The following is a 55,472-nucleotide window of genomic DNA, read 5'->3' on the forward strand; positions in this document are numbered from 1 at the left end:
CTGCCGCCAAGATCTGCCGCCAAGATCTGCCGCCAAGATCTGCCGCCAAGATCTGCCGCCAAGATCTGCCCCAGCCGAGGAGCCGCCCCATGACCGGACCCACCACCATCGCGCGCGACGCCGCCGCCCCGCTGCTGGCCCCGGACCTGCCGCTGTGGAACCCGGAGGTCGACGACGTGCTGGTGGTGCGGGCGATCCGGCAGGAGACGCACGACGTGCGCAGCTTCGTGCTGGCGCCGCGCGCGCCCGCCCGCTTCAGCTATCGCCCCGGCCAGTTCATCACGCTGGAGGTGGAGATCGGCGGCGAGGCGGTGAACCGCTGCTACACCATCGCCTCCGCCCCCACCCGGCCGCACACCCTCACCATCACGGTGAAGCGGGTGCCCGGCGGGCCGGTGTCGAATTTCCTGCACGACACGCTCAAGGTGGGCTCCACCCTGCGGGCGGTGGGGCCGATGGGCGACTTCACCTGCTTCGGCGAGGGCGCCGCCCCGGCCGGCCCGGCGAAGTACCTGTTCCTCTCCGGCGGCAGCGGCATCACCCCGCTGATGTCGATGGCCCGCAGCTTCCACGATCTCGGCGAGCCGCGCGACATCGTGTTCGTGCACGCCGCGCGCTCGCCCGCCGACATCATCTTCCGCACCGAGCTGGAGCTGATGGCGCGCAACCAGCCCGGCCTGTTCCGCCTCGCCCCGGTCTGCGAGGGCGACAGCGCCGGCGAGCCCTGGGCCGGGCTGCGCGGCCGGCTCTCGCTGCCCATGCTGAAGCTGATCGCGCCGGATTTTCTGGAGCGCGAGGTCTTCGTCTGCGGTCCCTCGCCCTTCATGGCGGCGGTGCGGGCGCTGCTGAAGGAAGCCGGCTTCGACATGGCCCGCCACCATGAGGAAAGCTTCAATTTCGAGGAACTCGCCGCCGCCGAGCCGGAGGTCGCCGCCGAGGTGAGCGCCGCCGAGGCGAAGATCGACGGCGAGGCGGCGGTGGAGGCGGTCGTCGCCGCGGCGCAGGCCGTGGTGGCGGCGGCCGAGGCCGCTCCGGCGCCGGTCTATCAGGTGACGTTCACCAAATCCGGCAAGACCATCGAGGTGCCGGGCGACCGGTTCGTGCTCGACATCGCCCGCCGCGCCGGCATCCGGCTGCCCTCCTCCTGCTCGAAGGGGCTGTGCGGCACCTGCAAGTCGAAGATCACCTCCGGCACGGTGGAGATGAAGCACCAGGGCGGCATCCGCCAGCGCGAGATCGACGCCGGCATGGCGCTGCTGTGCTGTTCCAAGCCGACCAGCGACCTCGTCGTCGACCGCTGACCGCCGCCAGGGCTGGAATTCGGCCCTGCGTTCGGGCCGGCGGCCACCGCCGGCCGTGGGGCGGGACGGCGCGCGGCCGGCCCGACAGGCGCCTCGCCGTGGAGCGGGAGGCGCGCAGGCAGGGCCGGGGGGCCTACTGGCCGACCGGAATCACCTGCTGCACCGCCTGCTTCATCTTGCCGAGCGCCTCATTGGTGTCGCTCACCGTCTTGTCGAACACCTGCTGCACCGTGGGCAGACCGAACAGGCCCTGTTCGGCCGGCTTGGCCGGCTCCGGCGCCGCCGGGGTGAGGTCGACCGGCGGCAGCGGCTCCGCCGACGCGACCGGAACCGGGGCCGCGACCGGCGCGGCGGCCACGCGCGGCGCGGCGGCCGGGCTGGGAGCGAGCGGCGCCGCCGCCGGACGCTCGACCGGCACGGTGCTGGCGGTGACGCTGAGCCGGCGGGGCTTGGCCGGCGGCAGCGGCGCGGTCTCGGCGATGGCAGCCGGCTCGCTGGACATGGTGGCGGCAACGGCATGGGCGGGCGCGGCGACGGCGTGCACCGCCGGGGCGGTCGAGGCCGCCGGCACGGCGGCGGGCGCGCCCTCCGCCAGCGGCGCGGCGGGCGGCAGCGCGGCGAGGCGGTCGCCCTTCTGCGCGAGGCCGAACTCGCCTTCCACCTCCGGCGCGATCAGCCGCGAGGCGTCCTTGGGCGCCTCGGCCGGCGCGGTGTCGCGGGTCAACGCATAGGTGCCTCCGACCAGCGCCACGCAGAACGCGACCTGAAGCCCGATTTCCGCGAGCTTGCGCGACGACAGATGGAACGGGGCGGCCAGGGTGACGGACATGTTGTATCTCCCCTTGAGGAGCCTCTATTCACGGCAGCGGGCGCGGCGAATGTTAGGCAGCATTCGTGCCGCGCCATGACACTCTGCGGGCATTTACGTACCCCCGTCCATCACGATGCCTCGACCGGAGACGCCGATGGCCCAGGAGCACGACCTTTCCGCCCTCCGCCGCATCGGCTTCCTCACCCTGCCCAACCATTCGATGATCGCCTGCGCCAACGCGCTGGAGGCGCTGCGCATGGCGAACTACGTCGCCGAGGCGCCGCTCTATGGCTGGTGCGTGACCACGCTGGACGGCGCCCCCGCCGTCGCCAGCAACGGCCTCACCCTCAGCCCCACGGTGGCGCTGGCGGAAGCCGGGCCGCTCGACCTGCTGCTGGTCTGCGGCGGCATCGACGTGCGCCACGCGGTGACGCCGGGGCTGGAGGACGCGCTGCGGCGGCTGGCCCGGCGCGGCACCGCGCTCGGCGCGCTGTGCACCGGCAGCTTCGTGCTGGCCGATGCCGGGCTGCTGGATTTCCACCGCTGCGCCATCCACTGGCAGAACCTCTCCGCCATCCGCGAGGAATTCCCCCACATCGACTTCGTCGCCGACGCCTGGGTGATCGACCGCGACCGCCTCACCTGCACCGGCGGGGTGGCGCCGCTGGAGATGATGCTGGCGCTGATCGAGGCGCGGGGCGGGCGCGGCCTCGCCGACAAGGTGTCGGAGCAGTTCATCCTCGACCGCGGCGCCCCGTCCGAGCCGCGCCCCGGCGCCCGCGCCATGCGCCCGGCCCGGCCCCGCCGCGCCTTGCCCGACCCGACGCTCGCCCGCGCGGTGAAGCTGATGCAGGGCGCGGTGGACGCCGCCGCCGGCGCCGGCCCGCCCGGTGTCGCCGCCATCGCGGCGCGGCTCGACGTCTCGGTGCGCCAGCTCGAACGGCTGTTCCGCCGCCACCTCGCCACCACCCCGGCGGCCTACCAGATGACGCTGCGGCTGGAACGGGCGCGCGAATTGCTGCGGCTCTCGCCGCTCTCGGTCACCGATGTCGGGGTAGCCTGCGGCTTCCAGTCGGCGGCGCATTTCTCCACCGCCTATGCCCGGCATTTCGGCCGCCCGCCGCGGGAGGACCGCTCCGGCACCTGAACGGCGCGGCGGAAGCCGGGCTGCGCCAGATCAAGCCGCAGGGCTGGCATGCGGCGTACAGTTCGCGCTTGCACCCGGCGCCCCATCGGCGCGACACTTTGCTCCACGTCGACCCGCCGGGCAGCCGGCCGGCGCACCGGACGCCCGCCGCGCGGGACCGGCCGCGCCGCATAAAGAACGCCGCGCCTGACCATGAATGCCCCTCACCGCCACCTCGAGACGCGCAATCTCGCCGCGCGCTACTCGGACCTGTCGGCCGACATGCTCGGCGCCGCGCGCACCCCGCTGGCCGACGCCCGGCTCGGCCTCGTCATGACCTTCGTCGCCGGGGCGACCAATGCCGGCGGCCTGCTGGCGGTGGGGCAGTACACCTCGCACATGTCGGGCATCGTCTCGGGCATGGCGGACAATCTGGTGGTCGGGGCCTCGGGGCTGGTGATCGCCGGCTTCGGCGCGCTGCTGCCCTTCCTGGCCGGCGCCGCGACCTCGGCGGTGATGGTGAACTGGGCCCGGCTCCACCGCGCCGGGCAGGAATACGCCCTGCCGCTGACGCTGGAGGCGCTGCTGCTGCTGGCCTTCGGCGTGCTCGGCGGCCACGCCCGGACCTCGGTCTTCGTCTTCGTGCCGGCGGTGGCGGTGCTGTGCTTCATCATGGGGCTGCAGAACGCCACCGTGACCAAACTCTCCGGCGCCAAGATCCGCACCACCCACATGACCGGCATCGTCACCGACCTCGGCATCGAGCTGGGCAAGCTGTTCTATGTGAACCGGCTGCGCCGCCGCAACGGCGCGACGGAAGTCCTCGCCGACCGCGACAAGCTGAAGCTGCTCACCTGCTTCCTGCTGGCCTTCTTCAGCGGCGGGGTGATCGGCGCGCTCGGCTTCCACTATGTCGGCTTCGTGTTTTCCGTGCCGCTGGCGCTCATCGTGCTGGCGCTGGCGGTGCCGGCGCTGCTGCGCCTGCACTGGAGCTGAGCGCCGGTCGCAAAGCTACCGGCGCGATGGCGGAATTATTCTGTCTCCAGAGTGCCCCCGCCCCTATCGTGCCGCGAAGTTTCCGGCATGGTTGCCCGAGGAGCGCGTTTCCCCGCCATGATCGCCAATGCCGACGCCCTGCTGAAGCCCCTGACCATCAAGGGCCTGACCATCCGCAACCGCGTGATGTCGACCTCCCATGCCCCCGGCTACGGCAAGGACGGCAAGCCGCAGGAGCGCTACCAGCTCTACCACGCCGAGAAGGCCAAGGGCGGCATCGGGCTCACCATGTTCGGCGGCTCCTCCTCGGTGGCGATCGACAGCCCGGCCGCGCCCTGGGCGCAGATCTCGGTCGCCGACGACAGCGTGATCCCGCATTTCCAGCGCTTCGCCGAGCGGGTCCACGCCCACGGCGCCAAGCTGATGATCCAGCTCACCCATATGGGCCGGCGCACCAAGTGGGACACCGAGAACTGGTTTCCCACCATCTCCGCCTCGCCGCGGCGCGAGCCGGCCTCGCGCACCATCCCCCGCGAGATGGACCGCAACGACATCCGCCGCGTAGTGAAGAGCTTCGCCGACGCGGTGCGCCGCTGCAAGGAAGGCGGGCTCGACGGCTGCGAGGTCTCCGCCGCCCATGGCCACCTCATCGACCAGTTCTGGTCGCCCTCGGTGAACCAGCGCGGCGACGAATATGGCGGCAGCCTGGAAAACCGCATGCGCTTCGGCCGCGAGGTGCTGGAGGCGATGCGCGAGGCGGCGGGGCCGGACTACGTCATCGGCATGCGCATGTCCGGCGACGAGATGATCGCCGACGGCCTCAGCCATGAGGACTGCGTCGCCATCGCCGCCGACTATGTGAAGGCCGGGCTGGTCGATTTCCTCAACGTGCTGGGCGGCCAGGCCCGCGACCACATCTCCCACGCCATCTCGCTGCCGAACATGTCGTTCCCGGTGGCGCCCTTCCTGTTCCTGCCCAGCGCGATCAAGCGCGAGGTGGACGTGCCGATCTTCCACGCCCAGCGCGTGACCGACCTCGCCACCGGCGCCCGCGCCGTCGCCGAGGGCCATGTCGACATGATCGCCATGACCCGCGCCCACATCGCCGACCCCCACCTCGTCAACAAGCTGATCGAGGGGCGCGACGACGACATCCGCCAGTGCGTCGGCGCCGGCTACTGCATCGACCGCATCTATGTCGGCGGCGACGCGCTGTGCATCCAGAACGGCGCCACCGGGCGCGAGGCCTTCATGCCCCACGTCATCCCGCCCGCGCCGGTGAAGCGCAAGGCGGTGGTGGTCGGCGCCGGCCCCGGCGGCCTCGAGGCCGCCCGCGTGCTGGCCGAGCGCGGCCATGCCGTGGTGCTGTTCGAGAAGGCCGACAAGGTCGGCGGCCAGATCAACATCGCGGCGAAGGCGACCTGGCGCGAGGCGCTCTCCGGCATTCCGCGCTGGCTGCACGCGCAGGTGCTGAAGAAGGGCGTGGACCTGCGCCTCGGCACCGAGGCGACCGCCGAGTCCATCCTCGCCGAGGCGCCGGACGTCGTGATCCTCGCCACCGGCGGCGCGCCCATCAAGGGCTACGCCAAGGGCGCCGAGCATGTCGTCACCACCTGGGACGTGCTCACCGGCGCGGTGGAGCCCACCGGCACCGTGCTGCTCTATGACGAGATCGGCGGCCACAACGCCGCCTCCACCGCCGAGGTGCTGGCCAAGCGCGGCTGCCTCGTCGAGATGGCGACCCACGACCGCATGATCGCGGAAGAGGTCGGCACCACCAACCAGCCGGTCCATCTGCGCGAGCTCTACAAGCTCGGCGTGGTGATGAGCCCGAACATGGAGCTGATCGAGGTCTACCCGGAAGGCAACCGGCTGATCGCGGCGCTGCGCAACACCATGACCGAGGCCGAGGAGGAGCGGGTCGTCGACCGGGTCGTCGCCGATTACGGCGTGCTGCCGGTGGACGGGCTGTTCCGCGACCTCAGGGCACGCTCCGCCAATGACGGCGAGACCGACCTCGACGCCCTCGTCGCCGGCACGCCGCAGCCCGCGCTCGGCAAAGGCGGCTTCGCCCTGTTCCGCATCGGCGACGCCTGGAGCGGGCGCAACATCCACGCGGCGATCTACGACGCGCTGCGCCTGTGCAAGGATATCTGAGACCCTGCCGGCCCTTCGCGGCCGGCGGCGTCCCTGAACGGCCGCGTCCCTGAACGGCCCCCGCTTCGGCCGGCGCCCGCCGGGCGCGGCCAGAACCCCCGGAAGCGCGCCGCCGCCATGATGCACCCGCCATGACCGACACCACCCTCTCCCTCGCTCTGGTGCTCTACGCCCTCGCCGGCTTCGCCGGCGTGGCGGCGTTCCGGCGGGCGCGGGCGTGGCGGGCCGGCCAGCCGGCGCGGGTGGACTGGGTGGCCGGGCTGCGCGCCCTGCCGAGGCGCTATCTGGTGGATGTGCACCATGTGGTGGGGCGCGATCCCTTCACCGCGCGGATGCACGCCCTCACCGCCGGCGGGCTGCTGGCGGGCTCGCTGCTCGTCCTGCTGTCGCCGCTGCCGGGGCTCGGTGGCTCCCGCCTGTTCTGGGGGGTGGTGGCGCTGCTGTTCGCCGCCATGCTGGCGGGCGGGGCGATGGTGCGCCGCCGCCGCGTGCCGGTGACGCCGCCGCGCCTCTCCCGCGGGCGCTTCGCCTTCCTGCCGCTGCTGCTCATCGGCTATGCCGCCGGCGCCCTGCTGGTGGCGCTGGACGGCGCCAGCGGCGGCTGGCTGTGGCCGCTCGGCTGGCTCGGGCTGTGGCTCGCCGCCGCCGCCGGCCTCGGGCTGGTGAACCAGATCGAGCGCGGGCCGATGCGCCATGTGGTGGCGGGCGCCCTGCACCTCGCCGCCCACCCCCGGCCCGGCCGGTTCGAGGGGCGGCGCGAGACCGCGCTGGCGCCGCTTGACCTCGACGCCCCCCGCCTCGGCACGGAAACCCCGGCCGACTTCGCCTGGAACCGGCTGCTCGGCTTCGACGCCTGCATCCAGTGCGGGCGCTGCGAGGTGGCCTGCCCGGCCTTCGCCGCCGGCCAGCCGCTGAACCCGAAGAAGCTGATCCAGGACCTGGTCGCCACGCTGGAGCCCGGCGGCAGCAACGCCGCCTATGCCGGCAGCCCCTACCCCCACGCCCGCCCGGTCGCCGGGCGGGGCGGGCCGGACCAGCCGATCATCGGCCGCGAGGCGATGATCCACCCCGATACGCTGTGGTCCTGCACCACCTGCCGGGCCTGCGTCGAGGAATGCCCGATGATGATCGAGCATGTCGACGCCATCGTGTCGCTGCGCCGGCACCAGACGCTGGAGCTCGGCGCGGTGCCGGAGAAGGCCGCCCCGGCGCTGGCCGAGCTGCGCTATGCCGACGACGCGCAGGGCCGCCCGCTCGCCGCCCGCACCGATTTCGCCGCCGGCACCCCGCTGCCCCTCATCGCCGCCCGCGGCGAGGCCGAGATCCTGCTCTGGCTCGGCGAGGGCGCCTATGACATGCGCCACGGCCGCAGCCTGCGCGCTTTGCTGAAGCTGCTGCATCTGGCGAAGGTCGATGTCGCGGTGCTGGGCCCTGAGGAGCGCGACTGCGGCGACCTCGCCCGCCGGCTCGGCGACGAAGCTACCTTCCAGCGGCTGGCGCGGGAGAATGTCGCGACGCTCGCCCGCTACCGCTTCGCCCGCATCCTCACCGCCGACCCCCACGCGCTGCACGTGCTGCGCAACGAATACCCCGCCTTTGGCGGCCATTACGAGGTGGTGCACCACACCGCCTTCCTCGACGAGCTGGTGGCGGCGGGCCGCCTCGCCCCCGGCGCGCTGGCGCTGGCGGGCGTGACCTATCACGACCCCTGCTATCTCGGCCGCTACAATGGCGAGGTCGACGCCCCCCGCCGCCTGCTGGACCGGCTGGGGCTCGATCGGGTGGAGATGGCCCGCCACGGCCGCCGCTCCATGTGCTGCGGCGGCGGCGGCGGGGCGCCGCTGAGCGACGTTGAGGGCGAGACCCGGATTCCCGACCTGCGCATGGAACAGGCAAAGGCGACCGGCGCCGGCATCGTCGCCGTGGCCTGCCCGCAATGCACCGCCATGCTGGAAGGCGTCACCGGCGACCGGCCGGAGGTGCGCGACATCGCCGAGCTGGTGCTGATGGCGGTGGAAGCCGCCCCCGCCCGGCCCACCCGCCAGCCGGAGCCCGTGGCATGAGCCGGACCCGCCGCGACCCCCGCACCGAACGCGCCCTGCATCTCGTCGCCGGCACCGCCCGCCCCCGGCTCGACCGCGCGGCCGCCCCGGCCGCGGCGAGCCCCACCGGCCGGCCCCGGCGCGACCCCCGCGCCGAGGTGGACTCCGCCCTCGTCCCCGGCCCGGCCCGGCGACGGCTGGACCGCACGCTCCGCCAGACCGGCCTCACCGGCCAGACTGGACACATCGTCCACCTCATCGAACCGGAAATCGCACTCACCGCACCGCCGCGGATCGTGGTGGTGGAGGAGCCCGCCTTCCTCGTCGCGGCGGTTCCCGACGCCCCCGGCGGGCGACTCACTGCCCATGACCGGCAGGTCCTGGGTGCCGCCCGGCTGCTGGCGGAGGGCGGCGGCGCGGTGGTGGCGCTGCCCGGCGGGCCGGTGGAGGAGCTGGGGGGCGCCGGCGCGGATCGCAGTCAAGTCCTTGCCGGTGAAAGCGAATTCGACCCCGAGGGCCGCGCCGCCGCGCTGGCCGCGGCGCTGCGCCGGCTGAAGGTGCGGCACGCGGTCTTCCCCGAGACCGCCGAGGGCGGCGACCTCGCCCGCCGCGTCGCCGCGGCTCTGGGCGAACCGCTGTTCGCCGCCGCCGAAAGCCTCACCGCCCGCGCCGTGACCCGCGCCGCCCGCGGCCGCCGGGTGGAGCAGCGCGCCACCCCCCCGCGTCTCGTCAGCCTCACCGCCGACGCCGTGGCTGCCTATGCCGGCGCACCGCGAGAAGCCCGTGAAATCAACGCGTTAGGTGAGGTCGCGGCGGTGCCCCGGGCCATCGTTTCCGCGCGCGTGGTGCCGGCCGACCCCGCCACGGTGCCGCTGTCGGAGGCGGAATTCGTGGTGTCGGCGGGCAACGGCATCACCGATTTCGAGCGGTTCCGCGCCCTGGTGGCGGCACTGCGGGCCACCCCCGGCGCAAGCCGCGTGGTCTGCGATGCCGGGCTGATGCCGCGTGCGGCGCAGGTCGGCGCCTCCGGCACGGTGCTGGACGCGACCTGCTATTTCGCCCTCGGCATCGCCGGCGCACCCCAGCATTTGCAAGGGGTTGCGCGGTGCGAGCATGTGGTGGCGGTCAACACCGACCTTCACGCCGCGATGATCGAGCGGGCCGGCCTCGCCATCGTCGCCGACGCGCAGGAGGTCATGCCGGCGCTGCTGGCGGCGCTGCAAGCTGAGGAGACGCGGGAATGAAGATCACCGTCCTGCTCTCCGCCGGCCGCCACCCCGTTTCCGCCCGCCCCTGCCCCCCCGCGGTCGAGCTGCAGGCGCTGCGGCTGGCCTCCGGCCTGGCCGCCGACATCACCGGGCTGCACGCAGGGCCTTCCGCGGACGGCGTCGCCGATGCCCTGGGCCACGGGCTCTCGACGCTCAACCTATTGACAATAAAGGGCGATTCCGACCCGCTTGTCAGCCTTGCCGCCACGCTGAAGGCCACCACGCCGGACCTCATCCTGGCCGGCCGGCAGGCGCAGGGCGGCGAGGACAGCGGGCTGCTGCCCTATGCCCTCGCCCGCGAGTTGGGGCTGCCGATCCTCGCCGATGTTGTGCGGATCGATGCCGGGGGCGAGGGCCTCCTCGCCGTCGAACAGGTCCTGCCGCGCGGCGCCCGGCGCCGGGTGGTGCTGCGGCTGCCCGCGCTCCTCACCGTGCACCCCGCCGCCCCGGCCCCGCTGCCCTTCACCTTCGCCGCCGCGCGGAGAGGGAAAATCACGCAATTGCAGGGGGTTGACAGTCAGCCCCCGTCGGCCGCGCCGGAAGAGCGGCCCTATCGGAAGCGGCCGAAGCTCATCGCAAAAAGCGCCGCCGGCGCCTCCGCCGCCGACCGGCTGAAGGCCGCCACCGAAGCGGCGGCCGGCGGCGGCCGGCTTCTGGTGAACCCCGCGCCCGCCGAGGCCGCGCGGGAAATCATCACGCATTTGCGCGAAATCGGCGTCCTGCGCCGTTGAATCCTCGATAAAATCAACAAACGCGGCCGAAAGCGGGCGGCTTCAGCCGCCCGTCGGCTCAGCGCTGCGCCACCCGCCCGCTTTCCGCCGGCAGGTACGGCGCGTTCGACGCCGCCAGCAACGGCCGGCCGAGGATATGATCGGAGGCCTTCTCCGCCAGCATGATGGTGGGGGCGTTGAGGTTTCCCGTCGTCACCGACGGCATGATCGAGGAATCCACCACCCGCAGCCGTTCCACCCCGATCACCCGCGCCTGCGGGTCCACCACCGCCATGGGGTCGGCAGGGTCCCCCATCTTGCAGCTGCAGGAGGGGTGATAGGCGCTCTCGGCCTTCTCGGCGACGAAGCGGTCAATCGCCTCGTCGCTGGTGACGTCCGCCCCCGGCTGGATTTCCCGGCCGCGATAGGGATCGAACGCCTTCTGCGCGAAGATCTCCCGCGTCAGCCGCACGCAGGCCCGCATCTCGATGCGGTCGTCCTCGTGGCTCATATAATTGAAGAAAACTCGAGGCTTATCGCGGAAATCCGCCGAGCGCAGCTTCACCCAGCCCCGGCTCTTGGTCCGCATCGGGCCGACATGAGCCTGGAAACCGTGCTCGGACGCCAGCCCCTGCCCGTCATAGGTCACCGCCAGCGGCAGGAAATGGTACTGGATATCGGGATACGGCACGTCCGGCCGCGAGCGGATGAAACCGCAGGTCTCGAAGTGGTTGGTCGCGCCCAGCCCGTCCTTGCGCAGCAGCCAGCGCAGCCCGATCTGGCCACGGGCGAAGAGGCCCATCGAGGAATAGAGCGTGATCGGCTGGGTGCAGGCCTGCTGGAAGTAGAATTCGAGGTGATCCTGCAGGTTTTCGCCGACGCCGGGCCGGTTCGCCACGACATCGATGCCGAAATCGCGCAGTTCGGCCGCCGGGCCGATGCCGGAAAGCTTCAGCAGCTGTGGCGAGGCGATGGGCCCGCTGGAGACGATCACCTCCCGCACCGCACGCACCTCGACGGTGCGGCCACCCTGCTCATAGGCGACGCCCACCGCCCGATGGCCCTCCATGAGGATGCGGCGGGCCCTCGCATGGGTCTCCACCTTCAGGTTCGGCCGGTTCAGCGCGGGCTTGAGATAGGCATTGGCGGTGGACCAGCGCACGCCGTCCTTCACCGTCATGTCCATGCGGCCAAAGCCCTCCTGGGCAAAGCCGTTGACGTCGTCGGTGAGGGGATAGCCGGCCTGCCGCGCCGCCTCGACGAAGGCGTGGTAGAGCGGATTCTTCAGCGCGCCATAGGTGGTCTTGAGCGGGCCGTCGGCGCCGCGATAGGCATCGCCCCCGTCGCGCCGGCCCTCGGCGCGGCGGAAATAGGGCAACACGTCCTTGTAGGCCCAGCCCTGCGCGCCCTGCGCCTGCCAGCCGTCGAAATCGAGCGGATTGCCGCGGATATAGACCAGCCCGTTGATCGAGGACGAGCCGCCCAGCACCTTGCCGCGCGGGCAGTGCATGCGCCGGCCGGCAAGGCCCGGTTCCGGTTCGGTCTCGTACATCCAGTTGTACTTCTCCATGTTCATCGGAATGGAGAGCGCACTCGGCATCTGGATGAAGATGGAGCGGTCGGAGCCGCCGAATTCCAGCAGCAGCACGCGGTTGCGGCCGTCCTCGGTCAGCCGGTTCGCCAGCACGCAGCCCGCGGAGCCTGCCCCGACGATGATGTAATCGAACTCGCCCGACATGACGCTCATGTCCCGCTCCCTCAGTACGGCGCCTCGACGCGGCCGAGATTGACGTAGACGCTCTTGAGCTGCGTGTAGTGCTCGATCGCCGCCCTGCCATTCTCGCGGCCGAGGCCGGACTGCTTGACCCCGCCGAAGGGCAGCTCGATCGGTGTGAGGTTGTAGGCATTGATCCAGCAGGTGCCGGCCTCCAGCCGCGCAATCACCCGGTGGGCGCGGGCGAGGTCACGGGTGAAGACGCCGGCGGCGAGGCCGAAGGGCGTGTCGTTGGCCCGCTCGACCACCTCGTCCTCTTCCCGGAAGGACAGCACCGTCATAACCGGGCCGAAGATCTCCTCGCGGACGATGCTCATGGCGTCGCTGCAGCCGTCGAACACGGTGGGAGCGACAAAAGCACCGCGGCCAAGCGCGCCGGAGGTGACGCGCTCACCCCCGACCAGCACCTTCGCCCCCTCGGCGCGCCCCTTGGCGATGTAGCCGAGGACCTTGTCCATATGGCCCTGCGAAATCAGGGCTCCCACATGGGTGTCCGGGTCGAGCGGGTCGCCAACCCTCATCTTCGCCACCCGGGCGACGAGCTTCTCGAGGAACGCCGCCCGCACCCCCTCCTGAACGAAGACGCGGGTACCGTTCGAGCAGACCTCGCCGGCCGAATAGAAATTGCCCAGCAGCGCGCCGGAAACGGCATCGTCGAGATCGGCGTCATCGAACACGATCAGCGGCGATTTCCCGCCAAGTTCGAGGGTCACGTATTTCAGCGTGGTGGCGGCATCCGCCATCACCTTCTTGCCGGTGCCGACCTCCCCGGTCAGCGACACCTTGGCGATCGCAGGGTGACGGGTGAGGAGCCGCCCGGTATCAGCGAAGCCCTGCACGACGTTGAACACACCGTCCGGCAGGCCGGCCTCGGTGAAAATCTCCGCCAGCTTCAGCGCCGTCAGCGGCGTCAATTCGGCGGGTTTGAAGATCATGGCATTGCCGCAGGCGAGCGCGGGCGCGCTTTTCCAGCAGGCGATCTGAAGCGGGTAGTTCCACGCACCGATGCCGGCGACGATGCCAAGCGGCTCACGCCGGGTGTAGCCGAAGGCGCTGGAGCCGAGATCGATGTGCTCGCCGGAGATCGTGGCGGCCACGCCGGCGAAATAGTCGAGACAATCGGCCCCCGACAGAACGTCGACCGCAATGGTCTCCTGGATCGGCTTGCCGGTGTCGAGCGTTTCCAGCCGCGCCAGCTCCTCATTGCGCGCTCGCAGCAGGTCCGCCGCCTTCTTGAGCACACGGCCGCGCTCGGCGCCCGTCATGGCGGCCCAGAGCTTCTGGCCGGCGCGCGCGGCGGCGACCGCAGCCTCGACCTCGGGCTCGCCCGCCAGTTCGATGCGGGCCAGAACCTCGCCCGTCGCGGGGTTGACGGTCTCGAAACTCTCCGCCGCGGCGGACTCGACATAGCGGCCGCCGATATGGTTGCGGTGGAGCACAGGCGTATTCGACATGAGAGGGCGTCCAGGTGCGGGATGGGCGGGCAAAAGGGCGATCTGCCCGTCGACAAAGGCAGTGGCGATGGCACGCGCGGTGATCGCGTCGGTTTCGCCGGTGGCGGAAAGGGTCGAGCGCAGCCAGAGGCCGTCGATGACGGCGGCGATCGCGATGGCGAGGCGGCGGGCCTCGGCGGGCCCCACGATCGGCCGGAGATCGTGGGTGAGGTTCGAGAGCATGCGCGACTGGTAGACCTTCTGGACCCGGCGCAGCCGCTCCGAATGCAGAACCTGACCCCAGAAGGCCAGCCACACGCTGCAGGAGCGCTGGTCGAACTCCTCCGGCGCCAGATTGGCGTCGATCACCGCCTGCACCCGCGCGCGCGGCGAGCCGGCAGCGGCGAGCCTGATGGCGGCGCCCCGCCCGATGCGACGGGCGAGATGGCGCAGCGTCGACTCCAGCAGGCCATCCTTGTCGCCGAAGTAGTGGGCGACGAGACCTGGCGAGACACCGGCGCGCCGCGCGATCTGCGCGAGGGTGGACGCGTTGAAGCCGACTTCGGCCAGCGAATCGATGGTCGCCTCGATGAGCTGGCGACGGCGCACATCCTCCGGCTCGCGGCGGCGGACCTCGTCCTCGCGCTGGGCCGTGCGCCGGGCCTCCGCCATGGACGGCATCCATCACCTCGCGTCGCAGGAGCAATTGAACGAGCAAATAATACACAAAGCCTGCCGCTCGGAAAGCCCCCGCGCACAGCGCGCCAACGACGCGCTGTTCGTGGTCGACCTTATGCCGCGATGCCGCACAAACACGCAAAAACACTGAGGTTGTGAATGAAAAATGCGCGTGACAAACGCGCGGTTCCGTTTTTGAATAGCCATTCAAAAGAGCCCTTCAAGGGCCGGGTTGCTGCCAGCCCGACGACCGATCAGGATGGTGTCGGTGGCAGCAGGGAACAGTGTCACTGAACGATGCCGATGACCGCCGGACCGGGAGTGCGGGACGCGTCCGTCCCGCCTCGTCCGTCGGCCCACCGGCGAGAGCGCTCTTGAACGGGAACAGCGAACGATGCGCAGCTTGAAATTTCTCGCGACCGCGGCCCTCGGCGCGGTGATCCTCACCGCCCCCTTCCTCCGCGACGCTGCTTTCCAGTCGGCGCAGGCCGCTGAGCCCGCCGCCTGCAAGACGGTGAAATTCGCCGATGTCGGCTGGACCGACATCACCGCCACCTCCGCCATCTCGTCGGCCATTCTCGAGGGCCTCGGCTACACCACCAAGACCCAGGTCCTGTCGGTGCCGGTGACCTACAAGTCGATGCAGACCAAGGACATCGATGTCTTCCTCGGCAACTGGATGCCGACCATGGAAGCCGATCTGAAGCCCTATCGCGACGACAAGAGCGTGGAAGTGATCGGCGCCAACCTTGAAGGCGCCAAGTACACGCTGGCGGTGCCGACCTATCTCTATGACAAGGGCCTGAAGTCCTTCGCCGACATCGCCAAGTTCAAGACCGAGCTCGGCGGCAAGATCTATGGCATCGAGCCGGGTAATGACGGCAACCGGCTGATCCTCGACATGATCAAGGACGACAAGTTCGGGCTCAAGGGCTTCGACCTCGTCGAATCCAGCGAGCAGGGCATGCTCGCCCAGGTCGAGCGCGCCTCCAAGCGCAAGGAGGCCATCGTGTTCCTCGGGTGGGCTCCCCACCCTATGAACAGCAAGTACAAGATCACCTATCTCGAAGGCGGCGACGACGTCTTCGGCCCGAACTATGGCGGCGCCACCGTCTACACCAACACCCGCGCCGGCTACACCACCGAGTGCCCCAATGTCGGGCAGTTCATCAAGAACCTGAAGTTCTCCATCGACGATGAGAACGTGGTGATGGGCTACATCCTGTTCGACGGCATGGAGGCCCCGAAGGCTGCCGAGAAGTGGCTGAAGGACAACCCGAAGACCTGGGAAGCCTGGCTGAACGGCGTCACCACCATCGACGGCCAGCCGGCCATCCCGGCGGTTCGCAAGAGCCTGAAGCTCTGATCGCGCGTACCTTGGCGCCCTCTCCCGCTGAGAGAGGGCGCCGGCCTGCACCCGACCTTACGCTGGCGATGGGGAACGCCCGATGTATGACTGGATCACCGCGCACAAGATCCCGCTGGGCTTGTGGCTCAAGAACTTCGTCGATCTGCTGACCGAGCACGGCCAGGCCTTCTTCGATTTCGTCTCGCTCGTGCTCGGCAACCTCATCACCGGCCTGACCGCGGCGCTCCTCTTCGTGCCGCCGCTGCTGCTGATCGGGTTCTTCGCGGTCGCGGCGTGGTTCGTCCACCGCTCCGTGGGGCTGGTGGTCTTCATCGTCGGGGCGCTGCTGCTCGTCACCAATCTCGGCTACTGGCAGGCGACAATCGAGACTCTGTCGCTGGTCCTGTGTGCGACGCTGGTCTGCGTGGTCATCGGGGTACCGATCGGCATTGCTGCCGCGCACCGGCCCTGGCTCTACACCGCCATCCGGCCGATCCTCGACCTGATGCAGACCATCCCGACCTTCGTCTATCTCATTCCGACGCTGGTTCTTTTTGGTCTGGGCGCGGTGCCGGGCCTGATCTCCACCGTCATCTTCTCGATTCCGGCGCCGATCCGCCTGACCCATCTCGGCATCTCCTCGGTTCCACCGAATCTTTATGAGGCCGGCAAGGCGTTCGGCGCGACCAAGCGGCAATTGCTCTTCAAGGTCGAGCTGCCCTATGCGCTGCCGACCATCATGGCGGGCATCACCCAGTGCATCATGCTGAGCCTCTCCATGGTCGTCATCGCCGCCCTGGTCGGCGCCGACGGGCTGGGCAAGCCGGTGGTGCGGGCACTGAACTCCGTCAACATTGCGATGGGCTTCGAGGCGGGCCTCGCCATCGTGGTGCTCGCCATCGTGCTCGACCGCGTCTGCAAGCGGCCCGAGCGGCCCTCCAAGAAGAGCTGAGGGGCAGCCATGTCCGCCGTCGAATTCCGCAACATCGACATCGTCTTCGGCTCCCAGCAGAAGCGCGCCCTCGCCCTTATCGACGAGGGCCGGACCCGCGACCAGATTCTCGCCGAAACCGGGGCTGTGCTGGGCGCCGCTGGCGTGAGCCTCAAGATCGAGCGCGGCGAGATCTGCGTTCTCATGGGTCTGTCGGGCTCGGGCAAATCCACCATCCTGCGCGCCATCAACCGGCTGAACGAGGTGGCGCGCGGCGAGGTGATCGTCGAGCATCGGGGCAAGGCCATCGACGTCGCCCATTGCGACGAGGAGACCCTGCGCGACATCCGCATGCACACGGTTTCCATGGTGTTCCAGCAGTTCGGCCTGCTGCCCTGGCGCACGGTGCGCGACAATGTCGGCTTCGGCCTGGAGCTGCGCGGCACCCCGCTCGCCGAACGCAACCGGATCGTGGACGAGAAACTCGCCATGGTCGGCCTCACCAACTGGGCGGGCAAATACACCCACGAGCTTTCCGGCGGCATGCAGCAGCGCGTCGGCCTCGCCCGCGCCTTCGCCACCGACGCCGACATCCTGCTGATGGACGAGCCCTTCTCGGCGCTCGATCCGCTGATCCGCGACAAGCTGCAGGACGAACTGCTCGACCTGCAGAAGCGCATCCAAAAGACCATCGTCTTCGTCAGCCACGACCTCGACGAGGCGCTGAAGCTCGGCAACACCATCGCGATCATGGAGGGTGGGCGGATCGTCCAGGCCGGAACGGCCGAGGACATCCTGCTGCGGCCGGCCAATGCCTATGTCGCCGAATTCGTGAAGCACATGAACCCGCTCAACGTGCTGCGGGGAACCGCGGTGATGCGGCCGGCCGCCAGCCTCACCCGGGAGGGCGACAGCGTGGTGCTGGACAAGCACGGCCGTGTGCGGGTGAAGGTGGATGGAGAAAACCGCCCCATTGCGCTGGAGCTCGACGGCCGATCCGGCATCATGGCCGCCGCCGATGGCGACGCCGGGGTGATCGACGACCAGCGGGCCCAGGAAGCCGACTGCATCGTCGCACCCGTCGATCTTCGCCTGAAGGCGGCGATCGAACTGAAGAGGCATACGGATTTGCCGATCCTGCTGGTCGATAATCTCGGCCGCCTCGCCGGGCTGTGCGATGACGACGAGATCTACCGCGGCCTTCTCCGCCGGCTGGACGGCTGAATGCAGTCCTTTCGCGCCTCATGAAAAAGGGCCCGCTCGACGCCGAGCGGGCCCTTTTATATGTCGCGGGCTAGCGCCTCAGAGCGAGCGGCCACGCAGCGCGGCGGGCTCGTCATGGCTCATGGCACGGGAGAAAGGCACGAGCTGCCACAGCGCGGAGAGCCCGACCAGAATATAGACGAGGCGCGCCAAGGTCGCATCCTGGCCGCCGAAGATCGCCGCCACCAGATCGACCTGCGCAAGGCCGACGAGACCCCAATTGATGCCGCCGACAATGACGAGCAGAAGCGTGATGAGGTTGAGGGCTTTCATGAATTTGTCTCCGTATGCCGGCCCTCGACTGCCAAGGTGCGCGGTCTTACGGGACCAACTCGCCCTGTCCCCCATTGTTTGATGACGTTTACGTGTGACCAGCCAACGCCGGTGCGGGGGTGGGGCCTGCCGGCGGCGGCCGCCGGCAGCTCGCGACGCACAGCTCAGGTCACGGAACCGACCGCTTCCACCACGTCGTTCACCACCGCTTCCACCAGATCCCGATCATCGCCTTCGCCCATGACCCGGATCACTGGTTCCGTACCGGAGGGACGGATGAGAAGACGCCCGTGGCTGTTGAGCTTCGATTCGGCCGCGGCGATCGCCTTGATGACGCTGTCCTGCTCGAGCGGACGACCGCCCTTGTAGCGCACATTTTTGAGGATCTGCGGCAACGGGTCGAACCGGTGGCACACGTCCGAAACCGGCCGGCCGAGCCGCTGCACCACCGCCAGCACCTGCAATGCCGCCACGAGGCCATCGCCGGTAGTGGAATAGTCGGACAGGATGATGTGGCCCGACTGTTCGCCGCCGACATTGAAGCCGTTGGCGCGCATATGCTCCAGCACATAGCGGTCGCCAACGGGTGTGCGCGCCAGGCCAAGGCCGAGGCCGGCGAGATGGCGCTCGAGGCCGAGATTGGACATGACGGTCGCGACGATGCCTTCCCGCGACAGCCGCCCGTCGTCCTTGAAGCTCTCGGCCACCACCGCCATGAGCTGGTCGCCGTCGACGAGATGGCCTTTCTCGTCAACGATCAGCACACGATCGGCATCACCATCAAGGGCGATGCCGATATCGGCACGCACCTCCCGCACCTTGGCGGCCAGCGCCTCCGGCGCGGTCGAGCCGACCTCGCGGTTGATGTTGAAGCCGTCCGGCGCCACCCCGATGGGCACCACGTCGCAACCGAGTTCCCAAAGGGTTTCCGGCGCCACGCGGTAGGCGGCACCGTGGGCGCAGTCGATGACAACGCGGATGCCGTCGAAGGACTGGTTCCGCGGCAGGGTGCGCTTGGCAAACTCGATGTAGCGAGCGTGCACGCTCTCGATGCGCTTCGCGCGGCCGATATCCATCGGTTTGGCCAAGCGGGCCGAGAGGTCACCTTCCACCAGCGCCTCGATGTCGCTCTCGATGCCGTCCGACAGCTTGTAACCATCGGGACCGAAGAGCTTGATGCCGTTGTCGTCGAACGGATTGTGCGAGGCCGAAATCATGACGCCGATGTCGGCCCGCATCGAACGGGTGAGCATCGCGACCGCCGGGGTCGGCATCGGACCGAGCAGCAGAACATCCATGCCCACGGAGGTGAAGCCGGCAACGAGAGCGTTCTCGATCATGTAGCCGGACAGCCGGGTGTCCTTGCCGATGACAACGCGATGCCGGTGCTCACCCCGCTGGAAGACCAGCCCCGCCGCCATGCCGACCCGCAGCGCGAGCTCCGGGGTTATCACGCCGTTGGCCCGACCTCGAATACCGTCCGTGCCGAAATATCTGCGCGCCATCGCGGGTCTTTTCCATCCGATATCTGCGCCGCCTTAGTAGCGGCTTTTAAGCTCACCTGACGTCACATGTCATAAGCCGGCGTTACCGCGCGATCACTTCTCAGCCGCGCGTCCATGCAGGCCTGCTTTCCGCCAGCCGCAGCCGCGCGAGGAAACCAAGCCGCGCGCCCACCGTTGTGTGAGAGCAACAGGGGATGTCTTCTTCATGGCAAAGACCAAGGCCGCTCCACGTATATCCTCCGCCCCTATCGCGGGACACGGCGCGGTCCGGCTGCCGAGTGTGGAGGTGGACGGCTACAACGCCCAGCTTCGCGACGACGACGGCTTCGTCGGCGACCGGGCCCGCCGCGCCGCCTTCTTCGAGGGCTTCGACAAGTGGCGCACGATCGCCGCCAGCGCCGGCAAGGACCTCTTCTCCGAACCGACGACGGAAATATCCAAGCGATCCCTCGACAAGGTTTTCCTGGAAGGAAATGTGCGCGGGCAGGCGGTGATGCTGAGCGCGATCGAAGAGTTCGCGCACAATCTCGCCGCCGTCACCCGCCGGCTGCTGCGCACGAAGGAATGGCGGGACACCGAGCGGATCGCCGTCGGCGGCGGGCTACGGTCGAGCCGTTTCGCCGAAATCGCGGTGGCCCGTACCGAGCTTCTGCTGCGGGCGGCGGAAATTCCGGTTGAGCTCACGCCGATCCGCCACGACCCGGACGAGGCGGGGCTGATCGGCGCCGCCCATCTCGCCCCGAGCTGGATGTTCGCCGCCCATGACAGCCTTGTCGCGGTCGATATCGGCGGCAGCAACATCCGGGCCGGGATTGTCGAACTGAACCTGAAAAAGGCGCCGGACCTCGCCCGCGCCGCCGTCCGCAGCTCATTGCTGTGGCGGCACGCAGACGAGGAACAGGACCGGGAAACCGCGGTCGGCCGGCTGATCGACATGCTTGCCGAGCTGATCGCGGGCGCCGAAAAGGGCGAGCTGCATCTGGCCCCCTTCATTGGCATCGGCTGTCCCGGCGTCATCGAGCCGGATGGCTCCATCAGTCAAGGCGCCCAGAACCTGCCCGGCAACTGGTCGAGCCGGCGGTTCAACCTGCCGGAGGCCCTGAAGGCAGCCCTGCCGGTCATCGCCGGCGAGGAAAGCGTGGTGGTGATGCACAACGACGCCGTCGTCCAGGGGTTGAGCCAGCGGCCCTTCATGGAGGATGTCGCCCGATGGGGCGTGCTCACCATCGGCACCGGCCTCGGCAACGCCCGTTTCACCAACCGGGAGCGTGGCGGCGGCTGACATGCCGCGGAGCCTTGGCGGCAGTCCCGCGAGACGAGACACTCAAGGGGACCCAGAACAAAAAAACGCCCGCCAAAATAGGCGGGCGTTTGATTTTGTCTGGTCCAGCTCCCTGGCACGGCAAGCTCCGCATCAGGCCTGCGGCTGCGGCTCCATGCCGGTGTCCGGACGCGGGCGGTTCTTGCCCGCGCTCGGCACCACCGATCCCCGCACATTGGCCGGCTCGATGGTGGTGTCGCGGACCGGAGCGTTGCCATCGAGCAGGCCGACGATCTCGTCGCCGGAAAGCGTCTCGTATTCCAGCAGACCGCGCGCCAGCGCCTCCAGCTCATGACGGTTCTCCGTCAGGATGCGGGTCGCTTCGGCGTAGCCTTCGTCCACCAGACGGCGGACTTCGGTGTCGATGGTCTGAGCCGTCGCCTCGGACACGTTCTGCTGCCGCTGCATCGACATGCCGAGGAACACCTCGTCATTGTTCTCGCCATAGGCCACCTGACCGAGCTTGTCGGAGAAGCCCCAGCGCGTGACCATCATCCGCGCCAGGCGAGTCGCCTGCTCGATATCGGAAGCCGCGCCGGAGGTGACCTTGTCGTGGCCGAACACGAGTTCCTCGGCAACGCGGCCACCCATCATGATGGCGAGACGCGAAGTCATCTGCTCGTAGGACATGCTGAGCTTGTCCCGCTCGGGAAGCTGCATGACCATGCCGAGAGCGCGGCCGCGCGGAATGATGGTCGCCTTGTGCACCGGATCGGTGGCAGGAACCTTCAGCGCGACGATGGCGTGTCCACCTTCGTGATAGGCGGTCAACATCTTCTCGTCCTCGGTCATGACCAGCGAGCGGCGCTCCGCCCCCATCATCACCTTGTCCTTGGCGTCCTCGAACTCGCTCATCGTCACCATGCGCTTGTTGCGCCGGGCGGCCATGAGCGCGGCCTCGTTGCACAGATTGGCAAGGTCGGCGCCGGAGAAGCCGGGGGTTCCACGCGCGATTACCTTGAGGTTCACGTCTGGCGCGACCGGAATCTTGCGGGCATGAACCTTCAGGATCTGCTCACGGCCGACCACATCCGGGTTGGGGACGATGACCTGGCGGTCGAAGCGGCCGGGGCGCAGCAGCGCGGGATCGAGAACGTCGGGCCGGTTGGTCGCGGCAATGAGGATGATGCCCTCATTGGCCTCGAAGCCATCCATCTCGACCAGCAGCTGGTTGAGGGTCTGCTCGCGCTCGTCATTGCCGCCGCCGAGGCCGGCGCCACGATGCCGGCCGACCGCGTCGATCTCGTCGATGAAGATGATGCAGGGCGCGTTCTTCTTCGCCTGCTCGAACATGTCGCGGACGCGCGAGGCGCCGACGCCGACGAACATCTCGACGAAGTCCGAACCGGAAATGGTGAAGAACGGCACATTGGCCTCGCCGGCAATGGCGCGGGCCAGCAGCGTCTTGCCGGTACCGGGCGGGCCGACCAGCAGCACGCCGCGGGGAATGCGGCCGCCGAGCCGCTGGAACTTCTGCGGGTCACGCAGGAATTCCACGATCTCGGTCAGGTCGCTCTTCGCCTCGTCGATGCCGGCGACATCCTCGAAGGTGACGCGGCCATGGGCCTCTGTCAGCAGCTTGGCGCGGCTCTTTCCGAAGCCCATCGCCTTGCCGCCGGCACCCTGCATCTGGCGGGAAAGGAAAATCCACACGCCGATCAGCGCAATGAACGGCAGCCACGAGATCAGCAGGCTGACGAACCACGGCACATTGTCCTGCAGCGGCTTGGCGGTGATGGAGACACCCTTGCCATAGAGGCGCTGGACCAGAGACGGGTCGTTCGGCGCATAGGTCTGGAAGGTGCGGCCATCGCTGAACGTGCCGGAAATCTCGGGCCCCTGGATAAGCACGTCGCGGACGCGGCCCTGATCGACCTCGTTCAGCAGCTGGGAGAAGCTGATGTCGTTCGCCGCCTGACGCTGGCCCGGATTCTGGAACAGCGAGAACAATGCCAGCAGCAAGAGAACGATGATCACCCAGAGGGCAAAATTGCGGATGTTGGCGTTCATCATTATCCTTTCGGCGCCGGGCGAGCCCCGACGCGGGGGGCCTGCCGATGCCGGCGCCGCTCCCTTTCGTTCGGTAATTTAGGTCCGCACCCGCGGATTGCCAAGATGCCCCGGTTGATACGCTTGGACGCGGTTGCGCAAATCCTCGTCAAGTAGCGGGCAGCCCGGCACGACGAAGCGGGGCGGCGGCGATGACGAGCTGGTCCTTCTCCAGCCGGACCAGCGCGCCGGCGAGGGTGCGGCCCGCCGGGCCGGGATGGCCTGCATGGTCCAGAATCCAGCGCATCAGGGCCTCGAGCTTGCCCAGCTCGGCCGGCCCCTCATGGCCGAGATGCTCCACCAGCCGCGCGAGAAGGCGCAGGCCGATCTCCTCCGGAAGGGCAAGAAAGGCGGACCGGTTGAGCTTCAGCGGGCCGCCGTCGGCCCAGGGCGCGGGGCAGAGCCGCGCCACCGCCTCCTCCGTCGCCTGCTGAAGGGCAGCTTCGGCGCGGCTCATGCGCTGTGCGAAGCGGCCAAGCCCTTCCGCATCCAGTCCTTCGGCCGCGAGCGCCGGCAGAAGATGCGCCCGCAGCCGGGCGCGGGCAAAGCGATGGTCAGTATTGGACGGGTCCTCGGCCGCCTCGACCCCCGCCGCCTGGCAGGTGGCGACCAGAACCGCCTTCGGCAACGACAGGAACGGGCGCAATAGCACGAAATCGCCGATGCGGCGCTCCGCTGACATGCCTCCAAGCCCCGAGAGCCCCGAGCCCCGGAGCAGCCGAAACAGAACGGTCTCGGCCTGATCGTCGCTCGTATGCGCCGTCGCCAGTGCCCCGGCGCCGATCGCCCCCGCGTGGGCCGCGAGCAGCGCGTAGCGGGCATTGCGGGCGGCCTCCTGCAAACCCGCCGCGGGACGGTCGCCCTCCCAGTTCAGGATGGTATGGGGAATGTCGAGCCGGGCGCAGAGCGCCGCGACCGTCTCCGCCTCCTGCCGCGCCGCCCGGCGCAGGCCGTGATCGACGGTGGCCGCCGCAATCTCAGGCCCCGCCTCGCGCTCCGCCCGCCAAAGATGGGCGAGCAGCAGCAGCGCCGTGGAGTCCGGACCGCCGGAAACGGCGAGGAGCACCTTGCGGTGCCCCTCGAAGCTGCGGAACAGGGTCGGCAAATCCAGCGAGCGCGGATCGCCGGCGCCATGACGGCCGGCCCTGCGGGGCGGCGGACCTTCAGCAGCGGGCACGCTTCTGTTCCCGTTCAACGCCCTGGCGCACCGTCGCTGATGCCTTGGGATATTTGTTGCCGACCGCGTTGTAGGTCGCGCAGGCCGCGTCTTTCTCACCGATCGCCGCCAGCGACTGGCCCAGCCGCAGCAGAGCGTCCGGCGCCTTCACCGCATTGGGATAATCACTCGACACTTTGAGGAAGCTCTGCGCCGCTTCCTTGTACATCTGTCGCTGATAGTCGGCCTCGCCCATCCAGTAATAGGCGTCCGGCACGGCGCGGTCGCTGGGGTATTGCCGTATGAAGGTCTGGAAGCCCTGCGAGGCCTGGGCATAGTCCTGCCGCAGCACATAGCCATAGGCCAGATCGTAAAGGTCCTTCGGCGTGTTGGTCGGCGGCTGCGTCGCGAGGTCCTGCCCACCGGCCGCCGGAGCACCCGAGCCAAGGTCGACCGGCGCACCGACGCCATCAGCGCTGCCGGGAGCGGACGGCGGGGTCGTGCCGAGGGGCCGCGGCGCGCCGGGCGCCGTCGGCTGGGCATTCGGGTCGAACGCATCGGACCGCCGGCTACTGGTAGCGGCAGGCTGGCCGGCCCGCGCCGGGGCCGCCGCGGCGGCGGCAGGCGCGGCTCCGGCCGCCGCAGCAGCGGCTCCGGCACCACCGCCGGCGCGATAGTCCATCTCCTGCTGGGTGCGCTTGAGCTGGGCTTCGAGCTGCTGATTCTTGAACTGCAGTTCCTCGATCTGCCCGGTCATCTGCCGCATCTGGTTCTCGATGCGGTCGAGGCGCGAGCTCACGGCGTCGCTCTCGCCGGCCGGCGGCGCCTGTGAGCCCTGGCCAACCTGCCCGGGCGGCTTGAACAGATTGCCGAAGAAATCGCCGTTCTGCTGCGCCAAAGCCGAACCGGGCAGCGCGACGGCCGCGAGGCCGAATGACAGCAGGAAGGCCCGCAGGGGCATGACTCGCAGGATCATGATGTTCGGTGCTTGAGCAACATTCGCAAGGGGTCGGCCACGTCACCGACACCGAACCAGCATACCGGGCCGATCGCGACCAAAGTGTGGCCCATCAGTGCCTTGCCGCCACGCTGCCGGCCGACCGCCGCTTGCGCGGACGCCCGCCGGCAACGCTCAGGTCGGCGATGTCACGAGCCCGGATTGTTCAGCACCGTGACCGCGCGGCGGTTCTGCGACCAGCACGAAATATCGTTACACACCGCGACCGGACGCTCCTTGCCATACGAAATGGTGCGCATGCGGTGGGCCTGGATGCCGCGGCTCACGAGATAGTCGCGCACGCTCTGGGCGCGGCGTGCGCCGAGCGCAATGTTGTACTCGCGGGTGCCGCGCTCGTCGGCGTGACCTTCGATGGTGAAGGTGTAGCGGTTGTACTGCTGCAGCCACTGGGCCTGCTTGTCGAGCGTGGCGCGGGCCTCGGGCGAGAGGTCGGTCTGGTCACTGTCGAAGAACACCCGATCACCGACCGAGACGACGAATTCCTGCGGGCTGCCGGCGGGAGCCGAGCCAAGAGCACCACCGACGCCGCCGCGGCCGTCCATCGGGTTCTTGGCGCAGGCCGCAGCGAGCAGCGCGAGGCCGATGATGAGTGCGGTGCGCGAACCGCGGACGATGCGCAGCATACGGGTCATTCCGGTGACTCCTGATGTCCTTCGGCCGGATGACCCCGGCCTCGTGTTTTCTTGGTTAACTCATGAAGCGTCATGGTTGATGAAACCTTGCCGCAACCGCTCGACTCTCGTCAGAAAGCGGAAACCCCTCATTATGGTTTCCAACTCATTATCTCGGCCGGATCGGCGCCTTCAGGAGCGCAGCGGCGACCAGGCCGGATCGGAGGCGTAGCTCGGCGTGGGAACCCGCTGTTCGTTGTAGCCGGTCACGTCGACCGTATAGAGCTGGGGCCCACCCGACCCGCCCAGATCGCGGAAGAACATGATGACCCGGCCATTGGGCGCGAAGGTGGGACCCTCATTGTGGTAGCCCTCGGTCAGGATGCGCTCGCCCGACCCGTCGGTGCGCATGATGCCGATGGCAAAGCGCCCGTTCGCCTGCTTCGTGAAGGCGATGGTATCGCCGCGCGGCGACCATACCGGCGTCGAATACCGGCCGTCGCCAAACGAGATGCGGCGCGGATTGGAGCCGTCGGCGCCCATCAGGTAAATCTGCGAGGTGCCGCCGCGGTCGCTTTCGAACACGATCTGGGTGCCATCGGGCGAATAGCACGGCGCGGTGTCGATGGCGGCGGTGTCGGTGAGCCGGGTCGTTGCCTTGGAGCGCAGGTCCATCACGAAGATGTTGGAATCGCCGCCCTGCTGCAGGCTGAGGATGACGCGCTGGCCGTCCGGGCCAAAACGGGGCGAGAAGCTCATGCCCGGGAAGTTGCCCACCACCTCGCGCTGGCCGGTCTCGATATTGAGGAGGTAGACGCGCGGTTCGGCGCGCCCATAGGACATGTAGGTGATTTCCTGGCTGGTCGGCGAGAAGCGCGGCGTCAGCACGAGATCATCGCCACGGGTCAGATAGGTCACGTTTGCCCCGTCCTGATCCATGATCGCGAGGCGCTTGACGCGCTTTTCCTTAGGGCCGGATTCATCCACGAACACGATGCGGGTGTCGAAATAGCCCTTCTCACCCGTCAGCCTCTCATAGATGGCGTCGGCAATGATGTGGGCGACCCGCCGCCAGTTTTCCGGCTGGGTGAAATACTGCTGGCCGATGAGCTGCTGCCCGGCGAACACGTCCCACAGCCGGAACTCCGCCTTGACCCTGCCGTCGGGCTGGCGGGTCATGCGGCCGGTGACCAGCGCCTGCGCATTGATGACGCGCCAGTCCTGGAAGCGGGGCGAGGCGTCGGGGTTGGTGATCTTCTCGACGAAGGCGGCAGGGTCGATCGGCGCGAACAGTCCGGAACGGCGCAGATCCGCCGAGATGATCTGGGTGACGCCTTTGCCGGCCTCGACATCCTGCGGGCTGCCGCCCCCTACGAAATCGGTGATGGCGATCGGCAGCGCCTGCACCGTGCCCTGCGTCACGTCGAGCCGGAGCACCGCGCCGGCCGGACCCACCCCCGCGAGCCCCGCGCCGGCGAGCGCGCCGGCCCCGGTCAGCAGCGTGCGGCGGGAAAACACCGGCCCGCGCTTCGGAAGCAGCAGGCCGGAACCCTCGGGACGGAACGACGCGGACGGACGGATCAACTCTGTCATTTTCAATCTCGGGCAGTCGGCAATGGCGGCATGAACGCTCACCCGCGCACGATGTCGCGGGGATCGAAGGTGATCTCGATATCCTTCCACGCCTCGTACTTCGAGGGCGAAAGCATGTCGAAGGGCTGGCCGCGGAAGATGGCGCGGATCGCACTGTCGCGAGCGGTCATAAAAAACTGGCTCTGGCCGGAGGTGATCACCTGAGGCGGCCCCGCCAGCGTCCCGTCGATGTTCAGCCGGATCCGCACCGTGACGATGAGCTCCTGGGGGTTGGCCGCGCCGGCCGGCGGGTTCCACAGACCCATCAGCCGCGCCCGCAGGGCGTCGATCTCGGTCTGCGACAGCCGGGCGGCGGAACCCGTGGAGGCGCCAAGGGCCGCGGTGTTGTTGATGGTGTCGCCGATCGCGGCCTGACGCGAGGGTGTGCGCTTGTCCAGCAGGGCGGCAATCTGGTTGGTGTCGAACTTGCGCTCTTCCTGGTCACGCGGCGGCGCCTGCACCACCGGCTTGGGCGGTGGCGGCTTCTTCGGCGGCATGGGCGGGGGAGCCGGCGGAATCTGGGCCAGCTTTTCCTCGGGCTTCGGCTCCGGCGGCTTAGGCTCCGGCGGCTTCGACTTCAGCGCCTCGGCATCAGGGGGCGGCGGCGCGGGGGCGGGCTTGGCTTCGGCCTGTGCCGGCGCGGGCGGCTTGGGCTCCGGCGGCTTCACCTGGGGCGGCGGAGGCGGGGGCGGCGGCGGAGGCTCGTTCGCCGCCTTCACCTCCGGCTTCTCGGAAACCGGGGCCTCGAGATTCTCCGCGGGCTTCGGCGTCGGCGCGACCTTCTCGACCACCGGCTTCGGCGCCTCGGCCTTCGGCGCGTCCTTCTTGCCGGCCATCATCTGCGACAGCTCGTCATCCGACACGATGTCGATCGGCATCGACTCCGCCGGCGCCACGTCGAAAGGATGCGGCGAGGCGAAGGAGAAGATCATGAAGGCCAGAATGCCGCCATGGAGAACAGCCGAGGAGATGAGGCCCGCGCGCATGGCCGCTCAGTTCCCCTGCTCGACGTCCGAGACCAGTGCCACGCGCTTGAAGCCGGCGCCGGACAGCCGTCCCATCACCTTCATCACGGTGCCGTAGTCGACCGTCTTGTCGCCGCGGACGAAGACCCGCTCGTCATAGCCAGCCTTGGCGATGGCCTGCAGCTTCGGCACCACCTCGTCAACCTGGATCTCGGTGTCCTGCAGGAAGATCTGACCCTTGGCGTTGATCGAGATGACCAGCGGCTCCTTGTCCTGCTCAACCGCCTTGGCCTCGGTCTGGGGCAGCTCCAGCGGCACGCCGACCGTGAGCATCGGGGCCGCCACCATGAAGATGATGAGCAGAACCAGCATCACGTCGACCATCGGGGTGACGTTGATCTCCGACATGACGGCACCGCCGCCGCGCCGACGCGAGCGCCGCGACTGCCAGCCCCCTGCCCCGGCTCCGCCCATGCCCATCGATCAGCCCCGCTCGTCGATCTGCCGCGACAGGATGGCGGAAAACTCGTCCGCGAACCCCTCCAGCCGCAGCGCCTGGCGATTCACCTGCGACACGAACTTGTTGTAGAAAATCGTCGCGGGAATGGCGGCGATGAGGCCGATTGCGGTCGCGAACAGCGCCTCGGCGATGCCGGGGGCCACCACGGCGAGGCTGGTGTTCTTGGAGGCGGCGATCGACTGGAAGCTGGTCATGATGCCCCACACCGTGCCGAACAGGCCGATGAAGGGACCGGCGGAGCCAACCGTCGCCAGAACGAGCAGCCGGTTCTCCAGCCGCTCGACCTCCCGGGCGATGGTCACGTCCATCACCTTGTCGAGCCGCTGGGTGAGGCCGGCGAAGGACCGGGCGCCGCCCTCATAGGAACGCTTCCATTCGCGCATGGCGGCCACGAAGATGGCGGCCATGGCGTGGTTGGGGCGGGAAGAAAGCGAGCGGTAGAGCTCCTCGAGGCTCTGCCCGGACCAGAAGACCTGCTCGAAGCGGTCCATCTGCCGCTTCATGCGGGTGAAGAGGATCGTCTTGTCAATGATGATCGCCCACACCCAGACCGACGCCACCACGAGGCCCGCCATGACGAACTTCACGATGAAATGGGCCTGAAGGAACAGACCGATAAGAGACAGGTCGGCACTCGGGGCGGCCATCGCCGTCTGTGCCACGTCGGCAGGATTCATCTGATCAAAACCTCGCACCAGGGCTGGCGCATCGCCCGGCTCACACCGGTCCGCAGCTCTTCATCACGTCCGTCAAGCCGGGGTGGCGACGAAACCGTTCCGCGAGGCCGCCACCACGGCCCGTTCCGCAGGACCCACCGAACGTAAACCCGTGTTCTGCGTGGATTCTGACGAAACTTGGGCGCATGTCGGCCCGCCTCGCCCCCATCTAAGACGGACTAGGGTTAATAGCGCGTTACCGTTGCGGCATTGCAACAGCCGTGTTGCACGGCCGATGCGGTGTCCACCACTGCTTCAGCCGGCGGGGGCCTCGGCCTGAGCGGCCTTCATTGCCGCGCGCAACGCGTCGGGGATGCGGCGGGCGCGGCCCTGGGCGACGAATGCGACCTTCACCTTCGCCTCGACCAGAAGATCGGGGCCGCGCATCACCTTCTGGTGCAGGGTGATGGAGGCACCGGCGACCTCGGACGGGCTGGTGTGAACCTCCAGAACATCGTCGAACCGCGCCGGCCGGACATAGTCGATGCTCATCGAGCGCACCACGAAGGCGAAGCCGGGCGCCTCTTCCTGCGCCTGACCGAACAGCTCGCCCTGGCTCACGCCGATCAGCCGCAGATGGTCGGAGCGGGCGCGCTCCATGAATTTCAGATAGTTGGCGTGATAGACGATGCCGGTGAAGTCGGTGTCTTCGTAATAGACCCGCACCGGCAGCACATGGCCGCCCGGCACCAGGCGGCCGGCGAGATGCAGGAAGGGGTCGGCGGCGGAGAAGACGGGGCGCTCGGTCATAACCGCCCTATAGACGAGGCCGCGCCCCTTGTGAACAAAGGGCGCGGCCATCACGTTGCGTCAATCGGCGAGCGGCGTCGGCAGGGCTCAGCCCTGGGGGCCTTCCGGCCCGGAGGGGCCGGGCTGGCCGGCGGGGCGGCAGCGGCGGTCGGCCATGAACTGGTCGAACTCCGCCTTGTCCTTGGCCTGGCGCAGCCGCTCTAGGAAGGAGCGGAAATCGCGCTGCTCCTCCTCGAGTCGGCGCAGCGTCTCCTGCCGGTACTCGTCGAAGGCGGCATTGCCGCTGGAGCTGAAGCCGCGGCTCCAGCGATCACCGAAGGCACTGCGGAAGGCATCGCGCCCCCGGTCCTGCCACTGCGCGAAGTCGCGCGGACTGCGGCATCCCATACGTCCACTCCCTATCGAAAAGGCCAGAACCGCGAGCCCCAGGGGCCACCAGGCCATGAAGCCCAGCACCGTGAGCGCGATCCAGGCCGGCTTGCCGTAATTGTCGAGCTTGTGAGCAAACTCCATGGCGTCTTTCCCGGTGAGATCATCGAGTGAATGTTAATCACATTTACATAGGTAGGAAAACCTCGGCGCTTTGTCAATGGAGCACCCCTCCACTTTACGCTTGGGGAGCGCCGAGACCGCGGAGATAGACCAGAAAGGCGGCTTCCAGCAGGTCTTCCGGCGACATCGGCACCTTGCGGCGGGCGGCGTCGGCGCGGCCGAACAGCGAGGCGACGCCATGCGCCAGCGCCCAGGTGTGGAGTGCCACCATCAGCGCGGGCGGGCGCACCGGGCCCGGCATGTCCGCCACCACCGCCTCCGCAGCCTCGCGCAGCACACCGAAGGCCCGCTGGCTCGCCTGCTGGAGGGCGGCATTGCCCTCCACCGCGATGCCGGATTCGAACATGGCGACGTAGTCGGCGGCGTGGGTCCGGGCGAAGTCGAGATAGGCCCGGCCCATACGCTCGAACGCTTCCGCGGGGCGAGGCCGCCCCCTGTCCCAGCCTTTCAGCAGCGCCTCGGCGAAACGTTCGAAACCGGCCGCCGCGACGGCGGCAAGCAGCTCCTCGCGATCGCGGAAATGGCGATAGGGTGCGGCGGGACTGACGCCGGCGCGGCGCGCCGCCTCGGCGAAGGTCGCGCCGGAGGGGCCGCGCTCCGCAATCAGTTCAAGCGCGGCCTTCATCAGGGCTTCCCGGAGGTTGCCGTGGTGATAGCCGCGGGATTCGCCGCCTTTGGACCCGCTCATGTGAAAAGGGCTTACATCACAGCTGCCGCCGCGTCGATGCCGGAAGCGCGGCGGCTATTCATCGCCGGCATCGAACAGCGGCATCTGCGCCGTGGTCGTGGGGACCGCGAGGCCCAGATGGCGGAACGCGCCGGCCGTCAGCACCCGTCCGCGGGGGGTGCGCTGGACGAATCCCTGCTGCACCAGATAGGGCTCGATGATCTCCTCGATCGCGTCGCGCGGCTCGGAGAGGGCGGCGGCAATGGTTTCAACGCCCACCGGCCCGCCGCCGTAATTCATTGCGATCATTGAGAGATATCGCCGGTCCATCTGGTCGAGCCCGGCCTGGTCGACCTCGAGGTGGCGCAGCGCATGGTCGGCCGCGACCTGGTCGATACTGGCCCGCCCCGCCACCAGCGCGAAGTCCCGCACCCGCCGCAGCAGCCGCCCGGCGATGCGGGGGGTGCCGCGGGCGCGGCGGGCGATCTCGCGCGCGCCGTCCGGGGTGATCGCGATGCCGAGCACCCGCGCGCCGCGTGTAACCACCAGCGTCAATTCCTCAACCGTGTAGAAATTGAGCCGGATCGGGATGCCGAACCGGTCGCGCAAAGGTGTCGTCAGTAGTCCCGAGCGGGTGGTGGCGCCGACAAGGGTAAATTTCGACAGCGATATCTTCACCGAACGGGCCGCCGGCCCCTCGCCGATGATGAGGTCCAGCTCGTAATCTTCCATGGCTGGGTAGAGAATTTCCTCCACCGCCGGATTCAGCCGGTGAATCTCGTCGATGAACAGGACATCGCGTTCCTCAAGATTGGTCAGCAGCGCCGCGAGGTCGCCCGCCTTGGCGATGACGGGGCCGGAGGTGGAGCGGAAACCGACCCCCAATTCCCGCGCAACTATTTGAGCCAGCGTCGTTTTTCCCAATCCCGGGGGGCCGACGAACAGCACGTGGTCGAGCGCCTCGCCCCGGCTTTTCGCCGCCTTGATGAAGACGTCGAGATTGGCGCGGGCCTGTTCCTGACCCACGAATTCGCCCAGCATCTGCGGGCGCAGCGAGGTTTCGGCGTCGTCTTCCCGCCGTTCCGGGGTGATGAGGCGCCCTTTGCTCATGCCCGCCCCCCGCGCGAAAGCGGTGGCTGGTCGGTGCGGTGAGGTGGACGATGTGTCCATTCATCCGCCCCTGGAGGCCGATGGGAGCGATGCGGCGGCTCCGGCGCCCGCGCCACCCGGCTCACCGGGCGAGTTCCTTCAGCCCGGCGCGGATCAGGCGGGCGGTGTCGGCCCCCTCCCCCAGCTCGCGCAGCGCGGTGGCGACGGCGGCGCTGGCCTGGAGCTGGGCGTAGCCGAGATTGACCAGCGCCGAGACCGCGTCCGCCACCGGGGCGGGCGCGGCGCCGGTGTCGAGCGCGCCGGCGAGGCCGGTCACCGCCGGGTCGAGCGTGGCGAAGCCGGGCGCCTTGTCCTTCAGCTCGGCGACGATGCGGGCGGCGACCCGTGGGCCGACGCCATTGGCGCGCGACACCATCGCCTTGTCGCCCACCGCGATGGCGTTGGCGAGCTCGGCGGGGGAAAGCACCGAGAGCACGGAGAGCGCCACCTTGGAGCCGACCCCCTGCACCTGCTGCAGCAGGGTGAACCACGCCTTCTCCGCCTCGGAGGCGAAGCCGTAGAGCCGGATCATGTCCTCGCGCACGAAGGTCTCGATGAACAGGGTCGCCGCCTCGCCCGCCGCCGGCAGCGCCTGCAGGGTGCGGCCGGAGCAGTGGACGAGATAGCCGACGCCGTGCACGTCGAGGATCACGTGCTCCTCGCCATAGCTGTCGACGACGCCCTTCAGCTTCCCGATCATCGCTCGCCACCGCTCCTGTGAGGCTGCCGATCCCCCGCCCCGGCCCTCATGCCGGGGTGGCGCCGAGCACGGCGGCGCGCAGCGCCGCGGCGCCCCTATGCTGCGCATGGGTGATGGCGACCGCAAGCGCGTCCGCCGCGTCGTCGCTCTCGACATCGGAACGCGGCAGCAGCACCTTGATCATCATGCGGATCTGGCCCTTTTCGGCGCGGCCGGCGCCGACCACGGTCTTCTTCACCAGCAGCGCGGCATATTCCGCCACCGGCAGCCCCGCCAGCGCCGGGGTGAGCATCACCACCCCGCGGGCCTGGCCGAGCTTCAGGGTGGAAGCGGGGTTCATGTTGACGAAGGTTTCCTCCACCGCCGCCTCGTCCGGGGCGTGGGCGCGGATGACGGCGGCGAGGCCGTCATGCAGCGCCGCCAGCCGGGCGGCGAGCGGGGCGTCCTCGGGCGGCAGCACCGCGCCGCAGGCGACATAGGACAGCCGGGTGCCCGACGCCTCGATGATCCCCCAGCCGGTGCGGCGGAGGCCGGGGTCGAGACCGAGAATGCGAATCGGGGGGGTCGCCATGCCCAAGGGCGTAGCTGAACAAAGGACGAACGGAAAGGCCGCGGGCGGCGCCGTCGCCGCCGCCGCGCCGGCATGGTGAAGGAAGGGTGAACGCGGACGCGGCGGGATGGGCGCGTCACGGCGGCGGCCTTCCCTTGCGGCCGCATCGGCGCGGGGTACAATCATGCCGGGTGGGGAGCGTGCATGACGATCGGGTCGATCCTTCTTCTGGCGGCGGCCATCGGCAGCGGCGTGATCGCCGTGGAATCACGCGAGCCCCGCTTCTTCGACCACGTTCCCAGGGCACGGCCGTGGAGCGGCGGCTGGACCGCCCCGGCCCTGAGCGAAAAGCAGAAGCGCGCGGCTTTCGTGCCCTATGCCCGGGCGGCGAGCGACTGTCTCGCCGGGGCGGTGGCGCGCAACCCGCGGTTTGCCGAGGCAGCGCGCGAGGGCACGGTGACGGCGCTGGCGGCCGAGGCCGTTCCCTTCTGCGTCGAGCCGCTGCTCGCCATGGAGGAGGCCCATGACCGCTATTACGGCCCCGGCACCGGCCACGCCTTCCTGACGGGGCCCTATGTCGAGGGGCTCGGGGCGGCGCTGGAATCCCGCCTCGGCCGGCGCATCGCGGCGCTGCGCGCGGCGGGTGGGCCGCCGGGAGGCCCGGCCGCCATTCTCGATGCCACCGCCGTCGACCGCTACCTCGTGCTGGCGAGCCGGGAGGACCTCGACGCCGCGATCCTGGTGGCGCAGGACTTGCTGCCGACCTTTCCCCGCCTCTTCGTGTCCCGCGCCGCGAACGGGCGGTTCGCCATCGTCCTCGGCCCCATTCCCACCCGCTTCGCCGGCGAGATGCGCGACGCGTGGAAGCGCGAGGGCAAGATTCCGCCGGATTCCTTCATCGCCGACGGCACCCGGCTGTCCGGCCCGATCTGGGACGCGACCTCTCCCCGCCGGCCGGCGATCGCGAGCGTTCCGCCGGCCGCGGCCCCGGCGGCCGCGCCCGTGCCCGCCACACCCGCTACCCCCACACCCGCCACGCCGACGCCCGCCGCGCCTCCTGCGCCGGCCGCCGCCGAGCACGGCACCTATACCGGCAGCGGCTTCTTCATCGCCGAGGATGGCTCCCTGCTGACCAATGCCCATGTCGCGGGCGACTGCCGCTCGCTCTCGGTCCGGGGCTACGGGCCGGCGCTGCTGATCCGCAAGGACGCCGCAAACGACCTCGCCCTCATCCGGCTGAACGCCGGCACGCCGAAGGCGGTGGCGCGGCTGCGCGGCGAGCCGGTGCGGCCCGGTGCCAGCGCGCTCGTGCTCGGCTATCCCCTCTCCGATCTGCTCGGCAGCGCCATCAACGTCACCGCCGGCATGGTCAGCAGCCTGTCGGGCCTCGATGGCGACACCCGCTACTTCCAGTTCACCGCGCCGCTGCAGCCGGGCAATTCCGGCGGGCCGGTGCTCGATTCGACCGGCCGGGTCATGGGGATCGCCACCGCCAAGCTCAACGACATGGTGACGCTCAAGCTCGCCGGCACCATTCCGCAGAACGTGAACTTCGCGCTCGGCAATGGCGCGGTGCTGGCCTTCCTCCACGCCGCCGAGATTCCGGCCCGGATCGAGCCGCCCGGCCCGGAGCTGAAGACGGAGGACCTCGCCGAGGCCGGCAGCCGCTTCACCGCACAGGTGGTCTGCGAGCGCTGAGCCGGCGGCGCCCGCCGCCGCCCGTTTCACAGGGCAGCACCGTCTCCCGGCCGCCGGAGGGGCCGAAGGCCACCGGTGCCACCGCTGCGGGCGGGCGACGCGGCGGATGGGGGCATCGGCGCGCGAAGGGCGCGGGAAAGCCGACGGCAGCCTTTCCAGCCCGGCGGCCTTCGCCCAACATGCCGGGAGGACCGACCCGGCCGCACCCGGCCGCCATTCCCCCGGCTGGAGGGCCGCATGCGCATCGCCGTCATCGCCGACGTCCATGGCAACAGCCTCGCGCTCGCCGCGGTGCTCGCCGAGCTGCGGGGGGCGGGGGCCGATCTCCTCGTCAATCTCGGCGACCTCGTCTCCGGCCCGTTCGATCCCCGCGCCAGCGCCGGGGCGCAGATGGCCCTCGACGCCGCCACCCTCGCCGGCAACCATGAACGCCAGGTCCTGAACGGCGGCAGCGGCGCGCTCGACGTGCTGGCGCGCGAGCGGCTCGACCCCGCGCATCTCGACTGGATGGCGGGCCTGCCGCCCACCCTGTCGCTGGCCGACGGCGAGGTCTTCGCCTGCCACGGCAGCCCGGCGGGCGGGGATGACGACTACCTGCTGGAAGATATCGACGCCGGCCGCACGGTGCTGGCGGCGGAAGCCGCCATATTGCCGCGGCTGGCCGGGGTGGGGGCGGCCCGGCTCGTGCTGTGCGGCCACACCCACACGCCGCGCGTGGTGGCGGTCGGCGGGGTGCTGGTGGTCAATCCCGGCAGCGTCGGCATGCCGGCCTACCGCGCCGGGCCGCCGGTGCCCCATGTGGTGGAGGCCGGCGCGCCCCATGCCCGCTACGCCGTGGTGGAGCGGCGCGCCGGCGGCTGGGCGGCCGAGCTGCGCGCCGTGCCCTACGACGCCGAAGCCGCCGCCCGGCAGGCCGAGGCGCTCGGCTTTGCCGGCCTCGCCCATGCCGCCCGGACCGGGCGCCTGCCGCCGGCCTGAACGCGGCGCCCTCGATCGGGGCGGCAGACCCCGCCCCCGCGTCCCCTGCCCCCGCGTCCCCTGCCCCCGCGTCCCCTGCCCCCGCGTCCCCTGCCCCGCGCCTCAGCCCCGGCCGAGCGCGCCGCTGGCGAGCGTGACGCCCACCCCGGTCGCGATCACCCCGATGATGGCGGCGAGATCGGGATGCTCCCCCAGCACGGGAATCGCGATCAGCGTCGCCAGCGCCGGCACCAGCCCGGTGAAGGCGGCGGCGCGGGAGGAGCCCAGCCGGTTCAGCGCGGTGCCGAAGCCCATCAGCGCCACCACGCCCGAGAGCAGGCCCTGCATGACGAGCTGGAACAGCACCTCCGGGCCATAGCCCTGCTGCACCGCCTCCACCACGCCGGGCAGGCCATAGGGCGTCAGCACCAGGGTCGACCACAGCCCGACCAGCCCGACCAGCTCCGTCACCTTCAGCCCGGTGCGGGGAAAGGCGAGCGTATAGCCCGCCCACATGCTGGCCCCGAGCAGCAGCAGCAGGTGGCCCCGCCACGCGCCGTCGGAGAAATGCAGCAACCCGCGCCCGCTCAGCGTCAGCACGCCGAGCGCGATGCAGGCGAAGCCGGCGATCCGCAGCCGGCCGAGCCGCTCGCGGAACCAGAATACCGAGATCAGCGCCACGATGAGCGGCATGGTGCCCGGCAGCAGCGGGCCGACATCGGCCGCCGGCACGAAACGCATCGCGTTGCCCACCACCAGGAAGAACAGCCCGCCCGCGCCGAAGAAGCAGGCCAGGAAGGGCACGAGGTTGCGCTTGGGCCACAACCCCACCTTCAGCCAGAACGGCGCCAGCACCACGGCGGAGACCACGAAGCGCAGCCAGCCCAGCGTCGCCGGCGGCAGGTGGCCGTGCACGGCGTGGCGGGTGGAGACGATCCAGCCGCCCCAGATGGTGACGGCCAGCAGCGCCCCGGCATAGCCGATGAGCCGGTTGCGCAGGGCGCCGGGGGTGGCCGGGGCGGCGGAGCCGGCGGCCGGGGCGGTGGGCGAGGAGGAGGACATCGGGGCTTTCCGGCCGCGGGGCGGCGTTGGACGGGCGGTGCGCCACCCGGCGGAACGGGCGGCGGGCGCGGGCGTAACATGGCGAGGGCGAGGGGCGGCGACAAACGCGTTTTGGCGATGGATTCCTCGCCTGGCGCTGATGGAACCGTCGCCGGCCCCACCGCCCGGCACGGCTCCGCGAGGCTGCGCCGGCAAGGATGCGCCGGGCTGTGCCGATGCCCCCCGCCTGCCCCGCTCACCGCCGCTCTGCCGGCACCGTCCGGCCTTTAAATCGCTCCCCGACTCTGCGATAGGCAACGCATCATCCGGTCCGCGCGCGGGCCGGCGTGCCTGCGGGCCGGCGGCGCCGGGCCCGGCGCGGCACGCTTCCGCAGCCCTCTTCGCGCCAGACTGGCCCCCGGCTCCCGCCATGTCGTTCGACTTCGCACTGATCTGGGCCTGCGTCGCCACACTGGTCGCCGGCATCACCCGCGGCTTTTCCGGCTTCGGCGGCGCGCTCATCTTCGTGCCGCTGGTGAGCGCGGCGTTCGGGCCGCAGGTCGCGGCGCCGGTGCTGCTGCTGGTCGACACGGTGATGACGCTGCCGATCGTCGGGCGGGCGCTGCGCGGCTGCGTCTGGCGCGAGGTCGCCCCGCTCGCGGCCGGCGCGGTGCTCACCGTGCCGGCGGGCGTCGCGCTGCTGCGCCACATCGACCCGGTGGCGCTGCGCTGGCTGCTGGCGGCGGTGGCGGTGGCGCTGCTCGCCTTGCTGATGTCGGGCTGGCGCTATGGCGGGCGGCCGCGGCTGTGGGTGACGCTGGCGGTGGGCGCGGTGGCCGGCGTGTTCGGCGGCGCGGCGCAGATGTCCGGCCCGCCGGTGGTGGCCTACTGGCTCGGCGGCCAGCAGAACCCGCTGCAGGTGCGCACCAACCTGTTCGGCTTCTTCGCCGTGGCGACGGTGGCGAGCGGCACCGCCTATCTCGCCAGCGGCATGTTTACGGCCGAGGTGCTGCGGCTGGCGGTGGTGCTGGGGCCGCTCTATGCGGCGGGGGTGTGGCTCGGCTCGCATGCCTTTTCCCGCGCGGCGGACCATCACTACCGGATCGCGGCCTATGTCATCATCGCGCTGGCGGCGCTGGCCAGCCTGCCGCTGCTCGACCCGCTGCTGCGGCCGTGAGGGCCGGGGCCCGGGGCTATGCCGGATCGTCGAGCGGCAGGTCGGGCGGGCGGCGGCGCACCGCGTCGCGGCAGCGGCGGGCGAGCCGGCCGACCCGGCGCAGCGCCTCGACCACATAGACCCGCACATTGCGCAGCGCGGCGTTGGAGAGCGGCGCCCGCGCCCAGGGCGAGCGGGCGCGGTGGGCCCGCCAGATCGCGGTGGCGGGGTGGCGGCAATCGGCGTGGTTGGGCTTGGAGCGGCCGACGAAATGGATGATGTTCGCCGCCGCGAACCCCTCCACATTGCCGCTGCGGCGCGAGACATAGGAGGTCTCGTAGTAGTTCCAGGTGCGCGGCAGCTCCTGCCAGCGCCCGGCGAGGGCGAGATTCAGCGCGTCCTGGTCCATGAGGCGCAGCCGGTCGCCCTGGTTCAGCGCGATGTCGAGGCTGTGGCGGGAGAGACCGGCGGCGCGCCAGGCGGCGGGGTCGATCAGCAGCACGCCGGAATTGAGATAGGGCGTGTCCTCCGGCAGGCCGAGCCGGCGGTTCCACTCGCCATGGGCGGAGGTGCGGGCATCGCGGACGGCGGCCACCGCATGGCCGCCCATCTCCACCTCCACCAGCGGCGCCAGCGGCGCGTTGATGAGGGTGTCGCAGTCGACATAGAGCATCCGCTCGCCCACCTGCGGCAGCAGATGGGGAATGAGGAGGCGCACATAGGCGGAGGGGCTGACATGGGTGCGCGCCACCAGCCGGCCGAGCACGTCGCGGATGGACTGGTCGACGTCGTGGATGTGCAGGTCCGCCGGGCGGGGATGGCAGGCCGAGAGGCGGGCGCGGTCCCGGTCGGTGAGGCCGGTGCCGAAGACGTGCACGGCCGAGACGGCCTCCCCGCCATGCGCCGCCAGCGACAGCAGCATGACGCCGGTGAGCTCGACATAGGTACGGTCGGTGACCGTGACGACCGTGAGGCGGCGCACGGCGCCCTCCCAGTTGCGGGGCGCGGGCGCGCCCCGAAGGACGCTCAGGCGCTCATCTTCGCCATGAGGCCTTCGGAGATCTCGAAATTGGCGTAGACGTTCTGGACGTCGTCATTGTCTTCCAGCGTGTCGACCAGCCGGATCAGCTTCTCCGCCACCTCGTCGTCGACCGCCACGGTGTTCTGCGGGCGCCAGACCAGGCCGGACTTGCGCGGCTCGCCGAAGCGGGCTTCCAGCGCGCGGGCCACCTCGTGCAGGTTCTCCACCGAGCAGACCACCTCATGGCCGTTCTCGTCGGAGGAGACGTCGTCCGCCCCCGCCTCGATCGCCGCTTCCAGCATGTCGTCGGCCGACGCCTTGGCGGCGTCGAAGGCGATGACGCCGATGCGGTCGAACATGAAGGACACCGCGCCGGTCTCGGCCAGCGCGCCGCCGGACTTGGTGAAGTAGGAGCGCACTTCCGAGGCGGTGCGGTTGCGGTTGTCGGTCAGCGCCTCGACGATGACGGCGACGCCGCCGGGGCCATAGCCCTCGTAGCGGATCTCGTCATAGTTCTCCGCGTCGCCGCCCAGCGCCTTCTTGATGGCGCGGTCGATGTTGTCCTTCGGCATGTTCTCGGCGCGGGCGGCGAGAACGGCGGCACGCAGGCGCGGGTTCATGTTCGGGTCGGGCATGCCCATCTTGGCGGCCACGGTGATTTCGCGCGCCAGCTTGGAGAACAGCTTGGAGCGCACCGCATCCTGCTTGCCCTTGCGGTGCATGATGTTCTTGAACTGCGAATGACCGGCCATCGCCGCCTCCACGTCGCGCGCTCCGGCCGATGCGCGGCCGGGCACGTCTTCCTGTCGAAACCGAATGCGGCTGGCTTATAGGCGCAAGCCCGCCCGCACGTAAAGCGGCGCGCCGCCGCGACGCGGAGCCACCGGAAAGGCGGCCGCCATGAAGGGCGGCGCCCTGCGGCTCACCAGAAGCCGGGCAGCGCCGGGGAAAGGTCGCCGCCGATCCGCACCGGGGCCACGGCGACGGCGCGGCCGGTGGCGTCGGTCTCCACCGCGAGGCCGGCCAGCGTGCCGGGCCCGGCGGCGGGCTCGAAGCGGGAGGCGCCGATCTTGCGGGTGAAGCGGCGCAGCGGCTCCTCCTTGTCCATGCCGATCACCCCGTCATAGGCGCCGCACATGCCGGTGTCGGTCTGGAAGGCGGTGCCGCCGGGCAGGATGCGGTGGTCGGCGGTGGGGACATGGGTGTGGGTGCCGACGACGAGGCTGGCGCGGCCGTCGCACCAGTGGCCGAAGGCCTGCTTCTCGCTGGTCGCCTCGGCGTGGAAATCGATGAGGATGGCGTCGGCGGCGAGGCCGAGCGGGCAGGCCTCCAGCTCGCGGTCGATCGCGGCGAAGGGGTCGTCCAGCGGGTCCATGAAGGAGCGGCCCATCATGTTGACCACCAGCACCTGGGCGCCGTTCTGCGCCTCCACCAGCGCCGCGCCCCGGCCCGGCGTGCCCTTGGGAAAATTGGCCGGGCGGACGAGGCGGGGGGCCCGCTCGATGAAGACCAGCGCCTCGCGCTGGTCAAAGGCGTGGTTGCCGAGCGTCACCGCGTCGGCGCCGGCCTCCAGCAGTTCCTCGTAGATCGCCTCGGTGATGCCGAAGCCGCCGGCGGCATTCTCGCCGTTCACCACCACGAAATCGAGCGCGAAGTCGCGCCGCAGCCGCGGCAGGTGCTCGGCGACGACATGGCGGCCCGGCCGGCCGACCACGTCGCCCAGGAACAGAATGCGCATGAAGGGCTACTCCTCCGTCGGCAGGATGACGCCGGCGTCGGTGGCGATGGCGTCGAGCCGCTCGTCATGGGCGCCGGCGGGCAGCTCGTCCAGCCGCTGCACCGCGAAGGCGAAGCCGAGCGCCTCCACCCGCTTCACCCGGCGCAGCCGGGCCAGCGTGCGGTCGTAGAAGCCGCCGCCATAGCCGAGCCGGTTGCCCCGTGTGTCGAAGGCGGCGAGCGGCACCACCACGATGTCGGGGTCGACCTCGGCCATGCCGGCCGGGGGGGCGGGAATGGCGAAGCGCCCCGGCCCCGGGCTCGGCTCCAGCGGCACCGCCGCGTCCCAGCGGCGGAACACCAGCGGCGCGGCGGGGCCGACCACCACCGGCAGCGCCAGCCGGGCCCCGGCGGCGCGCAGGCGCCGGACCAGCGGGCCGGTGGGAATCTCATGGCCGATGGGCACGAACAGCGCCACGGTCTCGCCCGCCACGGTGCCGAGCCACTCCGCCGCGTGTTCGGCCGCCGCCTCGGCCCCGGCCTCGCGCTCCGCCGGGGTCAGCGCGGCGCGGCGTGCCAGAGCCTCGCGCCGCAGCCGCGTCTTGGTGGCGGCGATGGCGTCGGGGTCGCGGGCGGAGGAGGGAGGCATTTGCGGCATGGCAGGCGCCGTACTGGTGGCCGGACGCCACACGGGCAACAGGAACCGGCAGGCAACGGGAACCGGTGGACACCGGAACGGAGATGCACCGGGTGGCGCCGGAAACCGGACGCCGAAGGCGAGTGCGGAGCCGCGATGGCCGTTGGAAATCGATCCCGGGAACCTACAACGTAGGTGGGCGCCATATGTCCGGACCCACGGGTCCGGTCAGGGACAGCTCCCTTTGAGATCGATAAGGCCCCGGGGAATATGTTCTCCTGACGAACCGCGCAGCCCCGCACGACAAATCTAGGACGTCGCGCGGCCGATTGCCAGAGGGATGCGCGGGCTTCTCCCCGGTTCGTGACGGGGCGCGGCACGCCGCCGTCACCAACCGGGGAGGCCGATCAGCCGACCGTCAGCACGATCTTGCCGACATGGGCGCTCGATTCCATGCGGGCATGGGCGGCGGCGGCCTCGACGAGGGGGAAGCTGCGGTCCATCACCGGCTTCACCGTGCCGGCCTCGATCAGCGGCCACACCTTCTCCACCAGCGCGGCGGCGATGCGCGCCTTCTCCGCGCCGGGGCGCGAGCGCAGGGTTGAACCCATATGCGACAGCCGCTTCAGCATCAGCCGCATATAGTCGATCTGCACCTTCGAGCCTTCCATGAAGGCGATCTGCACGATGCGGCCCTGCGGGGCGGCGGCCTCGTAGTTGCGGGCGATGTAGGAGCCCCCGACCATGTCGAGAATGACGTTGACGCCCTTGCCGCCGGTGGCCTGCTTCAGCTCGGCGACGAAGTCCTGGGTCTTGTAGTCGATGGCGAGATCGGCGCCGAGGTCGCGGCACACCGCGCACTTCTCCGCGCTGCCGGCGGTGGCGAACACCTTCGCCCCGAACGCCCTGGCGAGCTGGATCGCCGTGGTGCCGATGCCGGAGGTGCCGCCATGGACGAGGAAGCTCTCGCCCGGCTTCAGCCCGGCGAGGTCGAACACATTGGTCCACACGGTGAAGAAGGTCTCGGGCAGCGCGGCCGCCTCGGCCAGCGAGAGGCCCGCCGGCACCGGCAGGGCGGAGCCCTCCTCGGCGAGGCAATACTCGGCATAGCCGCCGCCCGACACCAGCGCGCAGACCTTGTCGCCGGGCTTCCAGCGGGTGACGCCCTCGCCGACGCCGACCACCTCGCCGGCGATCTCCAGCCCGGGAATGTCCGGGGCGCCGGGCGGCGGGGGATAGAGCCCCTTGCGCTGCATCACGTCCGGCCGGTTCACCCCGGCGGCGGCGACCTTCACGAGGATCTCGCCCGGGCGCGGCGCCGGCACCGGCCGCGTCTCCGGCACCAGCGCCTCGGGGCCGCCCGGGGTCGGGATGGCGATCGCGGTCATGCTCGTCGGCAGGTCGGACACGGGCTCACTCCTGAAGGGCCGGCGCGCGCGGCGCCGGCACGGAAAGGCAAAGCCGGCCAGGGCGCGGCGTGGCGCGCCGGGCGGCGACTGGCGGATTTGGTAGGTCATGCCCGCCGGGCTGGCAACCGGCGGCGGCTGATATAGTTTGCCGTGGAGCCGGCGCGGCCCGCCCGCCGCGCCCCGACGCAACGGAGGAACGCCATGAGCTTCATCGACGACGAGCCGCGCCGGCCGCGCCCGGCGCTGGAGATCGGCGGGGACCTCTCGGCCCTGTCCGAATCGGAGATCGACGAGCGCATCCTCGCGCTGGAGGCGGAGATCGCGCGGCTGCGCGCCACGCTGGCCGCCAAGAAGGCCTCCCGGCAGGCGGCGGATGTTTTCTTCAAGCGCTGACGGCGCGGGGTGAACGACGCCGGCCCGTCCCGTCCGGCCGTGGAAGGGCGGGCGCAAAACAGGCTTAACGGCGCGTTAAGCTTTCCGGCGCATCACTGTTGACGTCCAATTCTGGACGCGAGTGGCTCCTGTCCACTCTGTTTGACGCCTCCCTGTCAAAGCCTTCGAGCCGCCTTCGGGCGGCTCTTTTTTGTGTGCGGCAGCGCCGGTGTGGCCCGCCCGCACTCGACCCGGCGCGGCTGTTGCGGCAAGACTTGAGGCCATGAACGATCATGGCGCCCCCGCCCAGCCCGTCGACTTCCGCGAGCGCATGCTCGCCGCGCAGAGCTTCGAGCATCTCTTCGCCCGGGGCATGGATCTGGTCGAGCAGACCGCCGCCTATCTCGACGGCCCCGGCCGCGAGGACAGCCGCCACCTCTCCCGCAACCCCATGCTGATCTACGCCCGCGAGAGCATGCGCCTCACCACGCGGCTGATGCAGATCGCCTCCTGGCTGCTGCTGCAGCGCACGGTGAACGAACGGGAGATGACGCTGGCCGAGGCCGAGCGGCAGAAGGGCCGCATCGACCTGGAGCGCGTCCATGTGCTGCCGGAGGAGGAAGCCCGCGAGCTGCCCGAGCGGCTGCTGGCGCTGATCGACAGCTCCAACGAGCTGCGCGAGCGCATCGTGCGGCTCGACGCCGCGCTGTATGGCCGCGCGCTGGAGGTGCCGAACCCGGTGAACGACCAGATCGGCCGGCTGCGCGCCGCCTTCGAGGCCGGCTGAGGCCAGGGCCGCGCCGGGGCGGCCATGCTCTGGGAAGCAGAACCTGTCATCTGAGGACCGGGCACCGGGAACGGCGCCGCAAGCGGTCAGCGAGCGCGTTGCGCGGTCCAGCGAGCGCGCCGCGCGTTGCGCGGAAGGCTGCCCGTTCCGCAAGAGACGGGGCACAGCCGCCGCGGCCCGTCGCCGCATCGGCGGGGCGCCGGGGCGGTGGGCGGTCATCGCGGCAGCCGGCGGTGGGGCGTCCGGCGGGCCGGAAAACGACAAAAGCCCCCGCGCTGTGCACGGAGGCTGCTGTCGGTCGCCACGGGGCGGGCCGGCGGGCACGATGCCCGCGCGACGCAGCGTTTCCCGGGCCGCGCGGCGTGGCCCTGACAGGCCGTGCCGAAGCGCGCCGCCGGGCCGCCGCGGGCCGGATCAGGCCTTGAGGAAGCCCGCGAACTTCTTCTGGAACTTCGACACGCGGCCGCCGCGGTCGAGCAGCTGCTGCGAGCCGCCGGTCCAGGCCGGGTGCGAGGTCGAGTCGATGTCGAGAGCAAGGGTGTCACCCTCCTTGCCCCAGGTCGTGCGGGTCGTGTACTCGGTGCCGTCCGTCATCACCACCTTCACGAAGTGGTAGTCGGGATGGATGTTGCTCTTCATGGGTTGCATCCTCGCCGCCGCGGGGCCGGGCCCCGAAGGGAGCCGCGCGGCGATCTTCAAAACGATCCTGCCGGAAATCCGAGCGGGTCTATAACCGAGAGCTTGCCGTGACACAAGCCGATCCCAGCCGGGAGTCAACAACCCCCTTCAGCGGCCCCGCCGCCGGGGAGCCCGCCTTCCAGGCCGACGTCGCCCGGCCACCCCGCCGCACCCTGCGCCCGCTCGCGGCGCTGCGGCCGCATGTGATGCGCTACAAGGGCCGCGCGCTGGCCGCGCTGGCCGCGCTGCTGGTCGCCGCCATCGCCACGCTGGTGGTGCCGGTCGCGGTGCGGCGCATGATCGATTTCGGCTTCGACGCCGGCCATGCCGGTTTCATCGACCGCTATTTCGGCGTGATGCTGCTGGTGGTGGCGGTGCTGGCCGGGGCCTCGGGGCTGCGCTACTACCTCGTCATGTCGCTGGGCGAGCGGATCGTCGCCGACCTGCGCGCCGCGGTGTTCGAGCGGCTGCTGCTGCTCGACGGCCGCTTCTACGACACCGCCCGTTCCGGCGAGCTGATCTCGCGGCTGACCGCCGACACCACCCAGATCCGCAGCGCGGTCGGCTCCTCCGCCTCCATCGCGCTGCGCAACATCGTGCTGTTCCTCGGCGCGGCGGTGATGATGGTGGTCACCAGCCCCTGGCTGTCGACGGCGCTGCTGGTGCTGATTCCCGCCATCGTCGCGGTGCTGATCGGCGCCGGGCGCGGGGTGCGCAAGCGCTCGCGCGCCGCGCAGGACACGCTGGCGGAAGCCTCGGCCTACGCCGCCGAGGCGATCGGCGCGGTGCGCACGCTGCAGGCCAACACCGCCGAGCGCGCCGCCGGGCGGCTGTTCGCCGGCGAGGTGGAGCACACCTACGCCGCCGCCGCCGCCGCCATCCGCGCCCGCTCGCTGCTCACCGGCTTCGGCATCTTCATGGTCTTCGCCAGCGTGGTCGGCATCCTGTGGGCGGGCGCCAATGCCGTGCTGGCCGGCACGATGAGCGCGGGCACGCTGAGCCAGTTCGTGCTCTACGCCGTGCTGGCGGCGAGCGGGCTCGGCCAGCTCGGCGAGGTGTGGGGCGAGGTGGCACAGGCCGCCGGCGCCACCGGGCGGATTTCCGAGCTGCTCGCCACCGAGCCGGAGGTGAAGGCGCCGGCCGCCCCGCTCGCCCTGCCCGCGCCCCCGCGTGGCGAGGTGGCGTTCGAGGAGGTGCGCTTCGCCTACCCCACCCGGCCCGGCCACATCGCGGTGGAAGGGCTTTCCTTCGCCGTCCGGCGCGGCGAGCGGGTGGCGATCGTCGGCCCCTCCGGGGCCGGCAAGAGCACGCTGTTCCAGCTCCTGCTGCGGTTCTACGACCCCGCCGCCGGCCGCATCCGGGTCGACGGCGTCGACATCGCCCGCGCCGACCCCGAGGCGGTGCGCGCCCGCATCGCGCTGGTGCCGCAGGATGTCGCGATCTTCGCCACCACCGTGCGGGAGAACATCCGGCTCGGCCGGCCCGACGCCACCGACGCCGAGGTGGAGGCCGCCGGCCGGCTCGCGCTGGCCGACGAGTTCGTCGCCCGGCTGCCGCAGGGCTGGGACACCCGGGTGGGCGAGCGCGGCGTCACGCTCTCCGGCGGCCAGCGCCAGCGCCTCGCCATCGCCCGCGCGGTGCTGCGGCAGGCGCCGATCCTGCTGCTGGACGAGGCGACCTCCGCGCTCGATGCCGAGAGCGAGACGCTGGTGCAGCAGGCGCTCGACCGCTCCATGGAAGGGCGCACCACGCTCGTCATCGCCCACCGGCTGGCCACCGTGCTCTCCGCCGACCGCATTCTGGTGATGGAGAACGGCCGCATCGTCGAGGAAGGCACCCACGCCAGCCTCGTCGCCCGCGCCGGCCTCTACGCCCGGCTGGCGGCGCTGCAGTTCGGCCAGGCGGCGTGAGGCGCACGGGCGCGGGACGGCGTGAGGGGAGCATAGTGTTAGCGTTTGGCGTCTAGAGATGGATCACCCGAGCAGAGCGGGACGCCTCGGTGGTCGAATCCCGTAGCCCTAAATCAACGATTGGTTGACTAACACTCGGGACGGGGCATATCAGTATGAAGTCGGTTGACAGGATGTAAACCGCGTCAGGGTCGCGTACGCTGACGCTCTTGGATTCTGATACCCTTCAAGGACGGAGGCGCCGCCCCTTTCGGGACGGCGCCTGATTTGCAGACTTATGGCTGTCGGGTTTTGCGAGAACCCGGCAGCCGCCTGCAGTGGGAGCAAACCTGCTCCACGTTCCCGAAGCGGACACGACAATAGTGTCGTACCCGTACCGGGGCCTGCCGCGGGCAGACTTTGAAGTCACCCATTCATATCACCCCCCTCTTCCAGCAGTGGCTGGACCGGTTGATGATTGCCGTCTGCGAAACAGCGGGGCGCGGCAACTCCTTCCTAACGAACGAATCTTGACTCTGCTAGCCCCTGAACTGTTGCTCAAATGGTACAGCTCCATTGAAGGGCGTTTAAGAGCCGTTTAAGCGCCATTTAAGAGATCCCGTGATTTTCGATCACGCACTTGTGATATGCTCCGCTGTTGGCTGGCGAAGGCGGCCCAAATGAAATCGGCAAGGCGTGCACAGACCGGAAGCAGGACCTTTGGCGTCTTGTCCCCACCATCATCGAAAACAATCGACGCTTCGGGCGCCTTCTCGCCGACTATAACACGCCGACCCGCACCTGGCGCCTCAAGCCCGCCGCCCTGGCGGCGTTCCAGCAGCTCGGCTTCGGCTGAGCGGGACGGCGCCGGCCGCCGTCGCCCCTCCGCCCACCTCATCACCGCAGCGCCGCGAGGAAGCCGGCATAGGCGGGCTCGTGCCGCCCCTCATGGTTCGCCATGCCCGGCCTGGTGAGCAGGCCGCGGCGCGGGGGAATCTGCGAGGTGATGCGCCGGGCCGGGCGCTCGTGCCAGTTCAGGTTGAAGGCGGCGAAGCGGGGGTAGAACTCCATGTCGCCATAGGGCAGGTGGTCGTGCACCCACCACGCCATCGCCTCCCACTGCCCGGTCGCCTCGTAGTAAGGGATGAAGGCGTTCACCACGATGCAGGCGGTGGCGCCCATGCCGCCCGCCGCGTCCCGCAGGTCCCAGATATGGCCGGCGGCGCTGTGCGGGTTCGAGGCGCAGTTGAAGCCGCGCTCGTTGCCGATCTGGTTCACCCGCGCCGAGCGGTAGGCGGAGCGGATCGAGATGCGGCCGAACCGGGCCTGCAACGGCTCCAGCAGCTCCTCGCAGAGCCGGGTGCCGGCGGCGATGGCGAGGTCGGGATCGTCGGGAATGTTCGGGATGCCGAGGAAATTGGCGATCTCCGAATAGAGGAAATCGCGCAGGAAGAAGGAGCGCGACAGCCGCACCCGGCCCAGCTCCTCAAGCCCGCGCACGCTGCCGGGCCGCCTCATGGTGCCGCCTCCCCCTGCCATTCATAGCGCCAGATCGGCAGGCCGGAGCGGGGATTGGTGCCCTCGCCGGTGCGCACGAACCCCTCGCGCTCGTAGAACCGCACGGCGCGGGGGTTGTCCTGGTTGACGTGCAGCTCCAGCCGGTGCGGCGAGAGCCGCCGCGCCTCGGCGAGCAGCGCCGCCGCCACGCCGGCACCGAACCAGCGCGGCCCGACGACGAGCTGGTCGAGATAGCCAGTGGCGGGCGAAACCACCACGAAGCCGGCTAAGGACAGCCCGTCGCCTTCTTCCGCCGCTTCGCCCACGGCCTGCGAGCCGTCGCGTCCGGCCGTCCCGGCGGCCGCCGGCCTCGCCGCGCGGCGGCCGGGTTCCGCGCCGTCCTGTTCCCCGGCGAAGGCAAGCCGCGTCACCGCGCCGCCGGCCTCCAGCTCGTCGAGCCGGGCGGCCAGCCAGCCGGCGCGGGCGGCGAAATCGATCTGCGGCAGCGTCGCCTGCCACGCCGCCACCCACAGGGCGAGCATGGCCGGACGGTTTCCCGCACCGGCCGGAGCGACGCGCAGGCGCGGGGCCGCGGCCATGGCTCAGCGCTCGGTGAGCTTCAGCTCGATGCGGCGGTTGCGGGCGCGCGCCTCGTCGGTGTCGGCCGGGTCGATCGGCTGGTACTCGCCGAAGCCGGCGGCGACCAGATGCACCGGCTGCACCCCGCGCGACACCAGATACTGCACCACCGCGATGGCGCGCGCGGCCGACAGCTCCCAGTTGGAGGGGAATTGCGGGGTGGAGATCGGGCGGTTGTCGGTGTGGCCGTCCACCCGCAGCACCCAGGGCAGATCGGCGGGAATCTCCGCCTCCAGCCCCTTGATGGCATCGGCCAGCTTGTCCAGCGCCGGCACCGATTCCGGCCGCAGCGCCGCCGCGCCGGGATCGAAGAACACCTCGGACTGGAACACGAAGCGGTCACCGACGATGCGGATGTCGGGCCGGTCGCCGAGGATGGCGCGCAGCCGGCCGAAGAATTCGGAGCGGAAGCGGGTCAGCTCCTGCACCCGCTGGGCGAGGGCGAGGTTGAGCCGGCGGCCCATGTCGGCGAGCTTGGCCTGGCTCTCCTTGTCCTTCTGCTCGGAGGCCTGCAGCGCCTCCTCCAGCGCCGCCATCTGCCGGCGCAGCGCGGCGATCTGCTGGTTCAGCAGGTCGACCTGGGCGAGCGCCTGCGCCACCGCGTCCTGCTGCTGGCCGAGCTGGCGGGTGAGCTCGGCGTTGCGGGCCTGCGCCTCGGCGCTGGTGTCGGCGGGGGCGGCGCCAAGCTCGGTGCGCAGCCGGTCGCGCTCCTGCTCCAGCAGGGCGAGCGAGGAGCGCAGCTTGCCGACCTCGCTCTCGGCGTCGTCATTGTTCGCGCGTTCCAGCGCGAGGAGGTTGGTGAGCTCGCGGATCTGCGCCTGCAGGCGCTGCAGCGCGGTGTCCTTGCCGGACATTTCCTGGGTGAGGAAGAACTGCGCCAGCACGAAGACCGACAGCAAGAAGACAAAGACCAGCAGCAGGGTCGACAGCGCGTCGACGAAGCCGGGCCAGTAGTCGATGCCGCGCTCGCGGCTGCGGGAGCGCCCCAGCGCCATGGTTCAGCCCCTCCCCGCCCGTGCGGTGCGCACCGGTCAGATCCGCTCGCGCTCGGCGAGGCGCTCCAGCAGCTTCTTGATGTCCTGCTGCTGCGCCGCCTGCGCCTCCACCCAGTCGCGCACCATCTGCTGCTCGCTGCGCATGTGCTGCACGAGGCCCTGCAGGCTCTCGGCGAGCTGGGCCATGGCGGCGGTGACGCGGTGCGAGCCGGCCTCGGTCATGGTGCGCTCCAGCCGCTCCATCGCCTGGGTGAGCTGGGCGTAGTTGGGCGGTGGCAGCGCCTGTAGCGGCGCGCCCGGCGCCCCCGGCGGCACCGGCGCGACAGGCCCCGCCAGCGGCGGCTGCACCGGCCCGGGCGGGCGGGCGGCGTCGAGGCCGTAATCGGCCACGGTGGTGGCGAGCCAGTCCTCGAGGTCGGTGTAGAAGCGGTTCTGCGCCTGCCCGGCCTGAAGATCGAGGAAGCCCAGCACCAGCGAGCCGGCAAGGCCGAACAGCGAGGAGGAGAAGGAGATGCCCATGCCGGCCAGCGGCGCGGCGAGGCCGGTCTTCATCGCCTCCAGGATCGAGCCGGAATCCGGCCCCACATCCAGCGAGCCGATCACCCGGCCGATCGAGCCCACCGTTTCCAGCAGGCCCCAGAAGGTGCCGAGCAGGCCGAGGAACACCAGCAGCCCGGTGAGGTAGCGCAGCAGGTCGCGGGCCTCGTCCAGCCGGGTGCCGATGGATTCCAGCACGCCGCGCATGGTGGTCTGCGAGATCGCCATGCGGCCGACCCGGTCGCGCAGCAGCACCGCGAGCGGGGCCAGCAGCACCGGGGAATGCTCCACGGCGAGGCCCGGGTCGGCAAGGCGCACGCTGTTCACCCACTCCACCTCCGGCATCAGCCGGCCGACCTGGCGGAAGGCGAAGATGATGCCGATGGCCAGCACGCCGAAGATGACGCCGTTGAGGCCGGGATTGTTGAGGAAGGCGGCGAGGATCTGCCGGTACATCACCGCCGCCAGCGCCCCGCAGAGCACGACGAAGACCAGCATCCGGATCAGGAATATGCGCGGCGACGAGAGCTTCTGGAAAGGGTCCGCCGTTTCAGACATTCGCCGCCGTCTCCTGATCGTCGCGCGGTTCCCGCCCGGCACCGCGGCGCGACTATGCCATACGGGCACAGAAAAGGAACGGCGCGCTACCGCTTTGGTTTCGGCATGGTTTCAGGCGCCGCGGACCAGCGCCAGCAGGTCGCGCCGCATGGTTTCGTTGCCGGCGACGATGTCGCCCTTGTCGAGCATCTTCTCGCCGCCGTCGAGGTCGGAGACATAGCCGCCCGCCTCGCGCACCAGGATGATGCCGGCCGCGATGTCCCAGGCCGAGAGGTTGCGCTCCCAGAAGGCATCGAAGCGGCCCGCCGCCACCCAGGCGAGGTCGAGCGCCGCCGAGCCGGTGCGGCGCAGGCCCGCGACCTTCGGGGCGATGGCGGCGTATTCCTTGGCGAAGCCGCCGAGATTGCCCCGCCCCATATGCGGCATGCCGCAGCACACCACGCTGTCGGACAGTGCCCGGCGGGCGGCGACGCGGATGCGGCGGTCGTTCATGAAGGCGCCGGCGCCCTTCTCGGCGATGAACAGCTCGTCCGTCACCGGGTTGAAGATCAGCCCGGCGAACGGCACGCCGTCGCGCACCAGCGCCACCGAGATGGTGAAAAGCGGGATGCCGTGCAGGAAATTGGTGGTGCCGTCGAGCGGGTCGATGATCCAGCGGTTGGAGGGGTCGGTGCCGGCCTCCTCGCCGCCCTCCTCCATCAGGAAGCCGAAATTCGGCCGCGCCTTCTTCAGCTCCTCGTGGAGGATGCGCTCGGCCTTGCGGTCGGCGTTGGAGACGAAATTCGCCGGGCCCTTGAGCGAGACCTGGAGATTCTCGACCTCGCCGAAGTCGCGCACGAGGGAGCGGCCGGCCTTGCGCGCGGCCTGGACCATGACGGTCATGAGCGGGGAACGGATCATGGCGATTTCCGGCGATGGCCGGCACGGCGCCGGCAGGACGGGGACGGCGCGCCGGTTCGGGCGCGCGAGGGTTGGCGGCACCTCTGCCCCTGTTGCGGGCCCGCCGTCAAGGCCCGCCGCCGCCGGGCCGCGCATGGCAGGTGCGACATCGGGCGACGGCGGCGCAGCCCGAGGGGCAAGCCGCGCGGGCCTGGCTCAAGGCAAAAGCAGAGCGCGGGCGCAGCCGGAGGTGCGAGCCGCACGGGCGCAGCCCAAGGGGCGAGCACAGCGCGGGCGCAGCCCAAGGCAGCAGCAGAGCGCGGGCGCAGCCCGCGGGGTCAGCGCGGCTCGGCGTCGTAGGCCTCGCGCGCGGCGCGGATCGCCTCGGCCTGTCCGATCGCCCAGGCCACCAGCCCGCCCATCGGCTCCAGCAGGGACTGGCCGAGCGGCGTGAGCCGGTATTCCACCGCCGGCGGCGTGGTGGGAAAGACGGTGCGGGCGACGAGGCCGTCGCGCTGCAGGCTGCGCAGCGTCTCGGTGAGCATGCGCTGGGAGATGTCCTCGATGCCGCGCCGCAGCTCGCCGAACCGCTTCGGGCCGGAGGCGAGGTGCAGCACCAGCAGGTAGCTCCATTTGTCGCCGATGCGGTCCAGCACGGTGCGGATCGGGCAGTCCGCGACGTAGCGGAGTTCCTCGGGGTTCGGCGGGCGCAGCAGGTTCAGCGTGGACATGGCGGGGCTCCTGCCGCCCGTCGGGGCCGGGTGCGGGCGGTTCGCGCGACGATGCGCCGGGGCGGTGGCCGCCGCCCGGCGCTCTCGTCCCGAGACTAGCGCACCCGATTAACGCGTACCAGCCAGCGGCGAGGCCCACGCGCCCGCTCTCGGCAGGGTGGCGCCGGAGCCGGCAGGCCCAGGGATCGGCCGGCGGCCGGGGCGCATCGGTTCAGACGAAACCGTCCTGCGTCCGGCTCCAGTGCCGCGTCGCCATCTCCGGCGTGTCCGCGATCGCGGCCCCCAGCGTCCTGCAGCGCTCCTTCCATTTCAGCGAACCGATGTCGAGCAGCTCGTCGAGCGGGTGGTTGCTGCGCAGCGCCGCCTCGACGGCGGGCCAGAGCATACTGCCGCCGCGGCCATGGTGGAGCAGGTCGGCGATGACGCAGCACTGGCTGGCGGGGCGGCCGTCTATCCCCACCCGGGTGTCGGCGCGGCGCATGAAGCCGTGGAAGGTCTCCGTCATCTGCGCCACCTGCGCCGCCCGGGCCGGGACGCTGTGGCTGTTCCAGTGGATGAACTTGGCGGCGGCGATGACCTCGCTGTCCTGAACCTCCGACAGGTCGGGGTTGAGGTACTTCATCAGGGCGGCGGTGGAATGGGCGTCCTCCAGCGGCACCACATGTCCCGCCTCGCTCTGCACGATGTGTCCGCCCTGCAGGGCGAGATGGGGGAAATAGTCCTTCGCCGCCGGCAGGGCGAGCAGGCGGCGGAAATAGCTGACGAAGTCGCCCTCCGCGACATGGGCGGCGAACTGGCCGAAGCCGAAGGTGAAGGCGGCGCGGTCATAGGTGTTGAGGGTGAGGAAGTTGCGCCCCTCACACCGCGCGGTGGGCTCGATGAAGCGGGCCCAGAAGCCGAACTCCTGGGTGAAATCGTCCGCGTCATAGTCGAGCTTCGGCAGCGGCGACTTCGCGAAGATGTTGTAGAGCCCGATATGGCCGTCATACGGCACCCGCCGGCCGACGAAGAAGGGCTCCCCGTCGTCGGCTGCGCAGAAGAAATCGTTGCCCTTGCGGCTGATGGTGAACAGAATCGGCATGGTTCCCCCCGGTAGCGGGTCACGGCAGGCGCCATGCCCGCCGCCGCGGGATCCGGGCGGCTCGGTCAGCGCCGCCATTGCGGCCGCGCCGCCGGAAGCCGAGTATGCCGCGCCGGGGCATTTCTGCAATTCAAAGTTGCGGCGGACGGGCCGCGCGGCCGGCCAGCCGGCGCCCCGCTAGCCGAGGCCCACGCGGTCGGAGGGCATCGGCCCGAGATCGAGCGACAATTGCTCCAGCCGCTCCGCGGCGGCGGTGACGGCGCTGGCCACGGCGCGTTCCGTGTGCTCCAGCCTGGCCAGCGCGGCGGCGCGGGCGGCCTTGTGCTCGGCCATCTCGCGCTCCAGCGCCGCGATGCGTCGGCGCGCCTCCGACAGCTCGTCGGCGATGGTGATCGCCGCCATGACGCTGAGCCGCTGGTCTCCGATCTCGCCGAACGAGCCGCGAAGCTGGTCGATCCGCCCGTCGACCTCGGCGGCGAGCCGGGAGAGATGCGGCTCCTGTCCGTCGTCGCAGGCCATGCGGTAGGTGCGGCCGGCAATGCTAACCGTCACATGCGCCATGAATTCCAGTCCCCCTTCGTCCCCGTCCCCCCGGGGCGGTCGACGCGCCGCGCGCGCGGCGACGCACTCAGCGCTCCTGCGCGGCGAGCACCGCGCGAATGGTCTCCATCGCGCTGCCGAGGCGGCGCGAGACTTCCAGATTGACGCTGGCGAGCTGGTCCGCCCGCGCCTGCGCGCCGTCGAGCTGGTCGGCGAGGCGCGAGCGGTCGATGCCCAGCAGGTGAAGCTGGGCGGCGAGCGCCGCTTCCTGCCGCTCCACCTCCAGACGCCGGCCGATGGCGGCCTCCAGCGCCTGAATGGCCGCCTCCAGCCGGCGGGTCGCGGTGTCGATAGGGCCCGGTTCGGACATGCGGGACGGCCCCCTCTGCTGATGCCTCGCGCAGCGCCGCGCGGAAGAACCCCGCGCGCGCCACGAGTCACGATCGGCGGCATTGAGCGCGCGGGCCGGCGCAGCGTCAACCGGCGGAGCCCCCCACATGGCCACCGCCCCGCCGCCCCGGGTACCCGGACCGGGGCCGCACGTCGGCCAGCCTTGCCCGCGGCGGCGCGCGGCGTCATGGTGGCGACATAAGGGCAGGCCACCGTGGCGCGCACCCCTTCGGATAGCCCGTCTCCGCCGCAAAGCGGGGCCGGACGATCCCGCGGGGCGCGGGTGAGCCAT

Annotated in this window: 53 protein-coding genes and 1 other RNA gene; 18 read left to right on the forward strand and 36 right to left on the reverse strand. The window is 70.5% G+C overall.

Features of this window, described 5'->3' with window-relative positions; genetic code table 11:
• Positions 1-89: 89 nt before the first annotated feature.
• Entirely contained in the window at positions 90-1,301 is a 1,212-nt protein-coding gene (locus KHC27_RS14530; protein ID WP_213340094.1) for an FAD-binding oxidoreductase, read from the forward strand.
• A gap of 133 nt (positions 1,302-1,434) precedes the next feature.
• Here the strand turns inward: KHC27_RS14530 and KHC27_RS14535 are convergent, their stop codons facing one another.
• Positions 1,435-2,130, reverse strand: a complete 696-nt coding sequence (locus tag KHC27_RS14535) for a hypothetical protein (protein WP_213340095.1) — start codon at positions 2,128-2,130, stop codon at positions 1,435-1,437.
• 136 nt (positions 2,131-2,266) lie between these two features.
• Between KHC27_RS14535 and KHC27_RS14540 the strand changes: the two genes are divergently transcribed.
• The 6 genes from KHC27_RS14540 (at position 2,267) to KHC27_RS14565 (ending at position 10,432) form a co-directional block, all read left to right on the forward strand.
• Positions 2,267-3,259, forward strand: a complete 993-nt coding sequence (locus KHC27_RS14540; protein WP_213340096.1) for a GlxA family transcriptional regulator — start codon at positions 2,267-2,269, stop codon at positions 3,257-3,259.
• 192 nt (positions 3,260-3,451) lie between these two features.
• Complete coding sequence (locus tag KHC27_RS14545; protein ID WP_213340097.1) at positions 3,452-4,234, forward strand: YoaK family protein; 783 nt, start codon at positions 3,452-3,454, stop codon at positions 4,232-4,234.
• A gap of 117 nt (positions 4,235-4,351) precedes the next feature.
• Positions 4,352-6,391, forward strand: coding sequence for an NADH:flavin oxidoreductase (locus tag KHC27_RS14550; protein ID WP_213340166.1), 2,040 nt, complete (start codon positions 4,352-4,354; stop codon positions 6,389-6,391).
• 131 nt (positions 6,392-6,522) lie between these two features.
• The gene (locus KHC27_RS14555; RefSeq protein WP_213340098.1) at positions 6,523-8,454 is read left to right on the forward strand and encodes a DUF3483 domain-containing protein; all 1,932 of its coding nucleotides are present in this window, start codon (positions 6,523-6,525) and stop codon (positions 8,452-8,454) included.
• On the forward strand, positions 8,451-9,677 hold the full coding sequence (locus KHC27_RS14560; RefSeq protein WP_213340099.1) for an electron transfer flavoprotein subunit alpha/FixB family protein: 1,227 nt from the start codon (positions 8,451-8,453) through the stop codon (positions 9,675-9,677). The genes KHC27_RS14555 and KHC27_RS14560 overlap by 4 nt, the downstream gene beginning before the upstream one ends.
• The gene (locus KHC27_RS14565) at positions 9,674-10,432 is read left to right on the forward strand and encodes an adenine nucleotide alpha hydrolase family protein (protein ID WP_213340100.1); all 759 of its coding nucleotides are present in this window, start codon (positions 9,674-9,676) and stop codon (positions 10,430-10,432) included. The genes KHC27_RS14560 and KHC27_RS14565 overlap by 4 nt, the downstream gene beginning before the upstream one ends.
• Before the next feature lie 58 nt (positions 10,433-10,490).
• Here the strand turns inward: KHC27_RS14565 and betA are convergent, their stop codons facing one another.
• Together betA and betB are read right to left on the reverse strand one after the other, a co-directional pair.
• On the reverse strand, positions 10,491-12,149 hold the full coding sequence (gene betA, locus KHC27_RS14570) for a choline dehydrogenase (protein ID WP_213340167.1): 1,659 nt from the start codon (positions 12,147-12,149) through the stop codon (positions 10,491-10,493).
• 20 nt (positions 12,150-12,169) lie between these two features.
• A complete protein-coding gene (gene betB, locus KHC27_RS14575) occupies positions 12,170-14,290 on the reverse strand; it encodes a betaine-aldehyde dehydrogenase (protein WP_246519944.1) in 2,121 nt (706 codons plus the stop codon).
• A 400-nt stretch (positions 14,291-14,690) separates the two neighbouring features.
• On the opposite strand from betB, the gene KHC27_RS14580 reads away from it, so the two are divergent.
• The 3 genes from KHC27_RS14580 to choV all read left to right on the forward strand — a co-directional run bounded on the left by KHC27_RS14580 (position 14,691) and on the right by choV (position 17,799).
• Entirely contained in the window at positions 14,691-15,662 is a 972-nt protein-coding gene (locus KHC27_RS14580) for a choline ABC transporter substrate-binding protein (RefSeq protein WP_213340102.1), read from the forward strand.
• Between the two features lie 82 nt (positions 15,663-15,744).
• Positions 15,745-16,596 carry a choline ABC transporter permease subunit gene (choW, locus tag KHC27_RS14585; protein ID WP_213340103.1) on the forward strand — a complete coding sequence of 284 codons (852 nt, stop codon included), beginning with the start codon at positions 15,745-15,747 and terminating at the stop codon, positions 16,594-16,596.
• A 9-nt stretch (positions 16,597-16,605) separates the two neighbouring features.
• Positions 16,606-17,799, forward strand: a complete 1,194-nt coding sequence (gene choV, locus KHC27_RS14590) for a choline ABC transporter ATP-binding protein (protein ID WP_213340104.1) — start codon at positions 16,606-16,608, stop codon at positions 17,797-17,799.
• A 78-nt stretch (positions 17,800-17,877) separates the two neighbouring features.
• On the opposite strand, the gene KHC27_RS14595 is transcribed toward choV, so the two are convergent.
• Positions 17,878-18,111, reverse strand: a complete 234-nt coding sequence (locus tag KHC27_RS14595; RefSeq protein WP_213340105.1) for a DUF378 domain-containing protein — start codon at positions 18,109-18,111, stop codon at positions 17,878-17,880.
• 164 nt (positions 18,112-18,275) lie between these two features.
• Positions 18,276-19,616 carry a phosphoglucosamine mutase gene (gene glmM / locus KHC27_RS14600; protein ID WP_213340106.1) on the reverse strand — a complete coding sequence of 447 codons (1,341 nt, stop codon included), beginning with the start codon at positions 19,614-19,616 and terminating at the stop codon, positions 18,276-18,278.
• Between the two features lie 205 nt (positions 19,617-19,821).
• Here glmM and KHC27_RS14605 point away from each other — a divergent pair, with 205 nt between their 5' ends.
• The gene (locus KHC27_RS14605) at positions 19,822-20,898 is read left to right on the forward strand and encodes an ROK family protein (protein ID WP_213340107.1); all 1,077 of its coding nucleotides are present in this window, start codon (positions 19,822-19,824) and stop codon (positions 20,896-20,898) included.
• 132 nt (positions 20,899-21,030) lie between these two features.
• On the opposite strand, the gene ftsH is transcribed toward KHC27_RS14605, so the two are convergent.
• The 14 genes from ftsH to ruvC form a co-directional block, all read right to left on the reverse strand.
• Positions 21,031-22,947: an ATP-dependent zinc metalloprotease FtsH gene (ftsH, locus tag KHC27_RS14610; RefSeq protein WP_213340108.1), complete on the reverse strand. Its 1,917-nt coding sequence runs from the start codon at positions 22,945-22,947 to the stop codon at positions 21,031-21,033.
• A 148-nt stretch (positions 22,948-23,095) separates the two neighbouring features.
• Positions 23,096-24,163, reverse strand: a complete 1,068-nt coding sequence (gene tilS / locus KHC27_RS14615) for a tRNA lysidine(34) synthetase TilS (protein WP_343210914.1) — start codon at positions 24,161-24,163, stop codon at positions 23,096-23,098.
• On the reverse strand, positions 24,150-25,118 hold the full coding sequence (gene ybgF / locus KHC27_RS14620) for a tol-pal system protein YbgF (protein WP_213340109.1): 969 nt from the start codon (positions 25,116-25,118) through the stop codon (positions 24,150-24,152). Before ybgF ends, tilS begins: the two co-directional genes overlap by 14 nt.
• A gap of 170 nt (positions 25,119-25,288) precedes the next feature.
• Complete coding sequence (pal, locus tag KHC27_RS14625; RefSeq protein ID WP_213340110.1) at positions 25,289-25,792, reverse strand: peptidoglycan-associated lipoprotein Pal; 504 nt, start codon at positions 25,790-25,792, stop codon at positions 25,289-25,291.
• A 171-nt stretch (positions 25,793-25,963) separates the two neighbouring features.
• Positions 25,964-27,364: a Tol-Pal system beta propeller repeat protein TolB gene (tolB, locus tag KHC27_RS14630; RefSeq protein WP_246519945.1), complete on the reverse strand. Its 1,401-nt coding sequence runs from the start codon at positions 27,362-27,364 to the stop codon at positions 25,964-25,966.
• Positions 27,365-27,402: 38 nt separating this feature from the next.
• Positions 27,403-28,389 carry an energy transducer TonB gene (locus tag KHC27_RS14635; protein ID WP_213340111.1) on the reverse strand — a complete coding sequence of 329 codons (987 nt, stop codon included), beginning with the start codon at positions 28,387-28,389 and terminating at the stop codon, positions 27,403-27,405.
• A gap of 6 nt (positions 28,390-28,395) precedes the next feature.
• Positions 28,396-28,848 (reverse strand): protein TolR, encoded by a 453-nt coding sequence (tolR, locus tag KHC27_RS14640; RefSeq protein ID WP_213340112.1) that lies wholly within the window; start codon positions 28,846-28,848, stop codon positions 28,396-28,398.
• Between the two features lie 3 nt (positions 28,849-28,851).
• Entirely contained in the window at positions 28,852-29,565 is a 714-nt protein-coding gene (gene tolQ / locus KHC27_RS14645) for a protein TolQ (RefSeq protein ID WP_213340113.1), read from the reverse strand.
• Between the two features lie 294 nt (positions 29,566-29,859).
• The gene (gene ybgC, locus KHC27_RS14650) at positions 29,860-30,354 is read right to left on the reverse strand and encodes a tol-pal system-associated acyl-CoA thioesterase (protein ID WP_213340114.1); all 495 of its coding nucleotides are present in this window, start codon (positions 30,352-30,354) and stop codon (positions 29,860-29,862) included.
• 87 nt (positions 30,355-30,441) lie between these two features.
• A complete protein-coding gene (locus tag KHC27_RS14655; RefSeq protein WP_213340115.1) occupies positions 30,442-30,867 on the reverse strand; it encodes a DUF2852 domain-containing protein in 426 nt (141 codons plus the stop codon).
• A gap of 94 nt (positions 30,868-30,961) precedes the next feature.
• Positions 30,962-31,594: a TetR/AcrR family transcriptional regulator gene (locus KHC27_RS14660; RefSeq protein WP_213340116.1), complete on the reverse strand. Its 633-nt coding sequence runs from the start codon at positions 31,592-31,594 to the stop codon at positions 30,962-30,964.
• Positions 31,595-31,648: 54 nt separating this feature from the next.
• On the reverse strand, positions 31,649-32,683 hold the full coding sequence (gene ruvB, locus KHC27_RS14665; protein WP_213340117.1) for a Holliday junction branch migration DNA helicase RuvB: 1,035 nt from the start codon (positions 32,681-32,683) through the stop codon (positions 31,649-31,651).
• 121 nt (positions 32,684-32,804) lie between these two features.
• A complete protein-coding gene (gene ruvA, locus KHC27_RS14670) occupies positions 32,805-33,422 on the reverse strand; it encodes a Holliday junction branch migration protein RuvA (RefSeq protein WP_213340118.1) in 618 nt (205 codons plus the stop codon).
• A 46-nt stretch (positions 33,423-33,468) separates the two neighbouring features.
• Positions 33,469-33,993 (reverse strand): crossover junction endodeoxyribonuclease RuvC, encoded by a 525-nt coding sequence (gene ruvC / locus KHC27_RS14675; protein ID WP_213340119.1) that lies wholly within the window; start codon positions 33,991-33,993, stop codon positions 33,469-33,471.
• A 183-nt stretch (positions 33,994-34,176) separates the two neighbouring features.
• On the opposite strand from ruvC, the gene KHC27_RS14680 reads away from it, so the two are divergent.
• A complete protein-coding gene (locus tag KHC27_RS14680) occupies positions 34,177-35,670 on the forward strand; it encodes a S1C family serine protease (protein WP_213340120.1) in 1,494 nt (497 codons plus the stop codon).
• A gap of 237 nt (positions 35,671-35,907) precedes the next feature.
• Positions 35,908-36,648, forward strand: coding sequence for a metallophosphoesterase family protein (locus KHC27_RS14685; RefSeq protein ID WP_213340121.1), 741 nt, complete (start codon positions 35,908-35,910; stop codon positions 36,646-36,648).
• Positions 36,649-36,750: 102 nt separating this feature from the next.
• Here the strand turns inward: KHC27_RS14685 and KHC27_RS14690 are convergent, their stop codons facing one another.
• Entirely contained in the window at positions 36,751-37,689 is a 939-nt protein-coding gene (locus tag KHC27_RS14690; protein ID WP_213340122.1) for a DMT family transporter, read from the reverse strand.
• A gap of 409 nt (positions 37,690-38,098) precedes the next feature.
• Here KHC27_RS14690 and KHC27_RS14695 point away from each other — a divergent pair, with 409 nt between their 5' ends.
• Positions 38,099-38,845 carry a sulfite exporter TauE/SafE family protein gene (locus tag KHC27_RS14695; protein ID WP_213340123.1) on the forward strand — a complete coding sequence of 249 codons (747 nt, stop codon included), beginning with the start codon at positions 38,099-38,101 and terminating at the stop codon, positions 38,843-38,845.
• 16 nt (positions 38,846-38,861) lie between these two features.
• On the opposite strand, the gene KHC27_RS14700 is transcribed toward KHC27_RS14695, so the two are convergent.
• The 6 genes from KHC27_RS14700 to KHC27_RS14725 form a co-directional block, all read right to left on the reverse strand.
• Positions 38,862-39,806 (reverse strand): glycosyltransferase family 8 protein, encoded by a 945-nt coding sequence (locus tag KHC27_RS14700; RefSeq protein ID WP_213340124.1) that lies wholly within the window; start codon positions 39,804-39,806, stop codon positions 38,862-38,864.
• Positions 39,807-39,850: 44 nt separating this feature from the next.
• On the reverse strand, positions 39,851-40,597 hold the full coding sequence (locus KHC27_RS14705; RefSeq protein ID WP_213340125.1) for a YebC/PmpR family DNA-binding transcriptional regulator: 747 nt from the start codon (positions 40,595-40,597) through the stop codon (positions 39,851-39,853).
• Between the two features lie 170 nt (positions 40,598-40,767).
• A complete protein-coding gene (locus KHC27_RS14710) occupies positions 40,768-41,583 on the reverse strand; it encodes a TIGR00282 family metallophosphoesterase (RefSeq protein ID WP_213340126.1) in 816 nt (271 codons plus the stop codon).
• Between the two features lie 6 nt (positions 41,584-41,589).
• Complete coding sequence (locus KHC27_RS14715; RefSeq protein WP_343210915.1) at positions 41,590-42,219, reverse strand: 5-formyltetrahydrofolate cyclo-ligase; 630 nt, start codon at positions 42,217-42,219, stop codon at positions 41,590-41,592.
• A gap of 123 nt (positions 42,220-42,342) precedes the next feature.
• Positions 42,343-42,498: non-coding RNA, 6S RNA (gene ssrS, locus KHC27_RS14720), on the reverse strand.
• Between the two features lie 107 nt (positions 42,499-42,605).
• Positions 42,606-43,586 carry an NAD(P)H-quinone oxidoreductase gene (locus KHC27_RS14725; RefSeq protein ID WP_246519959.1) on the reverse strand — a complete coding sequence of 327 codons (981 nt, stop codon included), beginning with the start codon at positions 43,584-43,586 and terminating at the stop codon, positions 42,606-42,608.
• A 222-nt stretch (positions 43,587-43,808) separates the two neighbouring features.
• On the opposite strand from KHC27_RS14725, the gene KHC27_RS14730 reads away from it, so the two are divergent.
• Both KHC27_RS14730 and rcdA read left to right on the forward strand, forming a co-directional pair.
• A complete protein-coding gene (locus KHC27_RS14730; protein WP_213340128.1) occupies positions 43,809-44,000 on the forward strand; it encodes a DUF1192 domain-containing protein in 192 nt (63 codons plus the stop codon).
• A 262-nt stretch (positions 44,001-44,262) separates the two neighbouring features.
• Entirely contained in the window at positions 44,263-44,766 is a 504-nt protein-coding gene (gene rcdA, locus KHC27_RS14735) for a protease adaptor protein RcdA (protein ID WP_213340129.1), read from the forward strand.
• Between the two features lie 414 nt (positions 44,767-45,180).
• Here rcdA and rpmE read toward each other — a convergent pair whose 3' ends face one another.
• On the reverse strand, positions 45,181-45,405 hold the full coding sequence (gene rpmE, locus KHC27_RS14740) for a 50S ribosomal protein L31 (RefSeq protein WP_213340130.1): 225 nt from the start codon (positions 45,403-45,405) through the stop codon (positions 45,181-45,183).
• Positions 45,406-45,512: 107 nt separating this feature from the next.
• On the opposite strand from rpmE, the gene KHC27_RS14745 reads away from it, so the two are divergent.
• Together KHC27_RS14745 and KHC27_RS14750 are read left to right on the forward strand one after the other, a co-directional pair.
• Positions 45,513-47,354, forward strand: a complete 1,842-nt coding sequence (locus KHC27_RS14745) for an ABC transporter transmembrane domain-containing protein (RefSeq protein WP_213340131.1) — start codon at positions 45,513-45,515, stop codon at positions 47,352-47,354.
• Positions 47,355-47,991: 637 nt separating this feature from the next.
• Complete coding sequence (locus KHC27_RS14750) at positions 47,992-48,189, forward strand: hypothetical protein (protein WP_213340132.1); 198 nt, start codon at positions 47,992-47,994, stop codon at positions 48,187-48,189.
• Positions 48,190-48,230: 41 nt separating this feature from the next.
• Here the strand turns inward: KHC27_RS14750 and KHC27_RS14755 are convergent, their stop codons facing one another.
• From KHC27_RS14755 to KHC27_RS14795, 9 genes are all read right to left on the reverse strand, one after another.
• Positions 48,231-48,851, reverse strand: a complete 621-nt coding sequence (locus tag KHC27_RS14755) for a hypothetical protein (protein WP_213340133.1) — start codon at positions 48,849-48,851, stop codon at positions 48,231-48,233.
• Positions 48,848-49,372, reverse strand: coding sequence for a GNAT family N-acetyltransferase (locus tag KHC27_RS14760; protein WP_213340134.1), 525 nt, complete (start codon positions 49,370-49,372; stop codon positions 48,848-48,850). The genes KHC27_RS14755 and KHC27_RS14760 overlap by 4 nt, the downstream gene beginning before the upstream one ends.
• A gap of 60 nt (positions 49,373-49,432) precedes the next feature.
• A complete protein-coding gene (locus tag KHC27_RS14765) occupies positions 49,433-50,464 on the reverse strand; it encodes a peptidoglycan -binding protein (protein ID WP_213340135.1) in 1,032 nt (343 codons plus the stop codon).
• A gap of 36 nt (positions 50,465-50,500) precedes the next feature.
• On the reverse strand, positions 50,501-51,559 hold the full coding sequence (locus KHC27_RS14770; protein ID WP_213340136.1) for a flagellar motor protein MotA: 1,059 nt from the start codon (positions 51,557-51,559) through the stop codon (positions 50,501-50,503).
• A 111-nt stretch (positions 51,560-51,670) separates the two neighbouring features.
• Positions 51,671-52,459, reverse strand: a complete 789-nt coding sequence (locus KHC27_RS14775) for an inositol monophosphatase family protein (protein WP_213340137.1) — start codon at positions 52,457-52,459, stop codon at positions 51,671-51,673.
• 317 nt (positions 52,460-52,776) lie between these two features.
• On the reverse strand, positions 52,777-53,169 hold the full coding sequence (locus tag KHC27_RS14780) for a winged helix-turn-helix transcriptional regulator (RefSeq protein WP_213340138.1): 393 nt from the start codon (positions 53,167-53,169) through the stop codon (positions 52,777-52,779).
• 211 nt (positions 53,170-53,380) lie between these two features.
• Complete coding sequence (locus KHC27_RS14785; protein WP_213340139.1) at positions 53,381-54,250, reverse strand: hypothetical protein; 870 nt, start codon at positions 54,248-54,250, stop codon at positions 53,381-53,383.
• Positions 54,251-54,427: 177 nt separating this feature from the next.
• Positions 54,428-54,811: a cell division protein ZapA gene (locus tag KHC27_RS14790; RefSeq protein WP_213340140.1), complete on the reverse strand. Its 384-nt coding sequence runs from the start codon at positions 54,809-54,811 to the stop codon at positions 54,428-54,430.
• 67 nt (positions 54,812-54,878) lie between these two features.
• The gene (locus KHC27_RS14795) at positions 54,879-55,160 is read right to left on the reverse strand and encodes a DUF4164 domain-containing protein (RefSeq protein WP_213340141.1); all 282 of its coding nucleotides are present in this window, start codon (positions 55,158-55,160) and stop codon (positions 54,879-54,881) included.
• Between the last annotated feature and the right edge of the window lie 312 nt (positions 55,161-55,472).

The sequence above is a fragment of the Ancylobacter lacus genome (genome assembly GCF_018390635.1).
GTDB classification, from domain to species: Bacteria; Pseudomonadota; Alphaproteobacteria; order Rhizobiales; family Xanthobacteraceae; genus Ancylobacter; species Ancylobacter lacus.

Bases quoted from the DNA above. Each gene is read 5' to 3' on its own strand.
- KHC27_RS14530 (WP_213340094.1), top strand. From the start codon at position 90: ATGACCGGACCCACCACCATCGCGCGCGACGCCGCCGCCCCGCTGCTG.
- KHC27_RS14535 (WP_213340095.1), bottom strand. From the start codon at position 2,130: ATGTCCGTCACCCTGGCCGCCCCGTTCCATCTGTCGTCGCGCAAGCTC.
- KHC27_RS14540 (WP_213340096.1), top strand. From the start codon at position 2,267: ATGGCCCAGGAGCACGACCTTTCCGCCCTCCGCCGCATCGGCTTCCTC.
- KHC27_RS14545 (WP_213340097.1), top strand. From the start codon at position 3,452: ATGAATGCCCCTCACCGCCACCTCGAGACGCGCAATCTCGCCGCGCGC.
- KHC27_RS14550 (WP_213340166.1), top strand. From the start codon at position 4,352: ATGATCGCCAATGCCGACGCCCTGCTGAAGCCCCTGACCATCAAGGGC.
- KHC27_RS14555 (WP_213340098.1), top strand. From the start codon at position 6,523: ATGACCGACACCACCCTCTCCCTCGCTCTGGTGCTCTACGCCCTCGCC.
- KHC27_RS14560 (WP_213340099.1), top strand. From the start codon at position 8,451: ATGAGCCGGACCCGCCGCGACCCCCGCACCGAACGCGCCCTGCATCTC.
- KHC27_RS14565 (WP_213340100.1), top strand. From the start codon at position 9,674: ATGAAGATCACCGTCCTGCTCTCCGCCGGCCGCCACCCCGTTTCCGCC.
- betA (WP_213340167.1), bottom strand. From the start codon at position 12,149: ATGTCGGGCGAGTTCGATTACATCATCGTCGGGGCAGGCTCCGCGGGC.
- betB (WP_246519944.1), bottom strand. From the start codon at position 14,290: ATGGCGGAGGCCCGGCGCACGGCCCAGCGCGAGGACGAGGTCCGCCGC.
- KHC27_RS14580 (WP_213340102.1), top strand. From the start codon at position 14,691: ATGCGCAGCTTGAAATTTCTCGCGACCGCGGCCCTCGGCGCGGTGATC.
- choW (WP_213340103.1), top strand. From the start codon at position 15,745: ATGTATGACTGGATCACCGCGCACAAGATCCCGCTGGGCTTGTGGCTC.
- choV (WP_213340104.1), top strand. From the start codon at position 16,606: ATGTCCGCCGTCGAATTCCGCAACATCGACATCGTCTTCGGCTCCCAG.
- KHC27_RS14595 (WP_213340105.1), bottom strand. From the start codon at position 18,111: ATGAAAGCCCTCAACCTCATCACGCTTCTGCTCGTCATTGTCGGCGGC.
- glmM (WP_213340106.1), bottom strand. From the start codon at position 19,616: ATGGCGCGCAGATATTTCGGCACGGACGGTATTCGAGGTCGGGCCAAC.
- KHC27_RS14605 (WP_213340107.1), top strand. From the start codon at position 19,822: ATGGCAAAGACCAAGGCCGCTCCACGTATATCCTCCGCCCCTATCGCG.
- ftsH (WP_213340108.1), bottom strand. From the start codon at position 22,947: ATGAACGCCAACATCCGCAATTTTGCCCTCTGGGTGATCATCGTTCTC.
- ybgF (WP_213340109.1), bottom strand. From the start codon at position 25,118: ATGATCCTGCGAGTCATGCCCCTGCGGGCCTTCCTGCTGTCATTCGGC.
- pal (WP_213340110.1), bottom strand. From the start codon at position 25,792: ATGACCCGTATGCTGCGCATCGTCCGCGGTTCGCGCACCGCACTCATC.
- tolB (WP_246519945.1), bottom strand. From the start codon at position 27,364: ATGACAGAGTTGATCCGTCCGTCCGCGTCGTTCCGTCCCGAGGGTTCC.
- KHC27_RS14635 (WP_213340111.1), bottom strand. From the start codon at position 28,389: ATGCGCGCGGGCCTCATCTCCTCGGCTGTTCTCCATGGCGGCATTCTG.
- tolR (WP_213340112.1), bottom strand. From the start codon at position 28,848: ATGGGCATGGGCGGAGCCGGGGCAGGGGGCTGGCAGTCGCGGCGCTCG.
- tolQ (WP_213340113.1), bottom strand. From the start codon at position 29,565: ATGAATCCTGCCGACGTGGCACAGACGGCGATGGCCGCCCCGAGTGCC.
- ybgC (WP_213340114.1), bottom strand. From the start codon at position 30,354: ATGACCGAGCGCCCCGTCTTCTCCGCCGCCGACCCCTTCCTGCATCTC.
- KHC27_RS14655 (WP_213340115.1), bottom strand. From the start codon at position 30,867: ATGGAGTTTGCTCACAAGCTCGACAATTACGGCAAGCCGGCCTGGATC.
- KHC27_RS14660 (WP_213340116.1), bottom strand. From the start codon at position 31,594: ATGAGCGGGTCCAAAGGCGGCGAATCCCGCGGCTATCACCACGGCAAC.
- ruvB (WP_213340117.1), bottom strand. From the start codon at position 32,683: ATGAGCAAAGGGCGCCTCATCACCCCGGAACGGCGGGAAGACGACGCC.
- ruvA (WP_213340118.1), bottom strand. From the start codon at position 33,422: ATGATCGGGAAGCTGAAGGGCGTCGTCGACAGCTATGGCGAGGAGCAC.
- ruvC (WP_213340119.1), bottom strand. From the start codon at position 33,993: ATGGCGACCCCCCCGATTCGCATTCTCGGTCTCGACCCCGGCCTCCGC.
- KHC27_RS14680 (WP_213340120.1), top strand. From the start codon at position 34,177: ATGACGATCGGGTCGATCCTTCTTCTGGCGGCGGCCATCGGCAGCGGC.
- KHC27_RS14685 (WP_213340121.1), top strand. From the start codon at position 35,908: ATGCGCATCGCCGTCATCGCCGACGTCCATGGCAACAGCCTCGCGCTC.
- KHC27_RS14690 (WP_213340122.1), bottom strand. From the start codon at position 37,689: ATGTCCTCCTCCTCGCCCACCGCCCCGGCCGCCGGCTCCGCCGCCCCG.
- KHC27_RS14695 (WP_213340123.1), top strand. From the start codon at position 38,099: ATGTCGTTCGACTTCGCACTGATCTGGGCCTGCGTCGCCACACTGGTC.
- KHC27_RS14705 (WP_213340125.1), bottom strand. From the start codon at position 40,597: ATGGCCGGTCATTCGCAGTTCAAGAACATCATGCACCGCAAGGGCAAG.
- KHC27_RS14710 (WP_213340126.1), bottom strand. From the start codon at position 41,583: ATGCGCATTCTGTTCCTGGGCGACGTGGTCGGCCGGCCGGGCCGCCAT.
- KHC27_RS14715 (WP_343210915.1), bottom strand. From the start codon at position 42,219: ATGCCGCAAATGCCTCCCTCCTCCGCCCGCGACCCCGACGCCATCGCC.
- KHC27_RS14725 (WP_246519959.1), bottom strand. From the start codon at position 43,586: ATGACCGCGATCGCCATCCCGACCCCGGGCGGCCCCGAGGCGCTGGTG.
- KHC27_RS14730 (WP_213340128.1), top strand. From the start codon at position 43,809: ATGAGCTTCATCGACGACGAGCCGCGCCGGCCGCGCCCGGCGCTGGAG.
- rcdA (WP_213340129.1), top strand. From the start codon at position 44,263: ATGAACGATCATGGCGCCCCCGCCCAGCCCGTCGACTTCCGCGAGCGC.
- rpmE (WP_213340130.1), bottom strand. From the start codon at position 45,405: ATGAAGAGCAACATCCATCCCGACTACCACTTCGTGAAGGTGGTGATG.
- KHC27_RS14755 (WP_213340133.1), bottom strand. From the start codon at position 48,851: ATGAGGCGGCCCGGCAGCGTGCGCGGGCTTGAGGAGCTGGGCCGGGTG.
- KHC27_RS14760 (WP_213340134.1), bottom strand. From the start codon at position 49,372: ATGCTCGCCCTGTGGGTGGCGGCGTGGCAGGCGACGCTGCCGCAGATC.
- KHC27_RS14765 (WP_213340135.1), bottom strand. From the start codon at position 50,464: ATGGCGCTGGGGCGCTCCCGCAGCCGCGAGCGCGGCATCGACTACTGG.
- KHC27_RS14770 (WP_213340136.1), bottom strand. From the start codon at position 51,559: ATGTCTGAAACGGCGGACCCTTTCCAGAAGCTCTCGTCGCCGCGCATA.
- KHC27_RS14775 (WP_213340137.1), bottom strand. From the start codon at position 52,459: ATGATCCGTTCCCCGCTCATGACCGTCATGGTCCAGGCCGCGCGCAAG.
- KHC27_RS14780 (WP_213340138.1), bottom strand. From the start codon at position 53,169: ATGTCCACGCTGAACCTGCTGCGCCCGCCGAACCCCGAGGAACTCCGC.
- KHC27_RS14785 (WP_213340139.1), bottom strand. From the start codon at position 54,250: ATGCCGATTCTGTTCACCATCAGCCGCAAGGGCAACGATTTCTTCTGC.
- KHC27_RS14790 (WP_213340140.1), bottom strand. From the start codon at position 54,811: ATGGCGCATGTGACGGTTAGCATTGCCGGCCGCACCTACCGCATGGCC.
- KHC27_RS14795 (WP_213340141.1), bottom strand. From the start codon at position 55,160: ATGTCCGAACCGGGCCCTATCGACACCGCGACCCGCCGGCTGGAGGCG.